The following is a 55,768-nucleotide window of genomic DNA, read 5'->3' on the forward strand; positions in this document are numbered from 1 at the left end:
TCGGCCTGATTGTGCCCATCGGGCATTGGATTGTTCGCGAAGCGGCGGTGTTGCTTGACGGCTGGCAAGCGCGCGGCTGGTCGTTGTCGCTGGCCATCAACTTGTCGGCACGTCAGCTGCGCGACGAACAATTGTTGCAGGTATTGCGCGACAGCATGGCGCAGTGCGCGGCGCCTGCCGAGTCGTTGGAATTGGAGGTAACCGAATCCATTCTGCTGGAAGATTCCGCGTTCGCTCGTCAGCGCCTGCAAGCCTTGCGCGATGCCGGCTTTCGCATTGCCCTGGACGACTTCGGCACCGGCTACTCGTCGCTGAGTTACCTGAAGGAACTGCCCCTGGACCGGGTGAAAATCGACCGCAGTTTTATCTCCGATCTCGAACAATCGCCGCGCGGGCGCGCGCTGTTGTCGTCAATCGCCGGGCTATGCCGCGCGCTGTCGCTGCAAACCACCGCCGAGGGCGTAGAAACCTCGGCGCAGCTGCAACTTGTGCAGGCCGAAGGTATCGACGAAGTGCAAGGTTATTACTACTACCCGCCGCTCAGCATCGAGGCCTTCAACCGTTTGCTGGAGACCTTGAATGGCGCCGACGCCACGCCCGGCAATGCCACTTAGCGCGCGCCAATCCCCGCGATAATCTGCGGCCACAACGCGCGCGGCAGGTCATGGGCCATGCCTTTTACCAACTGCAATTTCGCCCCACCAATCGCCCGCGCAATCGCCTTGCCGCCGGCCGGGCGCACCAGCTTGTCGGCCAGCCCGTGAATGACGACAGTCGGTGCCTTGATGCGTTGGCTGTAGCGGCGCAAATCACCGGTCGCCAGAATCGCGGCGAACTGCCGGGCGGTGGCTTTGAAGTCGGCGCCGCGGGCGATTTGCAGGCGGATCAGGGCATCGAGTTCGGCCTCCGGCATCGGGTGCGCGGCGCTGCCGATGGCCAGGAACAGCTCTTTTTGCCGCTGCACAATTTCATCGGCCGAGGCGCCTTTTTTCGGTGGTGAGATCAGTTTGCGGAACACGCCGAAGGCCGGCGGTGGCAGCAAGGGCTGGTTGGTGGACGAGAACAGAATGGTCAGCGCCCGCACGCGCTCAGGATAGGTCGCGGCAAACACCTGGGTGATCATGCCGCCCATGGACGCGCCGACCACATGGGCCGAAGAGATTTCCAAGTGGTCCATCAGTTGCGCGACATCGTCGGCCATGTTTTCCAGGGTGTACGGCGCCGGCGATTGCAGCCCGAGCTGGGCGCGGGCCAGCAGTTTCCACATCGGGGTGTTGAAGGGTTTGTTGATGCGGCCAGACAGGCCGGAGTCGCGATTGTCGAAGCGGATCACGCGAAAACCGCGCTCGACCAGCTGCTGACAGAAGCCATCCGGCCACAGCACCATCTGCGCGCCGAGCCCCATGATCAACAGCAGCGGCGGCGCGCTGCTATCGCCCCAATCTTCATAAACCAGATCGACTTCTTTGCAGTGGGCAGTTCCTGTGCGCATGGGGGTTCCTGGTAAGTGGTGGCGTTGGGCGGCAATGAAGCGCCCCGACTTTAACCCAGCGCAAGCAGGTGCTGTTGCAGGGTCAGTTCCAATTGCTGAATGCCGAGTTCAAGCGCGGTGACCTGCAACCTCAGCGCTTCCCTGTCGGCGCCCTGCCGGCAGGCTGCTTCGAGGTTTTCACACAGCGCCACCAACGCCTGGTCGTTGAGCAGGCGTGCGCCGCTTTTAATCTTGTGTGCCTGCCGGGCCAAGCCGCCGCGATCAGCGTCGGCATGCAGTTGCAGGAGCGTGGCAAGGTCATCGTGGTTGGCGCTGATGCTGCCCTGCAACAGTTCCCGGGTGATACCGAGGTCACCACCGGTTAGCGGCTCAAGGTCGCCCAGCGTGAAGGCCGCTGGCGGCGCATAGCCCTGCACGCGCTGCCTGAGCTGGTCGAGGCTGATGGGTTTGAACAGGCAGTCATCCATCCCGGCCAGCTTGCAGCGCTCGATTTCTTCACGTTGAGCATTGGCGGTAAAACCGAGGATGGTGCACGGCGCCTGGCCGCTGGCCTGTTCAGCGCTGCGGATGGCCCGCGCCAGTTCGAAGCCGTTCAGGGTGGGCATATTGATGTCGGTAATCACCAGATCGAAGTGGCCGGCCCGCCAGGCTTGCAAGGCCTGCGCGCCGTCGTGGGCAGCGTGGGTGTGGTGGCCGAGATAGTCCAGTTGCCGGGTGAGCAGTTGGCAGTTGGGCAGGTGGTCATCCACCACCAATACGGTCAGTGAGCGCAGCGTTTCTGCCGGTTCGCTGGCCGGCTCTGGAGAGGTTTCTATAGCCGGCAGACGTGGCAGCACGAGGTGGACGACGACCTGTGTGCCTTGGCCCAACTCGCTAGCCAGGGTGACGCTGCCCCCCATCATCGCCGCCAGGGTCCGGCAAATGCTCAGGCCCAGGCCGCTACCGCCACGGGCGCCCTGTTCGGCGCCGTGCACCTGGGTGAACGTGGCAAAGAGCTGCTGCTGCCCCGCTTCGCTAATGCCGATGCCGGTGTCCGAGACCTTGAGTTGCAGGTGCAGCACATCGGCTTCGGACGATTCGGCTGTCAGCTCCACGCGTACCTGCCGTGGTCGGTGAACTTGATGGCGTTGCTGATCAGGTTGCTCACAATCTGCTTGAAGCGCAGCGGGTCGATCAGCACGTCGGTATCCACGGCCGGCTGCACGTGCAGCTCCAGCGCGAGCTGTTTGTCCCGCGCCAGGCCGCTGAAGATGGCTACCACGGCGCTGGCCAACTGGCTGGGATTGGCGCGCTGCGCCTGCAAGGTAAAGCGCCCGGACTCGATCTTGGCGATATCCAGAATGTCGCCGAGCAGGGCCATCAGGGAATTGGCCGACTCGTACGCGATCTGGATCGGCTCGCACTCCCACACGCCGTTGTCGGCTTGGCGAAGGGCCAATTCGAGCATGCCGATGACCGCACTGATCGGCGTGCGAATTTCGTGGCTCATGGTGGCCAGAAACGTACTTTTGGCCAGGCTGGCCTGGTCGGCCTGCGCTTTGGCGAGGCGCAGGTCCGCCAGCAGTTGGTAGCGCTCGGTCACGTCTACCCAGCCGCCGATCATGCCGGCCACTGTGCCGGCACCATTGCGGTACGGCACCAGCAGGCGTAGGCCTCGATGGCGCGCTCGCCCACTTGAAAACGCAGGTCAGACACCAGCGTCTTCTCCTCGCGCACGGCGGCTTCGTAACGCTGCTGGTAAAGCGCTGCATCCGCCGGGGAAAGCCAGGTGAGTTCGGTAATGCGTTTGCCCAACAGGTGTTCGCGGGACGTTTCCAGGGCCTCGCACAAACTGCGGTTGGCGCCGAGCAAACGGCCCTCGCGGTCGCGCACATAAATCGGCTGCGGCATGCCGTCGAACAGCGTTTGCTGGAACAGCAACTGGTCTTTCAAGGCGCGCTCGGCGGCTTTGCGTTTGGCCACTTCCTGGCGCAACCGCCAGTTCCAACCGAGGATCAACAACAGCGCCAGCACACCCAGCACCAACAGCCGGTAGTTGTGCACGCCGCTTTGCTGCCACAGGCTGTCGGCGGTAGCGGCGCATACGACTGGCGCCGTTACGCTCAGCGCCAGCAGGACTGCCAGGGCCTTAGAGATAGTCGCCATTGCGCTGGGCAAAGCCGATCAGGTCGACCAACGAGTGGGCCTTGAGCTTGAGCAACAGGCGGGCTTTGTAGGTGCTGACGGTTTTATTGCTGATCAGCATCTGCTCGCCAATCTCCTTGTTGCTCAGGCCAGACGCCAGGTACTTGAGCACCACAATTTCGCGGTCGGATAACGACTGCAACATGACGGCGTCATCCAGCACGCCGTCGCTGCGGCGCACCGACAGCAGCGTGGTGTCGGGAAAATACTTGTTGCCGGAAAGCACCGCCTTGGCCGCCCCTACCAGCTCGCTGAGGTTATTGCTCTTGGCCACAAACGCCGAGGCACCGGCCAGCATGCAGCGGCTAGCGTAAATGGCCGGGTTCATGGAGCTGAGCACCAGAATTTTTGGCGGCGCGCTCAGGGCTTGCAGGCGGGGAATCAGCTCCAGGCCGTCGAGCCTGGGAATGTAGATATCCAGCACCACCAGGTTGGGCTGGGTGTCACGGGCCATGGCCAGCGCCTCGACGCCGTTGTCGGCCTCCCCCACCACTTCATAACCGGCACGCTCCAGCAACACGCGCGCGGCAAAGCGGATCATGGGGTGGTCGTCGACTATCAACACTCGGCTCATGGCGCTTCCCTGGCCGTATGGGACACGCCCAGAAGCATAGTTGGCTTCGCTGAAGCGTCAGAAATTTCCTACAACTAACGGGAAATTTTCTACAGGCCGCACCAACAGGAATTGCAACGCTGTCGCCATCAACTTCAAGCGATGGAGACAGCCATGAAAACGTCCTTTAAAAAATCCCCGCTGGCTGTGGCGATTGCCACGCTGTTTGCCGTGTTGGCGTGCGATTCGTCACGCGCCGCTGGGCTGCAGGTCGATAACAGCCATCAGAGTTCGTCGGGCAATACGTTCGACAGCGCCAGCGGTAGCGCGGTGCGCATTACCAACAGCGGTCAATTGCAGGCCGAGGACCTGATCATCAAGGCCTATGGCACCGGCTCGACCGACTATGGCGTTTTCATCGACAAGAACGGTCGGCTTATCGGTAGCAATCTGAACATCACCACCGCGGCCGCCTTCGGTGTGCGTATTGGCACTGGAGGCAGCGCGACACTGACCAACTCCAACATCAAGAACAGCATTCAGGTCGGTGACGTCGGCAGCACCCTCGATATTCGCGACAGCACGGTGTCCGGCGGTATTGTCGTCGTCTCACAAGGCAGCGCTGTTGTCGACAAGGTAACGGTGGAGGCAGGCAGCAATGGCGCAGGCTTTTCTGTAGCCAATGGCAGCCAGATCACAGCGAGCAACAGCACGGTCGGTGCCTACGGTACCAACTCCATCGGATTAGTGCCCAAGGCGCCACCAGTGGCGGCCTCAATAGCACCGTAAACGCCGACCACGTGGCCATCGAGGTCGACAGCCTCAATGACGGCGCGCGCTTCGGCAGCCACGGCGTGTACACCGCAGCGGCGGCGTGGTGCAACTCAGCAACAGCACGGTGGCCACCCGCAGCGCGAACACCAATGGCTTTACCGCCAGCGGCAATACGGCAGCTGCGACAACGCCATCGACCATCAGCGCCACCAACGTGAACATTGAAACCAGCGGTGCGGCGTCTAACGGCCTGGGCATCGACAGCGGCGCTCGCATCAACCTGACCAACAGCCAGGTAGTGGCTAAAGGCAGCGATGCCCATGCGCTATTGGCCAGCGGAAAATCCCTGACAGGCGTCAGCAGTTCCGCCCTCAATACGGTAACCCTGACCGACAGCGACGTGCAGGCCGATCAGGCCAGCGTGGTCCGCGCGGATGGCGCCAAGCTCGACCTGCGCGTAGACGGCAGCCACCTGCACAGCGCGACCGGCATGCTGCTGGAGGCGGATAACGGCAGTACCGTGACCCTGCGCAGCGAAGGCAACTCCGCGTTGGTCGGCGATATTCGTGCCGATGGCAGCAGCGTGGTGGACCTGCTGATGAGCAAAGGTGCGCTGACCGGCGCGGTCACCCACGGCGGCACGTTCGCCCTGAGCGATGGCGCGGCCTGGAACGTTACCGGTGACTCGGACGTAAAAGACCTGAACCTAGACGCCGGTGGCGTGCACTTCGTACCCGGCGCGGCTTTTAAAACCCTGACCATCAATGGCGACCTGAGCGGCAGCGGGCAGTTCTTTATGAACACCGACCTGGCCGCCAACGCCGGCGATCTGCTGCTGATCACCGGGCAAACCAGCGGCCAGCACGAGCTGGTTGTGGCCGACACCGGCCACGAGCCGGCGCCAGTGGCCAGCAACTCATGCTGGTGGACGCCGCGGGTGGCGCGGGCCAATTCAACCTGTATGGCGAGCACGTCGACGCCGGCGCCTTCCGTTACACCCTGGAGCAGCAAGGTGAGGATTGGTACTTGCGCAATACCGCGCAGGTACCCGCTGCTCCCGGTGGCAATCTGGCTAACCAACCAGAAAGCCTGAGCACGGGCGCCAATGCGGCAGTGGCCAACGTGGCCGCAACCGCCACCTTGTGGAGCGCGGAAATGAACGCGCTGAACAAACGCCTGGGCGAGCTGCGCATGGGTGACGACGAAGGCGGTCTGTGGGTACGCGGCATCAACAAACGCTACGAATTTGGCGAGCACTCAAGCCGCGCGTTCGACCAAGACGTATCGGGCATGGAAATCGGTGCCGACGGCGCTGTAGCCGTAAATGGCGGCAAGGTGTTTATCGGCGGCATGGTCGGCATGGCCCAGTCCGATAACGACTTCGGCGAAGGCGCCAGCGGCAAAACCGACAGCAAGCTGCTGGGCGCCTATGCCACCTTCCTGCACGACAGCGGCTGGTATGTCGATGGCGTAGTGAAATACAACCGCTTCGACAACGAGATCAAATCGACCAGCAACATGGGCCAGCAGGTGAAAAGCAACTACGACGCCGATGGAATCGGCGCGGACGTGGAAGTGGGCAAGCACATCAAGCTGCAGGACGGCTGGTTCGTTGAACCGCAGCTCGAAGTCACCGCCACCCCACCACCAGCGACGCCTACCAAGCCAGCAACGGCTTGCGGGTGAAACCCGGCGACGTCGACTCCCTGCAAAGCCGGGTAGGCACGCTGATGGGCCGCAACCTGAAGCTTTCGACGGCCAGGAAGTGCAGCCCTACGCCAAGATGTCGTACGTGACCGAACACGGCAATGACAGCGAAGTGAACGTCAACGGCCACCGGCTGGACAGCGCCATGCCCGGCAGCCGCACGGAAGTGGGCGGCGGCGTGGTGCTGCAGGTGAGCGCAAAGCAGAAGGTGTACCTGGATGTGGAACATGCCAACGGCGACGACTTTGAGGAGCCGTGGGCCGTCAATCTGGGCTACCGCTATCTCTGGTAGAAAAACACTGCCCGGCCCAGCGCCGGGCTTTTTTTGCCGGGGTTGGCGCAGGTTCTGCAAGCTGTTTGCGGCAAACGCCAAGGGCGCCGCCGCGCAAGACGCCGTCCAGCGTAATAGAGCAGCGCTACCCGGCTTAAACCGGTACAGTCGCGTCCTTTTTTGCCCCTCCCCCTGGATTCCAACCGTGATTTCTACCGCCAACATCACCATGCGATAAGCCATGGGTATGGGTGGGGGTCTATGAGTAGGAAACATGGGGGTTCCAGACACGTGAGTCCTCAGCAAAACACACTGATTGGTATCAAAATTGGTATCGGATTTGCGCTGTTTGAAACCCTGCCAGAGCTGTTCAAAGTGGCTCATTTTCGCTCCAACGCCGCTCGCCATTCTCCTCGTCAAAAAACGACCTCCGCCTGACCGCCAAAGCACCTTTCTAAGCTCGACTTGCAGTTTTCAGAATCACTGGAAACTGGAAATGCCAGACCAATCTGGCATCCCCATTCCGGGACATTCAAGTCGAGGGAATTGTCATGCTGAAAAACCTGATCGCCAAATTTGCCAAGAGCTTCCTTCAACCGGCTCCCCACCTCGGCTACCAAACCAGAATCTACCCAACGATGGGCGAAATGATCGTTGTGCATGACAGTCTGGATTTCGGTTCGCTCGCAACGGATGAGCAATTGAATCGAGCGGCGCAGTTTTGGGAGCGCGATGAGGAACTGAACTTTCCTCAAGCCCCAATGAGCTTTGTCACTCAAGGACTAGGGAATTGCTCCACGTTCGATGTCAACCCAGGCAGCGGCATTCCGATGATGTGCGGCACACTGGACGCGATGGGGAATCCCTTTGGGTGGAGCGACACGGATACAGGACTTACTCTCTAGATATGGCTGGTGTTTGCCCAGGCGGCTCCCGTCCCAGAGCAGATTGCAGCTCGGCCTGTGGAGCGGGCGCGGGTGGTCCAGAGCGTGCTTCCCAACTGCCGTGCGCGCAGACAACGTTGTATGCAGAACCCACCCTCCCCGACTCTTCCTTGCCCGACGCGGTCGGATTGGGAGGTGTGTGTCATACATAACGCAAATACGCCCAAGCTTACCGACTCAAGACTCGCAGCAAAAAAATTGCTCATATGATCGCCCCCTGCCGATTCGCTAGATTCCTTGCCTATGGCACAAGAATTTTTTGAATGGCCGGCGCAATGATTCTGACCAACTCCGCATGCTCCGCGGCCACCAAGATGGGCACGCCAACCACGCGCCGGCCTACGACCATACCAATCAGCAGATAGGACGCCAGCCCAACCCGCAGCCCCGCATCAGGCCCCAGCCGTTCGCTGGCGGCGGTCAGCAATCGGGATTGGATAAAGCCGCGCAATTGATCACGGGCATGGTCATTGACGAACGCGCCCATCAGCGTGGCCATCAAGGGTGTGGACTCTTCAGCAAGCCCTTCCCACGCGGTTAGAAAAGCGCGAACGACGCGCTCGCCCAGATCCTCATCCGGCCCTTCGTACAGCGTGTCGAACCGCGCCAATGTCGACGCCGGAATTTCCATCACGGCGGCAAACAGCTCGTCCTTCGAACGGAAAAATTGCATCACCTGAGCCACATCGACCCCGGCATCCGCAGCGACCAGGCGGATGGTCGTGCGCGCGTAACCGTCACTGGAAAAGCGCACACGCGCGGCGTCCAGCACGGCTTGGCGCGTGCTGCTAGTGCCAGGTCGGCGACCGCGACGGGCCGGATAAGGGGTGTCTTTTTCCATGGATACGCTCTGATTTTTGCGTAATCCTGACATATATCAACACGTGTTGATTAATTTATTTGGCGGTCGTACCTTAGGCGCATCGGTCTCGCAACCAACAACAAAAAGGAGTCAACATGACTGACTGCCCAAAGATGTTCGTGCCGTCTCACCCGCTACCGCCTGCTCGTACCGGTTTGCTCACCGCCTTTGAACCGGGCACCCGCACGCTGAAGGCCGGCTTCCAAATCGCGCCGCCCTTCCGCCCCATTCCCGTCGATATCGTGTTTGAAAAAGACGTGGCCGTGACCCTGCGTGACGGCACCACCATCTACACCGACATCTTCCGCCCCGCCGGCACCGAGCAGGTTCCGGTCATCGTTTGCTGGAGCCCCTATGGCAAAGGCCAAGGCACATCCGTCAGCGTGATGGGCGTGTTCGGTCTGGTTGGGCTGAGCAACTCGGTGGTCTCCGGCCTGGCTAAATTCGAAGCGCCGGACCCGGCCTACTGGTGCGCCCAGGGCTACGCCATCTGCAACCCCGACGTGCGTGGCGGCGTGGACTCCGAAGGCAACAGCGTGTTGTGGGACCGTCAGGAAGGCCAGGACTGCCACGACCTTATCGAGTGGCTGGCCGAACAGAGCTGGTGCACCGGCAAGGTCGGCATGAGCGGCACGTCGTACCTCGCGGTATCGCAGTGGTTTACTGCTGCTGAACAACCCAAGCACCTGGCCGCGATCAACCCGTGGGAAGGCGTGAGCGATGTGTACCGCGACCTGGTAATGCGCGGCGGCATGCCCGACCTGGCCTTTGGTGGCCTGCTGCAGAACGGCAGCTTTTTCGGCAAGAACCAGAAAGAAGACATCCTCTCTGAAGCCAAGGCTTACCCGCTTATCAACGAGCTGTGGGCGAACAAGATTCCGGACTTTGCTCGCATCACCGTGCCGGCGTTTGTGGTTGCCAGCTACTCCAACACCCTGCACACCGCCGGCACCTTCCGCGCCTGGCGCCGCCTGGCCTCGCAAGACAAATGGCTGCGTGTGCACAACAGCCAGGAGTGGCCGGACTACTACGACGAAGCAAACGTGGAAGACCTGCGCCGCTTCTTCGACCGCTACCTGAAAGACATCGACAACGGCTGGGAAACCACCCCGCGTGTGCGTTACGCCATCCACGATTTCCAGGGCGGCGACCAGACCAACGTGCCCGCCGAGTCGTTCCCGCCGAAGGAAGCCGTGTCGACCAAGCTCTACCTCGACGGCGCCACGCGCGCCCTCAGCCCCAACGCACCGGCCAATGAAGTACCAGCCACTTATGACGTTGGCGCGAGCCCCGAGGTGGTGTCCTTTATCACCCGTTTCGACAAAGAAACCGTGGTGGTGGGCTATCCCAAAGCGCGCCTGTTTGTCGAAGCACGCGGTAGCGATGACATGGACCTGTTCGTGCTGATCCAGAAGCTGGATAAATTCGGCAGCCCGCTGCAGCAGTTCACCTCGCCGAACCAGAACGCGCGCATCCACGACCTCACCGACCACGGCGCTACCGTGCTGCGTTACAAGGGTTCGGATGGCCGCTTGCGCGTATCGACGCGTCACCTCGATGAAGCGTTGTCGACCGACGACGTACCCGCCCACACCTTCGACCGCATCGAGAAATTGTCCGAAGGCGAAGTGGTGGCCATCGAAATCGATTTGCTGCCGCTGGGTTGGGCCTTCCATCCGGGTGAGCAGCTGCGCTTTATCATCAGCTCGCGCAACCTCTCGGGCACGATCATGCCCGGCATTCCTGAATACGTCGGCGCCAATAGCGGCCAACACGTGATTCATACCGGCGGGCAGTACGCCTCCTATCTGCAACTTCCGATTATGGCGAACTGACCCATGAGCCACTCTCCTGCTCCCGCTTTGGGCCCGATTCTGACCGGCGTATTCGCTGGCCCTATCGCGGGCTTGAAATACCAAACCCCGACGTTGTCGGGCCTCACCAACGAAAAAGGTGAGTTCCAATACCGCGCCGATGAAGCCATCTCGTTTATGGTCGGTGGCATCGTGCTCGGCGCCCACGGGGCGCAACCACGCTTGAACCTGGCGCACCTGGCCAACCGCGTAGACGGCAAACTCGACAAGCTACTCGACCCATCGGTCACCAACCTGGCGCGCTTTGTTCATACCCTGGACCAGGACGGCAACATCGAGGCAGGCATCACCATCGCCCCGATCGTGCATGAACTGATCGGCGCCACACCGATCAACTTCACCCCGCAAGCGATGGCCATGGGGCATGGTGCGGTGGGCTTTGCCGACGACCCGACCGTGCTGGCGATTATCGACGTATTGAACGCCACGCCCGGCGTGTTCACGGCCAAAACGCCGCGCACTTTGTGCGATGGCGCTACCAGCCGTAACGAACTGCGCCGTAATATTCGCGGCATCATCAAAACCACCGATGTCCGCATTCCGTTGCGCGATGGCTCCTACGTGTGCGCCGACGTGTTCCGCCCTGACACGCCAGGGCCGCACCCGGTGGTGATGAGCAAGGGTTTCTACGGCAAAAGCTTCTATCACGACTGCATTGCCAACGACGCCGACGCCCTGCGCAAAGAGGCCATGGAAGACCGTTTCTTCTCCGGCAACCCGGACGGCGCCCAGTACGAAAACCACGAAACCGTGGACACCTCCGTCTGGGTACCCGAAGGCTATGTGTGCATTCGCGTCGACGCTCGCGGCGTATGCAACAGCCCAGGCCGACAAGCGCCGTTCAGCGTGCAGGAAGCCGAAGACTATTACGACGCCATCGAGTGGGCCGGCACCCAGTCCTGGTCCAACGGCAACGTCGGCTTGTGGGGCATGTCGTACCTGGCCATGGGTCAACACAGCGTGGCCAGCCTGCAACCGCCGCACCTCAAGGCCATGGTTGCCCAAGGCACCGACTCCGACATCTACAACGAAGCCCTGTACGGCGGCGGCATCTTCGGCGCCGGGTTCTGGAATTGGTGGTACAAAATCTGGTCGGGCAACAACCACTGCGGCGTACGCTCGGAAACCGACTGGATGGCCCGCGTGCTGGCGACACCATTCAACGACAGCACCGCCTATGGCCCGAACGGCAGTATCTTCATGATTCCCGACATGACCAAGGCAACCGCGCCGGTGTGGATCGTCGGCCCGCAAGTGGGCGCGATCATTCACCAGTTGGGCAGCACGGAAACCTACATTCGCTCCACCGCCTCGAAAGCGCGCAAATTCGATTTTGCCGATGCCTGGTTCCCCGACTCCTACAGCGAGAAGTCGATTACCGAGCACATGCGCTACTTCGACTACTGGCTCAAGGGCATCGACAACGGCGTGATGGACGACGCCCCGGTGCGCATTCAAGTGCGTACCGGCGATGGCGCGCATTTCGTGTTGCACGAGCAGGAATTCCCAGTGGCGCGCACCCAATACCGTCGCTGGTATCTGGATGCCCGTCCTTCGACCTGGCAGAAAGATGGTCGCCGGCCGAACGTGCTGCGCATCAGTGAAAGCGTGCCGACCGAGCAAGGCAGCGCCGAGTACGACGCCCACCTCGACCTGGGTACGCCAACCATCGCCCCAGGCGGCTCCAGCGATGGCACGCCGCGCTGGTCGACGGGCCTCTCGTTCGTCAGCGAGCCGGTGACCGAAGATATGGTGCTGGCCGGATATATGAAGGTCGGTCTGTGGGTGGCCTCGACCAGCGTGGACATGGATGTGTTTGTGTCGCTGCGTGTGCTGGACGAAAACGACAAGGAAATCCGCTACGAGTCCGTGGTACTCCCGGTAGACCCGGTGCACATCCACCCGATTGGCCACGGTTTGCTGAAAGTGTCGCGGCGCAAGCTCGATACCAACCGCAGCACCGAATACTGGCCGGTGCACACCCACCTGGAGCAGGACAGCGCGCCGCTGTCGAACGGTGAAATCGTGCCGGTGGAAATCGGTTTGAACCCAAGTACCGCGTTTATCCGCAAAGGGCATCGCTTGCTGGTAGATATTCAGCCGTATGCCCCGGCCGGGGTTCCCGTTCGCGCCTACGACAAGACCTACCACGAGGGTGCGGTGAACCGGGTTTATACCGGGCCGCAGTACCCGAGTTACGTGCAATTGCCGATCGTGCCGTAAGCAGTAGCGTTTTAAAAAGTGGAGGCCGAATCGAATGGCCTCACCCCTCTCCCACATGGTCTCGGAAAGTCCGGTGGGAGAGGCTTTTTCCTCAAGCCTTCAGATGTCCTCGCCCGCCCTGGGCAACCTATTCCTGCGATGACCACAATCGGCGCCAACCTGCGACGTCGACAGTGGCCACACCAAAAACAACAAAAAGGAGCCGTTCAATTGACCCAGCTTCGTCGTCTCGGCACTACCGACCTGCACATCGCCCCCCTTGTTCTCGGCGGCAACGTTTTCAGCTGGACCCTGGATAAACAGGCCAGCTTCGCGGTCCTCGACGCCTTCGCGGCAGCGGGTGGCACTCTTATCGATACAGCAGACGCCTATTCCGTTTGGGTTCCGGGCCACGTCGGTGGCGAATCGGAAAGCCTGATCGGCGAGTGGCTGAAAAAGTCCGGTAAGCGCAACACCATGCTCATCGCGACGAAGGTCGGCGAACTGCCCGGTGAAGGCGGCGAGAAGCTGGCACCGGCACGCATCGCCGCAGCCTGCGACGCGTCGCTCAAGCGCCTCGGCGTTGACCAGATCGATCTCTATTTCGCCCATCACGACGACGAAAACACGCCCCAGGAAGAAGTGCTTGCCGCATTTGCCAAGCTGGTCGAGGCCGGTAAGGTCCGCGCCCTCGGCGCGTCAAACTTCAGCGCGGCGCGACTCAAATCGGCCAACGAAATAGCGCTGGCCAATGGTCTACCTGAGTTTCAGGCGTTGCAGCCCGAGTACAACCTAGTCAGCCGTCACACGTTCGAGGGCGACTTGCAAAACTACTGCGTCGCGAAAACGATTGGCGCGGTTCCGTACTTCGGTCTCGCGGCCGGCTTTCTCACCGGCAAATACCGCAGCGCAGCCGACCTGGGCAAGAGCGTGCGAGGCCGGCGGATGGCGCCATTTCTCGAGGGCAAGGGCTTGGCCGTACTCGCCGCCATGGACGCCATCGCCGAAGACACGGGCGCGACCCTGGCGCAGATTGCGCTCGCCTGGCTCGCAGCGCAGCCGGGCATCACCGCGCCTATCGCCAGCGCCACCAGCCCTGCGCAGGTGGAGGAATTGGCAGGCTCCATGGCGTTTGCTTTGAGCGCCACTCAGCTTGATGCGTTAACCGTGGCAGGCGCGGGAGCGTCACTGTCTGTGATGTAAACCTGGTCGGTATTTCACCCTCATTTCCTGCCTGGACAGGAGGGTGAAACCGTTCGGTTATTTATCGGCCATCGCGCCTGCGCCATTTGGCAACAGCGTGCTCTGAATTCCCGGCGCAACCATTGCCACCAATGTATCCAGCTCCGCCGCCGCCAACACCGGCACGCCAATGATCGTGCGCCCGGTCACGATGCCGACCAACATGGATAACGCCAAGCCCGCCCGCAGCCGCGCATCCGGCCCCAGCGTTTCGCTGCCGCCAGTCGCCAACCGTGACTCGATGTAGTCACGCAAATACGTGCGCGCCGCCTCATTCACCATCGCATTTCTCAGCATCGCCATCAGCGGCTGCGATTCCTCTGGAGCGCCTTCCCACGCCTGCAGAAAAGTGCGCACCACGCGCTCACCCAGATGCTCGTCGGCGCCTTCAAATACCGAGCCCAGCTTCGTCAGTGCCGACTGCGGAATATCCATTACGGCCGCAAACAGCTCGTCTTTCGAGCGAAAAAACTGCATCACCATCGAGACATCGACACCGGCATCGGCGGCTACGCGGCGCATGGTGGTCGCGGCAAACCCATCGCTGGAAAAGCGCGCGCGAGCCGCGTCCAGCACGGTTTGCCGGCTGCTGCCCGAGCCGGATGGCCGCCCAGGTTTGCGGGGCTTGGGTGCTTTTTCGCCTGTCATCAGTCCTCCAATTGTTTGCCGTGTTTTGGCCTAAACGCAGATTATCCGAATTACTCAACACGTGTTGAGTTAATTATTCAGTCGTCCTACACTCGCCTCAACTTCACGTTCTGCACAACAACAAAAGAGGTTCTCGTCATGAGCGACACCCCGCAGGCAGTCCGCACCGGCCTATTCTCGGGGCCCATTTCCGGCCTCAAATACCAGACCCTACCCTCAGCGGCCTAACCGACAAAAACGGTGAATTCCACTACCGCGACGGCGAGCGCGTTGCCTTTCTGGTCGGCAACACCGCTATCGGTTCAGCGGTTGGTGCACCGCGCATCAACCTGGCCGAACTGGTCAGCCGGGTAGACGGCAATATCCATAAATTGCTCGATGCCGGGCTTACCAACATCGCCCGCTTCGTCTGCTCGCTGGACCGTGACGGCGACCTGAACGGTGGCATCGACATCGACCCAGCCGTGCACGCCATCCTCGGCAAACACCGCATCAACTTTCGCCACGACATTTCCTTTGCAGGCCTGGCCCTGAGCCCGGTGCAAGAGTTCGAACAAGACCCGCTGATCGCCGCCCTGCTCGCCGAGCTGTCGGCCGCTGGCGTGTTCACCGAACGCACCCCACGCCAGCTGTGCAAAGCCGCGACCGCACGTAATGAAGTACGCCGCCATATCCTCGGCATCCGCCGTTTTAAAGACGTAAAAATCCCACTGCAAAACGGCCTGTACGTGTACGCCGATGTGTTCCGCCCAGCCAAAGACGGGCAGTTCCCAGTGATCATGAACTGCGGGTCCCTATGGCCGCGCCTTCTACCACCACTCCATCGCCGACGACGCCGACTTCGACCCACGAGGACATGGAAGAAGGCTATTTCCACGGCAACGCTGACGGCCAGATTTTCGAAAACCACGAAACCGCCAACACCGTGGACTGGGTGCCGCATGACTAGTGCTGGTACGCGTCGACGGCCCCGGTTCAGGCAAAAACCCGGCACCTTGGCGCCCTTCGGCATCGAGACTGCCGAAGCCTTTCGCGATGCAATCGACTGGGCCGGCGTGCAGAGCTGGTGCAACGGCAACGTCGGGCTGTGGGCATGTCGTACTACGCGATGAGCCAACACGCGGCCGCCAGCCTGCAGCCCAAACACCTCAAAGCCATGATCGCCATCGGCACCGACGTCGATCTGTACGACGAGGTGGCCTACACGGGCGGCATTCTCAACGAAGAGTTCTTCACCCACTGGTACAAGGCTGGCGTACTGGCCGCCGTATGCGGCGAACCCAACGCCATCGACTTTATCGGTCTGCTCAAAGCAGCCACCTTCAGAGACTCCGACACCAGCATCGCCTTCGGTCCGCGCTCCACCATTCTGATGAGCCCGGACATGAGCAACGTGAAGTGCCGCTCTGGGCAGTGGCCTGCACCACCATATGGCGCACTTCCACCAATTGGGCAGCAGCGAGGCGTACCTCGCCACGCCACCTCTGCGAAGAAAATCGACTTCTGGGAAGACTGGTTCACCAAGCCCTACTCGCGCGCCGCCATCGCCGACCACCGCAAGTTCTTCGACCATTGGTTGAAAGGCATCGACAACGGCATCATGGACACCGCGCCGGTACGCTTGGAAATCCGCAGCGGCAATGGCGCTTCGTACCTTCAGAGGAAAACGAATGGCCGATCGCGCGTACCACCTACCCGCAATGGTTCTTCGACGCCACGCCCGCTGACTGGCCCGGCGACGCCTACCGCAAAGACTTTCTGCGCCTGTCGCAAACCCCGCCGACCGTCGCCGGTCAGGCCGAGTATTCGGCGGAAATTCCGCTGGAAATGCGTACCGGTATGCCGCCCTGCTTCCTGCCGGTAAAACCACCGGCCGTGCTGGAAATTGGAAGACCGGCATCGCGTTTATCAGCGAGCCAATGACCGAAGACATGGTGTTCGCCGGCTATGGCAAAGCCAAGCTGTGGGTGTCGTCGAGCAGCGACGATATGGACATCTTTCTGAGCCTGCGGGTGCTGGATGAAAACGGCCAGGAAATCGACTTCGCCGGCCCGACCACCATGGGCATGAACGTGCCCAACTACCCGCTTGCCAAAGGCTGGTTGAAGGTGTCGCACCGCACCATCGATACCGCGCGCTCCACCGCCTACACCGTCAAGCACACCCACCGCAAAGCCGACTACGCGCCGCTTGCAAATAACGAGGTCGTGCCGGTCGAGATCGAGATCATTCCGAACACCGCGCTGATCCGCAAAGGCTACCGCCTGCGCGTGGACATTCAGCCATTCGACGGCGTCGATCACGGCCCGCGCCACGGCTATGACGCCGCCTACCACGACGGCGCACGCAACACGATTTACACCGGGCCGGATCAGCCGGGCCTTATCCAGTTACCCATCGTTCCAGCCAAACACGCCTAACCCAAACAAGTACAAAAAAGGAGAACACCATGACCCTCGAAGAACTCGCCGCCCGCACCGAAATCCACGATGTGCTACTGCGCTACTGCCGTGGCCTGGACCGCATCGATATGTCCCTGGTGCGCGGCGCCTTCCACAAAGACGCCTATATCCACTTTCCTGAAAGCCTGCATGTCGGCGGCGCCGAAGGCTTCTTCCAGTTTCTGACCGATGAAATGCCACGCTTCAACCGCACCCAGCACTTCCTCGGCAACAGCCTGATCGAATTCGACGGCCCGGAAACTGCCTTTGTGGAAACCTACCTGCAAGCCGACCACGCGGCCTCCGACCGGCACCACTGGAAAGGCGAAACGGTGAAATTGTGGGCGCGTTATTTCGACCGATTTGAACAGCGCGATGGTGTGTGGCTGATTGCCGAACGGCGATTGATGGTCGACCTGATGTACCGCTACCCGAACAAGGAAAACTGGTTCGACGATCACTCTGATGCGTCAGGTAGCCCGCGTGATGGGACGGATCGCGTGCTGCGCAAAGTGGCGGGTTTTGCCGGGACACCGATTGGGCAGAAGTCGCTGAAAGACGCTTGATTTAGATAGGGCGTGTCGTGTGTAGACGTTCATCGCGCACGACACGCCAGAACAGATTCGTGACCCGATAAAAACATTCATTTTTTTGGCTGGTGGCTGGGGTTTATCACAGGCTGCAATCAGCCAAAAGCGGACCTTCGATCGTTATGTAGCTACAGTGCCAACAACAAGCCTAGTTCTGATTTCACTTTGCATCCTACCCATGCGACTAGCACGCTTGCGTGAGAGAAAACAGCGGGCGACCGGAGAAATGACTGTCTGCTGATAACGATTTTCACACTTTGAACCGCGCCACCATCCCATTAAGCCCCACCGCCAAGCGCGACAACTCCTGGCTGGCGGCTGCCGTCTGGTTCGCACCGGCCGAGGACTGCAGGGACAGGTCACGAATATTAGTCAGGTTGCGGTCTACCTCGCGCGCCACTTGCGCCTGCTCTTCCGAGGCGCTGGCGATCACCAGGTTACGCTCGTTGATGGCGGAGATTGCCACGGCGATTTCGTCCAGCGCCGTGCCGGCGGCACGGGCGACGTCCAGGGTGGTGCGGGCGCGTTCGGTGCTAGTTTGCATGGCGTGGACTGCGTGATCAGTGCCTTTCCGAATGCCACCCACCATGTGCTCAATTTCCTGGGTGGATTGCTGGGTGCGGTGCGCCAGCGCCCGTACCTCGTCTGCGACCACGGCAAAGCCGCGCCCGGCTTCACCGGCACGGGCCGCTTCGATGGCGGCGTTGAGGGCTAACAGGTTGGTCTGTTCGGCAATGGAGCGAATCACGTCGAGCACTTTGCTGATATCGCGCACCTGATTGGCCAATGCTTCTACCTGGTTTCCAGAAGTGGTGACGTCATCGGCCAGGTTGGAAATGGAGTTCACGGTTTGCAGCACTTGCTCGCGGCCCCGCTGGGTGGTGCGGTCGGTGTCGCGCGAGGCCTCGGAGGTAATAACGGCGTTGCGCGCCACCTCCTCCACCGCTGCTGTCATTTCGTTTACCGCGGTGGCGGCTTGTTCGATTTCGCCGTTTTGCTGGTGCAGGCCACGGGTGGAATCTTCGGTCACGGCAGTCAGTTCTTCAGAAGCGCTGGCCAGTTGGTTGGAGGAATCGGCAATGCCTTGAATGGTGCTGCGCAGGTTTTGCTGCATGGTTTTCAGAGCTTGCATCAGGCGGGCCGGTTCATCGGTGCCCTCTGTTTCGATCTGCTCGGTGAGGTCTCCGGAGGCCACCACTTGCGCCACGCCTACAGCGCGCAACAGCGGCCGCACAATGCTGCGGGTGAGCAGCATGGCCAGAATCACGGTAATGATCCCGGCCAGCACCATCACCACCACCATGCCCGCGATGGCATTAGCATAAACGTCGTCAGCCTGGAGGTTGGCGGCGTCGGCGCCCGTGGTGTTGATCGCGGTCATGGTGTCCAGTTCTTTGGCGACGGCTTCGGCCAGGGGCACCAGGGAACCGTTAGAAACTTCCATGGCCTCGTCAAATTTCTTCTGCCGGGCAAACTCGGCCAGCTTGCCCCGCTCCACCAGGTAGCTTTGCAACGCGCTGGAAAAGCGTTCATAGGCGGCGCGCTCCTCGGGGCCTGAAATCAATGCCTGAAAGTCTCGCTGATGGTCGGCCAAGTCGGTGATCAGTTTGTTGGAGCGGTCGGTGTTTTTCTGTTGATCTGCATCGCTGCGGTTAACCGCCAGGCGGAGGGTGACGGTGCGCAAGCGCAAGGTGTCTTGCGCCATCAAGTTCAAGGCGACAATGCTCGGCAGCCAGTTATCCGAAATTGCCTCGGTGTCAGCACGCAACTCAGCCATTTTCAGCAAGGCAAAGCCGCCCAGCAGAAACACCATGAGCGCCAGCAGACCAAAGCCCAAGCCTGAACGGGGTGCGATATTTAGTGTTCGTAACATAGCTACTGCCTTCTTGTTCGCAACGCAGGTGGACTCATGCCCGCATAGTAGTGAAGAGCCATTGGCAGGCACTTTCACGGGCAATGCTTAAGCAATACTTAAGATGATGGCAAAATGACTTCCACCCGCTCAGTCGCGCTTGCGCTGCTTGGCCACGTACATGGCTTTGTCCGCCTTATCCAGCAGTTGCTCGACGCTTGAGCCATCATCAGGAAAACGGCTGACCCCGACGCTCACACCCACGTGCAGAGAGTGGCCGTCAATGTCGAAGGGCTGCGAGATGGCCTGGGTGATTTTCTCGATCAGACGGCTGAGTTGTGCGCCGGACAGTTCGGCAACCAGCCCAATGAACTCATCGCCGCCCAGCCGAGCGAGCACGTCCGTGCGGCGAATGGTGCCCTGCAGCCGTTGCGCCACAGCGACCAGCAGTTTGTCGCCAACAATGTGGCCGTAGGTGTCATTCACCTGTTTGAAGCGATCCAGGTCCATAAACAGTAGGGTGAACGCTCGCTTGGCAGAGTAGGCGTCGACAATTTCCTGCTGCAGTAGATCGAGTAAAAGCGCCCGATTTGGCAGGTTGGTCAACCGGTCGTTAAAGGCCAAGCGCTGCATGTGCTCACGCTCGCCCCCGACACTGTCGTTGCTGTGCTGGATGGCGAGAAAATGCGTGATGGCGCCATCCCCGCACCGCAATGGCGAAATCACTTGCTGCACCGTGTACAGCTCACCGGCCTTGTTTCGCTCGACCAAAACGCCTTGCCAGGCCTTACCCGCGAGGATGGTTTGCCACATATGGCGGTAGAGCTGCGCGTTAGGTTGCCCCGAACCGAGCAGGCGCGGCGAATGGCCGATCAGTTCCTCCAGGCTGTAGCCACTTTGCCGGCTCATGGCCGGGTTCGCCCAGACAATCACCCCATTTCTGTCCGTGATCAGAACCGCATTACCCGCGCCCTCCAATGCGCGCACCAACAATTGTTCATGCTCGCTCATAGCGCTTCACCCCCCTGCGTCGTCAATGGCTACGACAGAGTTGAGTGGAAACCTTAAGCTAGTCTGAGGCTGCAGCGTGTCGTCCAGAACCGGGCCAGCAACCACCTTCAGAAACCCTTAAGGTTGCCCCCGACATACTGCGCCCGACGCCACGACAACCCCTGCCGTGGCGCCCAGAACGTCCCTTATGCCCCCTACTTCTGACAATCAACGTATAAAATTGAAGTCGACCAGCTGCGCATTGGCATGTACGTGACGGAGCTGGACCGCCCCTGGGGCCAAACCGCCTTTTTGTTTCAGGGGTTTCTGCTGCAAACCACCCACGAACTGCGCGCCGTGCAAGCGGCGTGCGATTACGTGTGGGTGGACGGGCAGCGCTCCCACAGCGCCGAGGAGTGGGTGTTTGCACAGGCGGTAGCGCCGCTATCTGTACACGCCAAATTCGCAAAGTGGATTTCTTTCAGGAACTGGCCACCGCACTTCCCGCCTGGAACGCCGCCCATGCCGAGTCACTGCGCATTCTTAATGCCGTGCATTTGGGGTTTGAGCTGGACATTGCAGCGGTCAAAGCCGTGGTTAAGGAATGCGTGGAGAGCATTTTGCGCAACCCGGCGGCGCTGCTGTGGTTGGCGCGCATCAAAAACAGCGACCTCTACACTGCCGAACACTCCCTGCGGGTAACCATCTTTGCTATCGCCCTGGGCCGCGAGCTGGGCATGTTGCCGGTGCAACTCGAAGAAATCGGCGTGTGCGGCATGCTTCACGATGTGGGCAAAATCAAAGTGCCTAGCGAAATTCTGAACAAACCCGGCGCCCTCACCCCCGACGAGCTGGTGATCATGCAGGCGCACGCCGACCACGGCCGTCGGTTACTGCTCAGCAACCAGCAGGTCACCCCGGCCACGGTAGACGTGGCGTATTCGCACCATGAACGGCTGGACGGCAACGGTTACCGCGCGGCCTGCAAGCCAGCCGCATTCCCTACAGCGCCAAGATTATTGCGGTGGTCGATGCCTATGACGCCATCAACAGCGACCGCATTTACAGCAAGGGCAAGTCCAGTCTGGAAGCGCTGCGCATTTTGTTCGAAGCGGCCGGCAGCCATTTTGACGAAGACATAGTCGGCACCTTCATTCGCCTGATTGGCATCTACCCGCCCGGTGAAATCGTCGAACTGAGCAGCGGTGAAGTCGGCATCATCATTGGCTGCCGCCCGACAACAAACTCAAACCGCGCCTGCTGGTGGTGCTGGGCGCTGACAAACAGCCGTGCCACGAGCGGGTAGTCGACCTGGCGCGCACGCTCCAAGACAGCGATGGCAGAGAACTGCGCGTGCGCGCGGTGGAATGCTCGGGCACCTACGGAATAGATATTGAAGCGTACCGGCGCAAAGGCTGATCATTCCCTGATCGCTTGGCCAACCGCCACAACGATAGTCCACCGAAAGGCGGCCACTGAACTACCCTCACAGCGAAGTCCCGGTTTTACTTGGATGGAGATGCCATGTTCACGGAGCTGCGCGGCAAACCTGCGGTGGTACTGATCGTTGATGACCAACCTTCCAACATAAAAATTCTTCGCGAAGCGGTACGCGATTTCGGCGAGGTGTTCTTTGCCACCAGCGGCAAGGCCGCGCTGGAACTCGCTCAACGCTGCTTGCCCGATGTGGTGCTGCTGGACATTGAAATGCAGGACATGGACGGCTATGAGGTGTGCGCCCAACTCAAAGCCGACCCAGCGCTGAAAAATGCCGCGGTGATTTTCGTCACCTCACACACTGAAGTGAATTCGAGTTGCAGGCCCTGGCCCACGGCGCCGTGGACTTTCTGCATAAACCCCTCAACGTGCCGGTGGCGCGCGCCCGCATTCATAGCCACGTGCAGTTGCACATTGAGACTAGAAAACTGTTGGAGGCCAGGCGCGACCTGGAAGACCTGCTCGACCACCTTCCGGCGTTTATCGCCTACTGGAACGACGAGCTTATTAATCTGTTCTGCAACGACCGCCAAGGCAGTTGGTTTGGGGTTCCTGCGCAGCAGATGGTAGGCGCGTCCATGGCCGCCGCCCTGGGTGAAACAAACGTGGCCGTTATAACCAACGACCTGGCGTCGTTGCGCGAAGGCACGCCGCTGAATTTTGAGATCGAGTTGTTAGCGCCCCGTGGCGAAATTCGCTACGCCCAGGTCACCTTGATTGCGCGGGGAAACAGCAGCGAGCGCCCGGATATCCTCATGCTGCTGACCGACGTCAGCGCGCGCAAACTGGCCGAGCACGCGAAACTTAATTTTCTGCATCGCCACGACGCCCTTACCCACCTTCCCAACCAACTGTATTTGCGCGAACACACCCAAAGCGTGATCGATGCCCATCAGGGCGAGACCCTGGTGGGCATGTTGGTGTTGGACATTGACCACTTCAAGATGATCAACGACACCCTCGGCCATGCCACCGGCGACCGCCTGCTGCAACTGATGGCCGCGCGGCTGAAGCAACTGTGCCGGGCCGGGGATACCCTGAGCCGGCCCGGCGGCGACGAGTTTGTCATTCTGGTGGCGCAGGCCACCCATTCGGCAGCGCTCAGCGCCTTTGCCGAGCGGGTACTGCATGCCATGAGCGAGCCCTTTTGGCTGGATAACCAGCGTCACGACCTGCATGTGAGCATTGGCATCAGCGTGTTCCCCCACGACAGCGCCGATATTCAGCTGCTGTTTCGCCATGCCGAAACCGCGATGTACCAAGCCAAACAGGAGGGGCGGCACCGCTGGCGGTTTTTCAGTATCGATACGGAAAATGACCTGCGCGCCCGCCACCAACTGGAGCGCCAATTGCGCGAGGCCATTCACGTTGAAACGTTTGAGGTGCACTACCAGGCCAAAGTGAACCGGTGCCTGAACCAGGTGGTGGGCGTGGAAGCTTGATTCGCTGGCCTAACCCTCACGGCGATCCGGTACCGCCTGCGCATTTTATTCCGCTGGCTGAAGAGACCGGGCTCATCCTGCCGGTCGGCCAGTTCGTGTTACAGCGCGCCTGCGAGGATGGCCGCAAATGGCAAGATCAAGGCCTGAACATGAGCGTGAGTGTGAACATCTCTTACGTGCAGTTTCGCGAAGCCGACTTCCTGCAAATGGTTACCGACGTATTGGCCAGCACCGGCCTGCACCATCATTTGCTGGAACTGGAGATTACCGAGGGGGTGCTGGTCACCGACTTCGGCCAAGCCCTCGATACGCTCACCCGCTTGCATCAACTGGGCGTGCGCATTGCCATCGATGATTTTGGGACAGGCTACTCCAACCTTGCCTACCTCAAGCGTTTCCCCATCAATGTGTTGAAGATCGACCAGAGCTTTGTGCGTGACATGCTTGAAGAGCGCACGGACCTGGCGATAGTCGAGGCCATTATTCATATTGCCCAAGCACTCGACTTGGAACTGGTGGCCGAAGGCGTGGAAACCGCAGAGCAGGCAGACCTGCTGGTGGCCAAAGGCTGCGCGGTGATTCAAGGCTATCTGTATAGCCGCCCGACAAACGCGGCGCAGATGACTGGCTTTCTAACGCAACAACACCCTTCTCAGCCGTGACACTCGCCGCTCAGGCCCCCACATGAATCCATGGATCGCGGTCACGTTTGCCGTTGGCGTCACCCTTAGCGCGGCAGCTGCCTGGAATACGCAACGCAGTAACGAGCGCCATACGCCGAAGGTGTTGGCCATCGAACTTCAGGAAACGGCCGAGGCTGTGGTGCGCCGCATGCAGCTCTACCAATTCGGCCTGCGCGGCTTGCGCGGGGCGATCCAGGCAGCGGATCAACAGCATTTCTCCTCTGCCGGTTTTCAGCGCTACAGCAGCACCCGCGACATTCCCCACGAATTTCCTGGCGCCCGCGGCTTTGGGTTTATCCGCCGTGTGCCCGAAGCCGAAGAAGCGGCCTTTGTGGCCGAGCAGCGCAGCAACGGCCAACCCGGGTTCAGCATCCACCAATTCGCGCCCCATGCGGGCGAGCGTTTTGTGGTGCAGTACATATCCCCGCTTGAGATTAACCAGTCCGGCATCGGGCTGGACATTGCCTCGGAACCCACCCGCAAAAAAGCCGCTGAGCAAGCGGTACGCAGCGGTGACGTGCAGTTAACCCCGCCCATCGTGTTTTTCAAAAGCGCCAGCGAGAGCGAGAAAGCATTTCTTATGCTGCTGCCTGTTTATCAGGACGCCGTCACCCCGGCCGACGCTGCCGTGCGCGACGCCACGGCCGTTGGCTGGAGTTACGCGCCGTTGCAGATTGACGAAGTGCTGCACAACCTCGGCGTTTACCACACGGGGCTGGGCCTGAAACTGTTCGACATCACTGACAGCCCAACACCAGACCCGTTTTACCTCAGCCAGTCAGTCGCCCCGGACCAACCGGTGGTGGCCAGCCAGAGCGTGGAGCGCGATGTCTTTGGCCGGCGCTGGCGTCTGGAAATGCAGGCTTACCCCGCGTTTATCGACACCCTGAACCAGACCTCGCCGCGCCAGGTGCTGCTGCTGGGCATACTAATCAGTGTGCTGGTGACCGCCTGCTGGTGATGCTGCGCAACATGCGCCAGCGGCAGATGGATATTTTTGCCGACCAGGCACGCCTGGCCGCCATCGTCGAAAGTTCCTCCGACGGCATCATCGGCAAAGACCTCAACGGCGTGGTGACCAGCTGGAATAAAGGCGCCGAAATGATCTTTGGCCACAGCGCCGAGCAGGCCGTGGGCCATCGCTTGGCCGAGCTGGTGGTGCCGCAGCAATTCCAAGCTCAGGAACAGGACATTCTGGCGCGAATCAATCGCGGCGAACGGGTGGCCCACTTCGAGACCCAACGGTTGCATCGCGACGGGCATCTGGTGGACGTATCCGTGGCGGTAGCGCCCATCCGGGACGCGACGGGTGTGATCATCGGCGCTTCGAAAACCGTGCGCGATATCACCGCGCAAAAAGCCACGGAAGCCTCCTTGCAAAGCCTTTACGCCGACCTCGAAAGGCAGGTGGCCGAACGCACCACTGAACTGCAACAAGCCAAGCTGCAGGCTGACTCGGCCAATGCCGCCAAGTCTTCTTTCCTGGCCAACATGAGCCATGAAATCCGCACGCCGTTAAACGCGGTGCTGGGTATGTTGCAGCTCCTTCTGCACACCACCCTTAACACCCGCCAGCTCGATTACGTGGACAAAGCCAAGTCCGCCGCCAGCTCGCTGTTGGGCTTGCTCAACGACATTCTCGACTTCTCCAAAATTGAAGCCGGAAAATTGCAGCTGGAAACCAACCGCTTTGAGCTGGAGCCCTTGATGCGCAACCTGGCGGTGGTGCTGTCGGGCAACCAGGGCGACAAAGAAGTGGAAGTGGTCTTTGACCTCTCCCCCACCCTGCCCAGTGTGCTGGTGGGCGACAGCCTGCGCCTGCAACAGATCCTGATAAACCTCGCCGGCAATGCCCTTAAATTCACCCACGAAGGCTATGTGATCGTCAGCATCACCTGCCTGGAACAACGCGACGCCAATGGGGTGCTGCGCATCGCGGTGACCGATACCGGTATCGGCATTACCCAGGAACAACGGGGGCATATTTTCTCCGGCTTTGCCCAGGCCGAAGCGTCCACCAGCCGCCGCTATGGGGGCAGTGGTCTGGGCTTGGTGATTTGTAAACGCTTGGTCGAGCTTATGGGCGGGCAGCTGGAGTTACTCAGTAATCCGGGCCAGGGCAGCCGGTTCTGGTTTGACCTGCCGTTTGGCATGGAACCGGGCAAAACCCTGGAGGCCGATTGCGAGACCACCGAGCACCACCTGCGCGTGCTGATTGCCGATGACAACCCGGTAGTGGCTGAGCTAATGCAGCACACCGTTGAAGCCCTTGGCTGGCAAGCCGATGTTGTCCACGACGGCCGTCAGGCGGTGGAGCGTGTGCGCGCCGTACAAGAAACGCACCCCTATGACGTGGTGCTGATGGACTGGCGAATGCCGGTCCTTGATGGCGTTAGCGCGGCGCAAATGATCCACGATGACAGCGAATCCAGGCACCAGCCCGTGGTGGTGATGATTTCTGCCTACGGCCGCGAGTTGCTGGCCCAGATGCAGCAGGTGGCCCACTCGCCCTTTATTGATTTTCTAACCAAACCGGTCACCCCGCAGCAGTTGGCGCACACCGTGAAACGGGCACTGGCTGGCGACGTCCCACTCGCCGCGAATGACGCGTCCCCACCGTCGTTGCATACCCGACTTAAGGGTCTTCGTCTGTTGGTGGTGGAAGACAACGCCCTTAATCGTCAGGTGGCCGCCGAGTTGCTGAGCAGCGAAGGCGCCGTGGTGCAACTGGCCAAGGATGGCCTGCAAGGCGTGACGATGGCGCTGGAAACGCTGCCACCTTTCGATGCCGTGATCATGGACATCCAAATGCCCGGCATCGACGGTTACGAAGCCACACGGCGTATTCGCGCCGAGCCGCACGGGGCGAATTTCCCCATTCTGGCCATGACCGCCAATGCCTCGGCGGCTGATCGGCAGCAATGCATAGCCGCGGGCATGAACGAGCATGTCGGCAAACCCATCGACATCCATCAGTTGGTCAACGCGATTTGCCGGTTGACCGGGCACAGCAACAGCGAGCTGACGCAAACGCCTCGCGCCACTGAGCAGCCGAGCGCAGCAATCATTGAAGAGGGCGCATCAATCCTTGGCCGCTTTGGCATGAATATCGAATTACTGCGGCGGCTATTGGTGGAATACCGCGAGGATGCCAGCGCACTGCTCGCCACCCTGCACCAGCATGTTCACACCCAAGACACGGCAGGCCAATGTGCGGTGCTGCATGCCCTCAAAGGCAGCTCGGGCAGCATGGGCGCCAAGGCGCTGTACCAGCTCGCTGGCGAACTGGAACTCAGCTCAAAACCCCAGCGGCACAAGGCATTATCAGTCCAGCCGTAGAGCACCAATTGGGGCAACTTCTGCAGCAATCGGTCGAGCAGCTACACACCTGGCTGGCCACCTGCACGGCTGACAACCACCGCGCGACAACGCCGCACACGCCGATGCCGGCAGACGTCTGGCAGGCTAAACGTAGCGCCCTCTTGGCGCTGCTGGACGCGGGCAATATGCGCGCGCTCGAGTTGGTCGACGAACTGGCCGCTGCGCAGCCACCGGAAGGTTTTGCCGAGGTGGTGGGTCAGGTGCACGCTTTGCAATTCAGTGCCGCAGCGCAGCGTTTGCGCGACACCCTTTGAACCCGTGTCACGCGCTACCTTCGTGATGCCGCGGAACCAGCAACGTCGCCAGTAAACCACCGTCAGGGTGATTCACCAGTTCAATGCCGCCGCCCAACCGCTTGGCGATGGTTTCAACAATGGGCAAGCCCAGACCGGCACCGGACGGGTTGTTGCAGCTGTAAAAACGTTCGAACGCGCGCCGGATTTTTTGCTTGTCTATGCCAGGGCCCTGATCGCGCACGCGAATGAGATAGCCGTTGCTAGTCTCGCTAAGTAGCACCACCACCTCGCCCGCAGCAGGGGAAAAGTTTGCCGCATTGGTGACCAGATTCTGCAGGGCAATGGCGATGGCCTCGGCGTCGCTATGGGTGTGGTAGTGCCCGGGGGCTACTTCTAACGACAATTCCAAGCCCTTGCCCAACAGCCAGGGCGTGAGTTCTGCAAGGGTTTGGCGCACCACGCTGTCGATCTCCACCGGTTGCCAGTTATGGCGGGCGGTTTCTGGCTCCAGCCTTGCCATAACGAGCAACTGATTGACCACCCGCGTCAAGCGATCCACTCCGCCGAGTAAAAACTGCATCGCAGCGTCACGCTGGCTGCTGTCAGTGGCCTCCAAAGCGTTCTGCACATGGATACGCAAAATCGCCAGCGGCGTGCGCATTTCATGGGCTGCGTCGCCAATGAAACGCCGCTCGCGCTGCATGGCATGTTCGATCTGCGACAACAGGCGGTTAATTGCCGCCTGCATGGTTTCCAGTTCTTTAGGCAGCGGCGTCAGCTGCAACGGTTCCAGATCGTCAGCATGCCGCCCCCGAATCACCCGTGCCATGTTCTGCAATGGTCGCAGCCCCCAAGCGACGGCCCACCAGATAAGCACCGAGAGCAGCGCCACACCTATCAGTTTGGGCACCAGCGTGTGGCGCACGATGCGGTTGACCAGGTCTTGGCGAACATCTTCATGCTCACCCACCCAAATAGTCATGCCCGTTTCTAAATCCGGGAGCACAAACCCGTGCCAACCCTGCCCGTTTATCACTATTTCGGAGAAGCCCGGAGTGACGGGCGCCGCTTCCATCGGTGGGGCGCTGGCCGACTTCACCAGGCTATGCCCTTGCAGGTCCCACACCTCAAACGCCATCTTGCCTTCGTAGGGGTGCCCCACTTGATGGGGCGTAGCCTCGGTTAGGGCGGCGTTGAATTCGATATAGAGTTGCTGCTTTTGCTCTTGCGGCAATTGCGTATGCACAATCCCCAGCAGCAGCCGAGCGCTCTGCGCCAGTTGGGCATCATAGATTTCGGCGATTTCATGGGAACTGTCGCGGTAGTTGTACAGGCTGATGGTTATCAGGCCGGCCACCAGCAAACTGAGCACCATCCACAGCATGCGGTTGCGCAGCGAATTCATTCCCCCTCCACCAAATAACCGATGCCGCGCACCGTACGGATCAGGCCGATAAACAGCTTTTTACGCAGGTGATGGATGTGCACTTCCAGCGTGTTGCTCTCCGCTTCTTCATCCCATCCATACAGCAGTTGCGTAAGGCGCTCGCGCGTAAATACCTTGCCCGGCTGGGAGAGCAGCTCATGCAGCAAGACGTACTCTTTTGGGGTTAAGGACACCACCGCGCCCGCGTAACGCACCTGCTGGCTGGAAGGGTTCAAGCTTACCCCGGCATGTTCCAACACCGTCTGCGCGCGCCCGGCACTGCGCCGCAGCAAGGCGCGCAGCCGGGCTTTGAGTTCGTTGAGGTCGAAGGGTTTTACTAAGTAGTCATCGGCGCCCGCGTCCAGGCCGGCGATTCTGTCTTCCGTGTCGTCCCGCGCAGTCAGAATAAGCACCGGCAGATTTGAGCCGCTGTTGCGCAGCTGCTGCAACACCTGAATGCCGCCGAGCCTGGGTAAGCCCAAGTCGAGCACCAGCAAATCAAAGGTTTCGCTGAGCAAAGCATGCAAGGCGCTGACGCCGTCCTGCAGCCAGTCCACCGTATAACCCTCGGCCTTCAAACCGGCGCGTACGCCCTCGCCGAGGGCGATGTCGTCTTCCACTAGCAGCAGTCGCATGCCGTTCCTTATTTGATGTCAGGGGCCATCAATTGAGCGTGTGCTCAACGTCGTTGAGTAAAACATTGATATCGCCGCGACGGCCTTCATCCGCCAACTCACGGCCGGGGCACGCCACTGCATGGTCAGCGACTCGCGCGATCACCTGCGCCACAGGGTGCTGCGCCCGCCCTGGCGGTCACACAAGGCCAGCAATTCGGGCATAAAGTGCTGTTCGTCGGCGTGGTGGATAGTGGCGAAACGATCCTGGTATTCCACTTGGCATCAATCATCGACGTTCTCTCCAGCGGTTAGGCAGTGGAGCCACTATCGAAGTCCAACCTTAATGAAATCTGAAGCGCGCTGAATTCCCTAACCTGAGATGCAAAAGTGTTTTACAGCCTCTGGACCGAAGGCGGACGAATACGAAGGACTGCTTTTGGCCGAAAGCAGAAGTCTACTACTCCCTGAACGCGAAGATCCATCGCTCTATCGATGACTAACCAGTCGCTGTAGCCCCTTACCAACAACTCAAAGCAGCCCCGCTTTCGCAAACGAAAAAGGCTCCCCCTTCCCCACCACAAAGTGATCAAGCACGGTGATCTCGATCAGCGCCAGTGCCTCCTGGATTCGCTTGGTCAACACGCGATCTGAGTGACTGGGCGTGGTAAATCCAGAAGGATGGTTATGCACCAGAATCACCGCCGTCGCGTTGCATGCCAGCGCCCGCTGCACGATAAGGCGCGGGAAAACGGAGGACTGATTGACGGTGCCGGTAAACAGCGTTTCAAACCCGATGATCTTGTTGGCAGAGTCCAGCAGCAAAATGCCGAACAATTCATTCGGCTGGCCAGCCAGCTTTAGCCGCAAGTAATCCGGCACCTGGCTCGGCTCGGTAATCCAGCCTTCGCGCTGGAACAGCTTGCTCTCCAGCAACTGCACCGCCTGGTTAATCAGCTGCTTCTCCTTTCCGGTAAGGGGCGTGGAGAAGGTGCTTTCTGCTGCGCCGTAAGACTGAGTCATGACGAATTCCTGACGAGACATAAAAGGGCTGCCCCGCTGACGTTGCTGCCTTAGAAGGCGGTTGCGTTGGTCTTCTGGCGGGATGACTTGCCGCTTCGCGATGTTCGTGGATTTCCTCGTGCTCTGCTTTACGAAAAACGTAGATTTTGGGTTGTCGGGCAGATTGAGATCGATGAATACGCAACAAAATGTTCCAAGTGCCAGGACCAATCGCTTGTCTCGATATTCTGGATCCAGAGTTTTGCCGGTTACCGCCGAGCCCCATCACCCGCCTGAAACGTACTGAGCAACTCAATATGCTCCTGAGTCACCTCCCGAACCGCCCGAATCGTCTCCACCATCAGCGCTGATGGCTTGGCGCCCGACGGCTGCACTAGCAGCAGTTCCAGCATCAACCCGGCCCCGGAAAACGGGCTGAGTTTAAAGTCCCGCTCCGCTGGGTCCGCGCGGAAGTCGTGAACGAACAGCAAGCCCGGAAGAATGGCCATCCATTCGCTCTGCCGAATCAGGTCGAGCGTGGCGAGCACCGCGTCGAGCTGGTACCGGGCCCCCGACGTCGGCGGTGCGTCCAGCTGCGTGCCGATCCACTGCGCGTGCTCGCGGCTATCGGGCATCAATAGTTTCAACCCGGCCAACTTATCCAGCTCGATGACCTCGCCGTGCTCGAACCCGCCGGCATGGGTAATGGACGACACCAGAAACGCTGGCGTGGCAGCAAACACGCTGGTGAGCAGGTCTGCCGGCGGCTGCGAAATGGACGGGATAATGGCGAAGTCGAGCTCATTGGCGCGGACCATATCGATGAGCATATTGCTCGGCGCATCGATCACGGCGATGGAGGCGTTGGGGTTCTGCTCCATCAGGCGCAGGTAGGCAGGCGCCAGTTGGTAGGTCGCCAAGGTCGGCGTGACGCCGAAGCGCACTTCGCCAGACAGCCCCGGCTCGAAGCTGTCCAGCGCCACCAGCGCCTTGGCGTTGGCCGCCAGCACCTGCACGCAATGCCGGTAGAACAAGGTGCCGGCCTCGGTGGGTTCTACGCCTTTCTGGCGGTCGAACAGCTGCACGCCGAGCATTTCTTCGATCTGTTTGACGTGCTGCGAGATGCCCGACTGCGTGGCGAATTCACGTGCCGCAGCGGCAGTGAACGAGCCCGTCTCATACACCGCCACGAACATTTGCATCTCCCGCAAACCGGGTAGGGAGTCACTCATGGCGTGTTCTCGGTGAAGGGGCAAGGCTCGTCGAGGCTGGACAGCGGCTCACCGTGGGCGATGCGGATCGGGATGGCGTTGATGTCTTCGGTGGCCTTGCGCAGGCACTGGATAAAGTTCTGCGCGACTTTGGACAACGGCTTGCGCGCGGGCTCTACCAGCAGCAGCTCGTCCCACAGAATCGGTTCGGCCAGCGCGTTCAGGGTGAAGCGGCGGCGGCGCAGGTCATCGGCAATAAAGAGCCCGGAAATAATCGCCGACCAGTGACTGGAGCGCACCAGGTCCATGGCGCCGAGCATCGACTCAAACCAGTGAGGCGCTGCACGATCTGCACCTTGTGGTCGATCAGGTATTGCTCCAGCAGCGGCCGGCGCCCCACCGGCAGCACCAGGTGCAGGTCTTTGATATCGCGCAGGCGAATCGGTTGGCAATGCGGCAGGCCCGAGTCCGGTGAGGTCACCAGAAAGGCCGGGGTACGGGTGAAGAGTGAAGTCCCCAGCCCGCTCGCGCCGCTGGCGTCGTAAGACATGCGCTGGGTGATGGCGAAATCCAGCATGCCGCGCCGCACGGCGGTGGCGATCACGCTGCCCGCGCCTTCGGTCAGGTGTACGGACACATTCGGGTAGGCGGCTTCGAACGCACGCAGTGCGCGGCTGAATACCGAGCGGGTCATGGTGGGAATCATGCCGATGCGCAGCGTGCCCTCGTCCGGCTCGGCGCGTGGACCCACGGCGTTGCAAGCGCTTTCGTGCAGGCGCAGCAGTTGCACGCACTGTTTGTAATAGGCGTGGCCGGCTGGGGTGGGAATGATCGAGCGGTCGCGGGCGAAAAGCCGCACGCCCAACTGGGTTTCCAACTGGCGCACGTGCGCAGACACGCCGGACTGCCCCAGCCCTTCGCGGCTGGCGGCGACAGTAAAGGAGCCTTCTTCATAGACGGCAACAAACATGCGGATGTGCATCAACTTCGGGAGCATCATGCGCTGGATCGTCTCTTATTATTTTTTGCTACATGGAGTGAGCGAACTGCAGAACATTCGTACTTTAGCCATAACGGGAATGGCTTGCCAGCCTTAATCCAGACGGGTTTCTTGGCTATTTTGCGTGGAGCGGGTCAGCAGGAAGTACAGCCAAAATGGCCAATTCTGAGGGGAATGAAGACGGGAGCCGCCCGAAGGCGGCAATTGCAGGGTAGTACGTAACGGGGAAAGCGCCTTAGCTGACTTTCATCATGCCGCCGTCGACGGCCAACAGTTGGCCAGTCATAAACTGCGCATCATCGCTGGTCAAAAACAGAATCGGCCCAACGATGTCCTGCGGAACGGCCATGCGTTTGAACGCTTGCCGGCTAACAATGCCATCGCGCACCGCCGCGGGTACGTGGCTGGTGCCGGGGGTATCGGTGAGTGCCGGCGCAACGGTGTTCACGGTAATGAAGTCGCTGCCCAGGTCGTTGGCCAGGCCACGGGTAAAACCGATGATGCCCATCTTGGTCGCCATGTAATGGCTGACGCCGACGGCGTTGGTGACAATCGAGGTCGATGAGATATTCACGATACGGCCCCACTGGTTGGCCCGCATCATCGGCACGAATACCTTGGCGCTTAAAAACATGCTGTCCAGGTTGATCGCGAACGTGCGTTTCCAGGTCGCGAAGTCCAGATCGTCGATGTGCACGTTGGGGTAGATGCCGGCGTTGTTGACCAGAATGTCGCAGCGGCCATAGGCGGTTTGCACGGCCTCCCCGGCCGCTTTCCAGTCGGCTTCCTGGCTGACATCACAGCGAACGGCAATCGCCTTGCCGCCAGCCTGTTCGACCAGCGCCACGGTTTCCGAGAGGTCGGCAATATCCAGCAAGGCCAGTGCCGCACCGCGCTGGGCCAGTTGCACGGCCAATTCCTGGCCAATGCCTTTGGCCGCCCCGGATACGACCGCCACTCGGTTTTTATGGGTAAGCACAGCGACCCCCTCTCGCGCACGGAGCGCTGCCGGGGCTACCGGCAGCGCAACGAATCACATCAGCCACCAAAACGCGGTTCAGGCAGACCTTTCACACCCAAACCTTGAATGGCGAACACGCTGCCACGCATCTGGTTGTCGCCGGGATAACGCGGCAACGGCGGGTGGCTCATGGAGGTCACGTACAGGATGTCCAGGTTCGGGCCGCCAAAGTTGACGCTGGTGACCTTTTTCACCGGCATCTCGATCACGCGGTCCAGGCTGCCGTCGGGCGCGTAACGCACCAACTTGCCGGAATACACGTGCGCGTTCCACAGGAAGCCTTCGGCATCGACGGTGGAGCCGTCGGTGGCGGTGGTCTCGGTGAAGCCGGCTTTGGTGAAGGTGCGGCGGTTGGCGATGGCGCCGGTGTCGAGGTTGTAGTCGTACTTCCAGATTTCACCGGAGAAGGTGTCGGAGAAGTAGAACGTCGAGCCGTCCGGGCTCCAGCACGGGCCGTTGGAAATCGCGAAGCCGGAGTCCAGGGTGTGCACCGACAGGTCGGTGTCGAGGCGGAACAGGTTGCCGTCGGCGAAACCCTCACGGGTGTCCATGCTGCCGACGATAAAACGTCCACGGGCGTCGACCTTGCCGTCGTTCAGTCGGTTGTGCGGGCGGTCTGCTTCAGGGTGGGCGATCAGTTCCACCGCGCCGGTATTGAAGTCGAGCAAATGGAAGCCCGAACCCAGCGCCACGACTGCTCCGCCGTCTTTACGCAGGGCCATGGAGCCGATGGTGTCGGGCATCTCCCAAGTACGTATTTCACGACCGTCGGCGGTGCAGCGATATACGCGACTGCCGACCACGTCGATCCAGTACAAGCGTTGCTCCTGGACGTCCCACAAAGGACCTTCGCCAATAACGGGCTTTACATCGACCAGAACATCGATCTGCATATGAACTCCGGGCTTCTATTTTTGTTGGAATGACGCGTGGCGAACCAGTCTTACGCGCGCGGCGGCTCGGCAATGGTGATGAACACGCCGAAGGGGTCTTTGAAGCTGAACCAGGTCATGTTCAGGTTGCCGCCAGGCTTGCGGATGATGATGTCTTTAGGCGGGCAAATCACTGCAACACCTGGGTACGCGGCGATCTTTTCGAAGGCTTCCTTGGCGTTCAACACCAGCATCGCCAAACGGCTGATACCCACCTGGTTCATGAATTCATACGGGCCGTCGCCGGTGATGGTGGCCGGTTTGGTGTATTCGATCAGGTTGATTTCGGTGGCGCTTTGCGCGTCTGCGCCGGAGGTCAGAATGTGGTGCGCGTAGATGCTGATTTCATCTTCGGCAAACCCCAGCAGCGGGCCGTCGGCTTCGTCGGTACGGGTGTTGAAGGTGGATTCAAAACCCAGCACGCCGCTGTAAAACTTCAGGGCCTCGTCAACGCTCGGTACGGTAATGCAAACATGCAGCAGTTTTTAACTAATGCGCTCATGGCGATAAGTCCTTAATTCCAGGCGTTGGTGAGGTTGTAACGAGTGGCCCACTGCACGTCGTAAACGTTGGTGCCCCAGGTCTTCTCTTTGTCATCGCCAGCCTCGTGCCGGGCAGGACTGTCCATCCAGGCATCGAACTTGGCTTTGTTTTCGAATTCGTAAATGGTCAGCCAGGTGGCACACGGCTGAGTCGTAGCACCGACGTGGTAAGACTCTTCGGCCAACTTGAACCGGGTGACTTTTTTAACGAAATCGCCTTTCAACAACATTGGCACATGAATATCGGCGTACCAGCTATCGAACTTCTGTTCTTCACCGGCTGGGCAGTTAATGCCGACCAGCCAAATAACGGTTTCATTGCTCATCGTTAACGCCTCGCAAATAAACTCCGGTCTTTCACTTAATAAAAAAACTGGAATTTTGGCAAAAAGAAACCCGAGACCACTTCCGTCGAACGTGCGGAAGTGGTCGCGTGATAACGAACTAATTACTTCTTCTTGAGCGCTTCGAAATAACGAATATTGCCTTGCTCACGATGGCTACGCAGCGTGTGGGTCGTCATCACCGGGTGCTGTTCGTAAGCCGGTTCCGGTACCAGCGGGTTGCCGGTCCAGGAAATCAGGCGGCACACGCGGCTGCTGATGCGCCAGCCTTTGTCAGTGCGCACCAGAATATCGTCGTACCAGCCACGGCCAACCCAGTCCGGGCCGCCTTCTGCCGAGTCACGCGAGAGCAGCCAATCGCCGTACGTCAGGGCGTACGCGGTGTCGCCGTCGATGTGCACACACGAACCCATCATGGTGTGCATGTGGTTGGTCAGGGTTTCGTGGAAGTCCTTGAAGGCGAACTTCAGCGCGCCAACCGATTTCCATACCGCGCCAGCCGGGCCGAAGTCGGCGTGGGCGTCCTCGGTGAACACGGCGTCCAGCAAGTCCCAGGCGTGGGCATCGAGTGCAACGCCGTAGAGATTGATGACTTCAATAATTTCGGATTTATCTTGTGTAACGCTCATTTCAAAACGCTCCGGTTTGCCAGAGTTGGAAAAGTCGCACGTATACGACCTTTATACACGTCACTGATTACTTAACGTACTCAATAACTTCCAGGATATTGTCGAAGGGGTCTTTGAAAGTCAGGATTTTGAATTTGCCGCCGGTAGGGGCAATTACTACCTGAGGTACGCACAGGAACTCGATGTCGCCGCGTGCTTTGAGTTTTTCGTAGATGGCATCGGTGTCATCTACGCCGAACGCCATACGGTTGATACCGGCGTGGTTCAGCGGTGCAGCTGGGGTTTTGCTGACAACGGTTTTCGGCTCAACGAATTCGATCAAGTCGATAACGGTGGCGTTTTCTTTTTCCTTGCCGACCAGGTGGTCTGCATGGATTTCAATGATCTGGCCAGGGAAACCAAGGATTTCGCCCGGTGCGCGTTCGCCACGCAGTTTGCCGATGGACTCCAGACCCAGCACATTGCAATAGAACTCAAGTGCTGCCTCGATATCGGCCACAGTGATACAGACGTGAAACAAACGGTTGATATAGCGATCCATGGTAGTGCCTCTATTTTTTGGGTGTGTATTAACCAGGTAACTAAACGCTGGTCTTCTTTCTAATTCCGCAAGGAACTATTCGTTTAACGTCCTGAAACTTGTTACATCGAATGCGAAGCGGCCGAGTCCGAACCTGTAATAGGCAGGTCACGACAAACATGGCAGGCAAACGTGTACTAACTGAGCATCACGACTTAGGGTTAATTGCTCTGCAACGGCATTTCTTTCACCAGCAGAAAAGCGACCATGGCCACCAGACTCGGTACCGCCAGGCACACCAGAATCACCGGCACCGTAACGCCTGCGGCCAACATGAACCCGGCAACCGCCGGCCCCACCACCGGGCCAATGCGGCCGATGGCGTAGATCACGCCCATGGCCGACGACCGAAAACTTTCCGGATAAAGCGAACTGACATACGGCAACAAAATGCAGTTGGCGCCCATGTTCGCGAACCCGGCAACAAACATGCAGAGCAACGCGCCGTACTGGTTATCCACGAAGCCGATCAGCGAGATCGACACAAACAGAAACGGCATATACGTGGCCAAGACTTTCTTGTAACCCACGCGCCCTGCCAGCCACCCCGCCAATGGCGTGGAAACAAAGTTGCTGCAGGTAAATACGAGAATGAAGCTGATGCCCGCTGTCAGCGAATAGCCGCGCTGGACCATCAGTTGTGCAATCCAGGTGCTCAGGGTGACGGCAATCAGAAAGATGCAGAACAACCCTATGCCCAAACACACCGTGTTTCGCGCATAGCCACCCTGGAACAGGCGCTTGAGCGGCACCTTGGCGGTCGGTGGTTCGTTCAGTGCGTAGTCATCGGTGGTGTTCGGGACGAACCGCGGGTCTACCTTTTTCAGGATGCTGCCGATGCGCTGCTGTTTGCCATTTTTCACCAACGTCGACATCGATTCGGGCAGGTACGCCAGCGCCACTGGAACCAGCAGCAAGAAGACCGAGGTGCTGAGCAAAATCTCGCGCCAGCCGACGCTGGCCAGAAAGATCATCGACAGCACCGCCGACAGGAGCACCCCAACCGAGATGCCGGTATAGGACACGCTCGACACCATCGCTTTCCACTTGCCCGGCGTGTATTCGAACACCAGCGCCACGGCAATCGGCACGATGCCCGCCAGGCCCAGGCCGGCGATAAACCGGTACACGGCGAAGTCGACCAGGCCCTGCGCCAAGCCACAGGCAGCGGTGAAAATCACAAACACCGTCATGCCGATCAACATCATGCGCTTGCGGCCGATGGCATCTGCCGCCACGCCGAAAATAACAGCGCCCACCACCGCCCCGACGTGCCCAACGCTGCCGAGAATGCCCGCCTCGGCCGGGCCGATTTTAAGGTCGGCCATGATGGACGGCAGCAAGGTGCCGAAGAGCGCGCTGTCGATGCCATCGAACACAATGGCCAGGAAGCAGATCAAGGCCACGCGCGCGCTGAAAGAATTGAACGTGCTGCCTTCAATGAGCTGGGTGACGTTGACTTGAGTCCGGCCGGCAATCGGCGCACTGGTTAAATCGGTCATGGCATGCATTTCCCATATTGTAATTTTTGTGTTTGCACGGGAGAGGTGGTCGCGGCCTCTGCTTCTGGCAGAGGGCTCGCTTGAACAAGAGCGTCGGCACGGGCGCCGGGTAACAGAAACCGGGCCAAGGCAGGAATCAGCACCAGCGCGCCGAGCATGTTCCACAGGAACATAAAGGCCAGCAGCAGGCCCATGTCAGCCTGGAACTTGATGCTGGAGAAATGCCAGGTGGCAACGGCCGCCGCCAGGGTTACGCCGGTCAGCAGCACCACACGCCCGGTGAACTGCAGCGCGGTGGCATAGGCCTCCTTCAGCGTGGCGCCGGCACGCATCCGCGCCAGGGTCACGCTCAATACATAAAGGGCGTAATCCACGCCGATACCCACGCCCAGCGCAATCACCGGCAAGGTCGCCACCTTTACACCCATGCCCAGGGCCACCATCAGTGCTTCAGCCAGCACCGAGGTGAGCATCAGCGGCAGCATGGCCACCAGCACTGCGCGCCAGGAACGGAAGGTGACAAAGCACAGCAACGCTACGGCTCCGTACACCAGGAACAGCATCTGGTACCAGGCCTTGTGCACCACGATATTGGTGGTGGCATCGATACCGGCCGAGCCGGCGGCCAGCAGAAAGGTGGCGTCTTTGTCGTTGTTCTTCTTGGCGAAGGCTTCGACCAGGTCGACTACCTGCTGCAAGGTTTCGGCGCGGTGGTCGCGCAGGTAGGCGTACACGGTCAGCAGGTTGCATTCTTCGTTGTACAGCTCACGTGGCGCACGGGCGGTGATGGTGTTGAGCATGCTCTGGTTGCTGAGCAGGTCGTACCACAGCGGGCTGCCTTCGTTCATGCCGACCATCAAGCGCCGTTGCAGGCGCGCAATCGATTGCGTGGACTCTACACCCGGCAGGTCCATCAGTTCCCACTCCAGCTGGTCGACGCGGCGCAGCACGTCGTACTGGCTGCAGCTGCCATCGCTGGTTTTAACCATGATGGCGAAGAGGTCGTTGCTGGCCCCGTAGTTGGTGGTCAGGTAGCCCACGTCGCGGTTGTAGCGCGAGTCTGCGCGCAGCTCCGGCGCGCCAGGGTCCAGGTCGCCGACCTTGAGCTGAGTGCCGACGGCCACGCCCACCACCGCCAACACCACAGCGGTGACGATGGCGGCTGTAGCACGGCGGCCTTCGGTAAAGCGCACCAGCCAGACGAAAAGCGCACTGCTCTCCCCGGCTGCCGTGGCGGCTTCGCTGCGCACGGCACGTTCGGCGGCGCTGCGGCTAACGCCCACGTAACTCAACAGCACGGGCAGCAGAATCAGGTTGGAAATTACCAGTACCAGCACACCCAGGCTGGCGGCGATGGCCAGCTCACGGATAACCGGAATATCGACCATCAGCAGCACGGCAAACCCGACGGCATCGGCCAGCAGCGCGGTAAGGCCGGCGAGAAACAGACGGCGGAAGGTGTAGCGAGCCGCCACGTATTTGTGGGTGCCACGGCCGATGTCTTGCAGGATGCCGTTCATTTTCTGCGCGCCATGGCTGATGCCGATGGCGAAGATGAGGAATGGCACCAACATGGAATACGGGTTCAGCGAATAGCCCAGCAGCGGCAGCAGGCCGAGTTGCCAGAGCACGCCGGTGACCGAGGTGATCACGACCAACGCGGTGCTGATCACGTCGCGGTTGTACAGAAACACCATGCCGGCGCAGATGGCCAGGGCGATAAAGAAGAAGCCGATCACTTCCTGCATGCCATCCATAAGGTCACCGGAAAGCTTGGCAAAGCCGGTGATATGAATGGCCACGTCGTCACTGCTGTACTTGGCGCGCAGTTGCTCCAACTGTTTGGACAGCGCGGCATAGTCCAGCGGCTTGCCGGAAGCATCGTGCTCCAGCAGCGGCACTTGCAGCACGGTGGAGCCGCTGTTGCCGGCCACCAGTTGGCCAATCTCACCGGAGCGCTGCACGTTCATGCGCAGCTCTTCGAGCTTGGCCGGCGAGCCGTCGTACTGATCAGGAATTACCTGTCCGCCGTCGAGCCCCTCCTCTGTCACTGCCGTCCAGCGCACGTTTGGCGTCCACAACGACTTCATGAAGGCGCGGTCTACGCCGGGCAGCATGAACACCGCATCGTTGATCTGGCGAAGGGTGTCGATATAGCCCGCTTCGTAGATGTTGCCTTTGCGCGCTTCCACCGCGATGCGAATCGAGTTACCCAGACCGGTGAGTTCTTTCTTGTTGTCCAGGTAATTGGTGATGTATGGGTGATTGGTGGGAATGGTCTTTTCGAAGCTGGCATTGAGCTGCAGGTTCAACGCGCTAAAGCCAAGCAAGGCCGTGACCAGTACGCACAGCAGCAGCACCAGAATGCGATGGTTGAATACCGCGCGTTCCAGGCGGTTGCCCGAGCGCGGATCAAAATCTTCGAGCTGGCAGGCTGCGTTCGAGGTGGGTGTCACTTTAGTCATGGCATTGAACTCGTTGTATGGCGCGTCACGTGGTCGTGGAAATAAGCGTGGTTAACCAACCCGGGCGACTCCGCCCAGGCTGGTGGCCACCAGGCCGCCGTCTGCGGCTTCGGCCAGCGAGGTCAGCGGATCGCGCCGCGCCAGCGGCTGCTCGGCAAAGGTGACGCCAGCGTCGCGGCTGGCGAGCAAGCGCCCGCCCTGGGCCAGCAGCATCACCCGGCCATCGCGTGCTTCAACGCTGGAAAGAATGGTCAGCGGCGCCGCCAACTCGATAGCGCTCACCTCGGTGCTACCGGCATCAATCCGGCAGGCAGCGCCGAGCAATCCGGCGCAAACGAAACTGCCGTTGCGCAGGGCGGTGGCGGTAAACAAGGTGCGCTCGGACGGCGCGGTCAGGGCTTCAAAGTTGGCGCCGTCGTCGCTGCTGCGCATCAACACGCCCTGTTCGCCGGCGATAACCCAGGTTTGGTCATGCTGGGCCACGGCGTACAGGTGCATGCGCATGGGGTTGGCCAGGCGATCGCGGCACGGGGTCCAGGTTTTGCCGCCGTCAGTGGTCACGGCAGCCAGGCCAAATGCGCCTACCACCATGCCGTGCGAAGCGTCGGCAAAGGAAATTGAGAGAAACGGTTTGTCTGCACCGTCGTCTACCAGGCGCTCGGCGTCCTGGATATGGCGGTCACGGTCGGGGTCACTGGCAGGCAGCGCCTGCGCAGCAGTCAGGGTGGCCTGAGCGAGCGCCACACCATCGGTTTGTTTGGTCCAGCTTTCGCCGCCATCAGTGGTGTGCAGTACCACGCCACTGTGGCCGGCGATCCAGCCCTGATGAGCATCAACGAAGCTTGCCGCAGTCAGCGTAACGCTGACCGGCACACGGGCCTGACGCCACTGGCGGCCGCCGTCATCAGACAGCACCACCAGACCGCGCTCGCCCATCGCCACCAGCCGCTCCCCGGCCAAAACCACTCGTGTCAGCACAGCGTGTGCTGCACGAGGGGTCATGGTGGCTGGCTGCTGCAACGGCCCGCTCAGTGCTGCCGTGGCGGCTGCTACCGCGGCGGATGCCAGCGTGGGTGCCAACAATGCTTGCACTCCCACGCCAACGCCCAACAACAGCAGTGCACGGCGTGAACGGTCGAAGCCTTCGTTTTTATTGTTATTCATACTGCCCATCTCATCAGGGTTTGGTGGTCTAGCCGATTACCGTGTTAACGGATGCCCTCACCAGAAAGCGACTCAGGTGTGAAGATCCGGTCCGGCAGTGTGGCTTTGAGATCCACTTGACGATCACGTGGGAAGTACGCGGAAGCGAAGTAGCCGCCACCGATCAGGTCGTACGACATATAGCCAGCAACGATGGTGCCTGGGCCTGCCGGGAATACGGTTGGCAGGTTGTACGTCACCTTCCACAGTTGCCCCTGGGCATCCCAACGCTCGCCTGCCACAGCGATCCAGGTGTCTTCATCCAAGTACACCCGCAGACGTGGAATCACGTGACGCTGGCCAGCCTTGAGGGTGGCTTCGACGACCCACACGCGGTGCTGCTCAAAGCGCATGAAGTCCGGGTTCACGTTCTGAGCAGTCATCAGCTGGTCGAGCGAAGTCGCCTGGTGGTAGCTGTTGCTGTTGTACGGCACGTACATCTCTTTCTTGCCGATCAACTTCCAGTCGTAACGACCGATGGACGAGGAATACACCTCGGTTTCGTCGAAGTTGAGAATACCGCCGGCTACCGGGCTCGGCACGTCGCAGCAGGTCAGCGGCAGACGACGCACACGGCGCTGGCCAGTCAGGTACACCCAGGTTTTAGATTCGATGTCATCAATGTTGTTGCGCTGCAGCAGGATCTCGCCGGCGCGGATGGGTGGGCCCGAGGTATCCACACGACGAATCACGATGTTGGAGCCGTCGGCCTTCCATTTCTCCAGGTTGCTGTTCTGGTCGTAATACGGGAACGCGCTCTTGGCCACGTTCTGCGACACCGGAATCACTTTGCCTTCCGGGGTTACCCGCGCCAGGCTCGGTTGGGTCTGGTAGCTGGGGGTGGTCCAGCGCAGCAGGTGGTTCCAGATGGCCTCTTCGCCCGTTTTTGGAATCGGGAACGGGATACCGCCATAGGCGCCCTGCGGGAACGGACCGAGCTTGCCGCTTGGGTCCATGGTGGCGCGGGTGGCGTTGGCAAAGGTGTTGTCATACACCCACTGCGGCGCTGCGGCGGTACGGCGGGTCGGGAATACCTGAACGTTGAAGCTCGGGAATTTCTTCAGCAGACCCAGCGTGCCTTCAGTCAGTTTGTCTTGTACTGATCGGCGTTGGCCGCTGTGATGGTGACCAGCGCTTTGTCTTTGGCGAACAGGTCCGGGATAGCTGGCGAGGTGGCCGAGGCGTCATACGGATAGCCGCCATCCCAGGCTGGAATGGAACCGTCTTTGTTGCCAGCACGCTCTGCGCCAAACGGCGTCAGGGTGGTTTTCAGTTTGGCCGCTTCTTCAGCCGATACGGCAGCGTGCACGGTCGGTGCAGCCAGTGCGGCGCACGCGATGGCCAGCACGGTCATGCGAGTGAAAATAGTCATGTCATTTCCCTTAGAAAGTACGACGCAGCGACATGGAGACGAAGTCCCGATCTTTCAAAGACTGCTGGAAGGTGTAGGTACCATCGATCGAAGGATCGGTGGACTGGTACACGGCAGTGTTTTCAGCGCCGTAATAGTGGGTATAGGCCAACGAGAAGTCCCACACGGTCAGGTAGTTGGCACCGAGGGTGAAGGTCATGTCACCGCCGTTGTCCGGCCCCAACACTGTTACCGGCGACTTGCCATGGTTGTAGCCGATGGTGAACGCAGGAGTAAGGTCCAGGCCGTCCATCACGTTACGCTGCGGTATCGCATACAAAGCACGCACCGCGGCGGCGCGACGGTCCACACCCGGGTCCAGCGAGTTGCAGTTCTGGGTGCAGCTGGTCAACTGGTTGTACGCCACTTCCATGGACAGACTTGGTTCGTCCGACATGAAGTTACGCGGCATGGTCCAGATCATGGACAAGTTGGCGTGGGCGGTATTACCAATGGCGTAGTACGCGTGGTTGTTGTTATCCGCATTCGGATCGGTGACCACGGTCGGCAGGTTGGTCAGCGGGGTATCACGGCGTACCGAGAATTCGCCGGCGATGTTGACCGAGTTGATTGTGGTGGTGGCGCTCACGCCGTAGGTTTTGATGTCTTCCGGGTAGACCCAGTCGTAGACGCCGACGTTGCGACCAAACGCAAAGTTAGCCCCTGGGTGGGAGTAAAGCACCGGGGTCTTGGCGTGGTAACGGATGGCATAAACGCCGAACTCCCACTCACCCAGTTGCGAACGCAGACCGAGGCCGTACTGGCCGTCATCGCTGGCTTTCATATCCGCGCCGCGCTGTACGCCGATGCCTGGCTGACCCGGGGTAACGCGAATACGCTCACCACCGTCACTGAGGAAGTCGTTCACCGAGAAGTAGCTACCGGAGGCTGGCAGGCGCGTGGCCTCCCACTCGTACTGGTAGTAAGCCATGATGGTCAGCTGCGGCGAGAACTGGATCTGACCGGAGAACTGGCCGACCGGCATGATGATTTCTTTGGTGGTCGAACCCGGTACCGACGAAGCCTTCACCGCATCCACAGGGGACTGCGTGCCGGCAATGGCGTTGGCGCCGTAGAACAGGCTCTCGCCCCACAGAACCGAGTGACGACCCAGGCGACCGCTCACACGGGCCGAACCCACGTCAGCACCGCCGAACAGGAAGGCGTCCAGCAACTCGGCCTTTTTGCCGTGCAGCTCAGCCGTGTCATCGGTGAATTCGTTGTGGTCGACCGACAGGGCGTTCGCCGTGTTGGGCGAGTCGTTGTCGTTCTTGTGGTTGTAGACGTCGTCGTACCAGGCCGCCGCACTGACGCGCGCGCCGAAGTCATCTTTGTAGACGATGTCCATTTCGGAGAGCAGATCGAGACGGTTGGAGATCAGGCGGCCGGCCTTGAAGTTACGGTCGCCGTCGTCGCCGTTCAGCGTCGAGGAGTTCTCACCGCCTTGCTTGGGGGCGTACTCGGTGAGCTTGTCATCGGGGTTTTCACCCGCATGGCAGCCGAGTATTTGACCGTGTTGTCCCAGCGCAGCCGGATGTCGGAATCGCCCACGTCGATTGGCGCGGCGAGTGTGTAGCCAGCAGCCAGAATGCTCGTGGCTACAACCACGGAGCGAAGGCTGTGGCGGTATAAATCGTCCTGCGGCACTGCAAATTTTATTTTTATTATTTGCATCATCGTCACCTAGAGAGATTGTTTGACGCATGAACTCCCGTTGCTGATCTGCCCTGGCCATAAACATAGCCGGTCACAGCGACCTACAAGAATTACCTCCCAAGATTGTGTGGATACCCGACGTTTATTCAGGACGCGAGCGGATCGGAGTTCAGGCAACACAGAGCTGGTTTGTAAGATTTCGTCCTCGCTTTGCGAAGGCTATTTCTGTGTTGGCCGGAGTATATGCAGCCACTTTTCGGCTCGGATAATGATTAATCCCGCTGCACCGCAGTCGGTTTTTGATGGGGGCGCCAAGGCTCTGGCTGGCGGGGTTGCGGGGGGAAATACGGTGGCCTTGACGGCAAAAATGAGGGTTGGCCAGCACTGTGTAGGCCATGAAATTCTGGATTCCTGCCTACGCAGGAATGACGGAGATCTGTTCAATTTCACCGTCATTCCCGCGAAGGCGGGAATCCAGAATCGCGCGTGTGTCGAGGTCGCCGCGAAACACTCAATAGCAAGGGGCCTTAGCGCGCCTTAATCGCCGTCCGCAGCCAAATGCATCGCCATTCTGTCAAACAGCAACTTCACCCGCGTCAGCTCCAACCGCGCCGCCGGCACCATGATTTTTACCCAGCGTTCCACCAGGGAAAACTGCTCCAGCACCGGCACCAACCCCCCGGCAGCCAACGCATCGGCCACCACCGGCAGCGCCAGTTGCACAATGCCGTGGCCATCGCGGGCAGCGGCGCACAAGTAGCCTTCGTCATTGGTTCTGAGCACCGGACGCACATCCACCTCCACCCTGCCCTCTGGCGAGTTGAAACCCCAGATGGAACCGGCGATGGAGAACGTCAGACACGGGTGATGAATCAGGTCGCGCGGGTGCACCGGCGCATCACAACGGGCCAGGTAAGACGGTGCGGCGCAGAGCAGGCGCGGAAACGGTCGAATGACTTGCTCCACCACATCTGAGTAGGCCATCTGGTCCATGCCCACCGAAATATCAAAGCCCTCCTCCGCCGGGTTGCCGCCACGGTCGGACGCGATGATTTCCAGCTGAACCAACGGGTTCTCGGCACGGTAGGTGGTGAACAATTCGCCCAGGCCCTGGCGGATCAGCACAGCGGGCGCCTTGACCCGAATCGGCCCTTCGATACTGCCGGGGCTGAGGATGGCGCCGCTGGCCATGTCGTTGTACGAGCGCAGCAATTGCCGCGCATGGGTCAGGTAGCTTTGCCCGGTATCGGTGAGAGTCAGGCGGCGGGTTGAGCGGTCAAAGAAGGTGGTTTTGAAATCCCACTCCAGCTCGTCAACCCGCTTCATGATCACCGAGGGCGAGGTGTACAACGTGCGCGCGGCCGCTGAGAAGTTGCCGGTATCGGCGGTTACCACAAAAGCCTTCAACTTCAACAGCATGTCCATGGTGCAGCGCTCAACTTCAAATCTGGAGTTCAGACTCGACCGCGCGACGGATCTTTTCATTGGCCCACAGACGGTCGTGGTGCGCCTGGCAATCCGGCCCCAACGTGCCAATGCCGTTGAGCACCGACCAGTGCTCGAGATAGAACAAGGCGAAATCCGCGATGCTCAGGTTCTCGAAGAGCCAGTCTTTGCCATTGATCTGTCGTTCCGCCCGGTCGAGTCCGGCCTGGAATATTTTCAAACCCTGGGCTTTCACCGCCGCGTGGTCTGCTTCGCTCGGCGCAAATTTCTCCGGCCGGCGAGCGCGAGTGTAGCCTTGCATGTGCACGGTAGATACCAGGTGCTCGGTCATTTCCAACACGCGAATCTCGCCTTCGATATCCGCCGGGATCAAACCCAGCTCGGGATTGGCGCGCGCCAGATACAGGGCAATGATCGGAAATTCGGTGAGCAACGAGCCGTCATCACGAATCAGCGCCGGCACTTTGCCCTTGGGGTTGATTTGGGTGTAACCCTCGAATTCCGGGGTGTTGGCCCGTGCGGCCTTTTCGATGGTAAACGGCTTGCCGATCAACGCGAGCAAGGCATGGATGCCGATCTGGCAGGCACCCGGAAGGAAGAAGAGCTTCATAAAGGACTCCGGTCAAAAGAGGAGAAAATGATTAAACGATGAAGGTTTCCAGCACGCCGATACCGTCCACGCCGGCTTCCACATGGTCGCCCGGCTTGAGGTACCACTCGCGCGGATCGGGCTTGTGGTGCAGCGCCACACCGCTAGGCGTACCGGTACTGATCACATCGCCCGGCACCAGGCCGAAACGCGACCAGAACGCCACGAGCTCCGGGAAACCGAAGATCAGATCGCGGCAATCGGAGTGCTGGCGCAACTCGCCATTCACCTTTAGCCACAACACCAGCGCGGTGGGGTCTGGCACTTCATCGGCGGTGAGGATGTACGGGCCGATGGGGCCGAAGTCGGGGAAATTCTTGCCCAGCATGATCATGCCGTTCTGCATTTCCCGCAGTTGCCATTCCCGCGCCGACAGGTCATTGAAAATCGTGTAGCCGAAGATGGCGCTGGCCGGGTCGATATCACTGTGCGCATCGATGGCTTTGCCCAGCACCAGGGCGATCTCGACTTCGTAATCGAAGTCGAGCACATCAGCCGGGCGCTTCACGTGGTGCTTGTTCGGCACGAGGGTGCGGCCAAGTTTGATAAAGCCGGTGGGGAACTCGCTGTGCAGTTTGCTGGCGGTATTGGCCTGCGTGGATTCGAGCATATGCCGACCAAAGTTACGCCCGGCGCAGAACACCGACTTCTCCGGCACCGGGGTCAACCAGTTTACGGTGGCCGGATCATCCAGCCAGAGTGGGTCCTGGCGTGGCGTAGCCCAGGTCAGCAACTCCTGGGTGGCGTCCATCGCCTGGGCACCGCCCTCGATAAGCCCCATCACGGTCGTTGGCGCGCGGCGGCCACCGCGGGCAGCGGCGGCCTTGTCCACGTCCACCAGCAGTTCGCGGCCCGAAACTGCCGTCACTACACCGAGTCGCTCCGAGCCAGCAGCGGATTGATAACGGGCGATTTTCATGGTTCGAGCCGAGCCAGCAGGTGCTTGAGCAGTTGCACTTCACTGGGGTCCAGTTTGCCCTGCACATCGGCTTCGCTCGATTTGCGAATGGCGATCAGCTCCAGCACCGCCAGGCGGCCGGCGCCGGTCAACTTGACGTCCACTTGCCCATCGCTGGCTTCAACTTCGTGCAGCAGGCCGCGCTCGATCAGCTTCTGCACAATGGCTGCCGAAATACCCTGGCCGCGCACCTTCTCGCTGCGCGCCACGATCTCCGGTACGCACAAGCCGTCTTCACGGCCAATGATGCTCAGCACCGCATATTCCTCGGCCGTCCAGTTATTCGATTCGAGTTTCTCGATCACTGCCTGACGGGTCTGGAAGTACGCGTTGGAAACCTGGTAAAGCAAATCATCGGAAGACAGGTTGCTGAACTCATCCGCCGACTCGGCCGACGCCGCCGGTTGCTTGGGCAATAGCAAGCCATAACGGCCACCGTGGAACACCAGCGGCTTTTGCGCGGAATGGCTGAAGTCGACAATCTCGCCGACGAAGATCACGTGATCACCGCCCTCGTATTGATACGCCAGCTTGCAGGTAAAACGCGCCATGCAGTCTTGCAGCATCGGAATGCTGTCCGGCCCGCGGTCCAGGGCCAGGCCGGCAAAGCGGTCGACGCCCTTGCTGGCGAAACGGCCGGACAGCGCCTCTTGATCGGCCGACAAAATATGCACGGCGAAATGCCCGCTGTTGCGGAACGCATCCATGTTCAGCGAGGTGCGCGCCAGGCTCCAGAGCACCATGGGCGGGTCCAGCGACACTGAGGAAAAACTGTTGGCGGTGAGGCCAATATCCACGCCGCCCGGGCCGTGGGTGGTCACGATGGTCACGCCGGTGGCGAACGAGCCGAACGCATCGCGCAGCGCGCGGCCTTCGAAGATCGGCGCGGCTTTGCCAGGTTCTGGTTGAGTTGCTGTTTGTGTGGTCACGGTGGGTGCCTCCAATCTTCTTGTTATCGATGCAGCCGGTTGATCACACCTGTGCTTTCAAGGCCCGCACGCGCGCCTTTTCTGCCAGGTAGGTTTCAAGTGTCTGCAGCGGGCCGCGCTCATGGTCCAGCGGCTTGGTCGCAATGCCACCAAACGGGGTGGTTTCGTTGAACCAGGCTTCCTGCGGCGGCAGGCCCCAGCGCAGCGACAGACCCGGTTTGCGCACATCCCAGGCCACCGGCTCTACCTCGATATCGATCAACAGGTAGTGATCACAGAACAACTCCACGCGATGGCCATCCGGGTCGCGCAGGTACACAAACATCACGCCGGCCGGGCCATGGCGGCCTGGACCACGCTCAACGATGTCGCCCATGCCCAGGTTACCGGCGATATCGCAGGCGCGAATGATGCTGTCGGTGCCGGAAACGGTGTACGCAAAGTGGTGCAGACGCGGGCCCGGGTTTTCCAGAAACACGATGTCCTGGGTGCCGGGTTTGCGGAACATAAAGGTCGCGATCAGCTTCTCGTCCAACGCCATGTATTCCGAAATACGGAAACCCATCTCGGCGTAGAAGTCGGTTTGCTCCTGCACGTTTGGCGCCTGGATCTGGTAGTGGTCAAAGCGCATGGCCGCACCACCCTTGAAGTCCTGGAACTGGGTGTACAGACGCGGGGTGGTCGGCATGGTGGCGCACAGTTGCACCGGGGTGCCGGCCGGGTCGTTGACCAGCAGCGTGCGGCCTTGATGTGCCACGTCGATAAAACGCGCGGGCAAGCCTTTGGACTTGTAGAAGTGCTCGGCTTTGTCCAGCTCTTCTTCGGTGTACACGCGCATGCCGATGGCCTCGGCTTCGGGCGTGCCGTCGTGACGCTTGATCACCAGGCTGTGGTGGCACACCTCTTCCAGACCACGGAAATACAGGGTGTCGTTGTCGCGTTCGGTCAGTACCAGGCCCACGACTTGCTCGTAGAAATCGCGGCTGGCTTCCAGATCGCGCGAGGTGATGACCGCATGGCTAGCGCGGGTGATATTGAACGGTGGGTAATAGACCGGTGTTGGCAATGGCATGGTAAGTCTCCTGGTGTCTTTCTCAGAGCCGGGTGAAATCGGCTTCGTTGCTCAACTCAAGGGGACCGGTCAATCGACCGGTCATGTTGTACCAACCAATATTGAAAAGAAGCGCCAGGCTCTGCTTGGGGCCGAGCTCGTGGTAAACCGCTTCCCACACTTCGGTGCTGACCTGCGCCGGCGCCCGAGTGGCATCGCGGGACAAGCGCAGCACGGCTTTTTCCAGCGGGGAAAACAGCGTGCTTTTTTCAAAATCCCAGAGCACGAGCATTTGCTCTTTGGAGACGCCTTCCTTGATGGCCCGATTCCAATGCGGGTCGTGTTCGTAGCTGGTGCCCATGGTCTGGCACGCCATCACGATGGCCATTTCGCGCAATTTGGGATCGATGCCATAGCCTTTGCGCACGACATCTGCCATGGGGATAAACACGTCGAGGATTTCCGGGCAGATGGCCAGGGTCCGAAAGATTTGCGCGTTAGCGTGACCGCGTTTGGCCTGAAGCAAGGCAAAGGCTTCTGGCTCTTCATCGGGGGTTGGGAGGTGGATACGAGGCATTTTCGAACTCCGCACGTTATTGTTTTTTTGAATTCCGCCGGTTTCTGCGGCAGGCCAAACGAGTACCTGGATAGCCGAAATTCTGGGTCCCAGCCTTCGCTGGGACGACGGAGATTTTGCTAAATCCCCCGTCATTCCGGCGCAGGCCGGAATCCAGAATCGCGAGGCTGTCGGTTACTTGCCGTTAATCCGCTGATCCCACTCGCCATTGCGATCCAGGAACTTCCACACTTTGTCCTGCGCTTCGCGGGCGCCGGGATAACGCTCGCCACGCATTTGCGCGTTGCGCCATGGATCACCGGAGAAGAACTTCTCGTACAGGTTCTGGCGGCCGGCAAACGAGGAGCACGAGGCGTCCCAAGCCAGACGCAGCAACTGCATTTTGCGTTCGGCAGGAATGTCTGCACCGGCGCAGTACCGCTCAATGGCCGGACCGTTTTCGCTGCGCAGGTCTTCGACCGTCGGCGCCACGACCACGTTGCCGGCGCCGAGCAGCTGGAGAATTTCCAGCGCGCGGGCATGCATTGCCGGGTACTGGGCGCGGATGACGTTAAGCGGCTGCTCGTACGGCACCACAGTGTCGCCTGGGCCTTTGATGCAATCGATTTCCGCCACGCGAATCAGCGCGCGCAGAGTTTCGACATAAGCCACCAGCTCGGAGAGCTGCACCATCACATTGGGGAACCGGCTGTGGTTCACCTCGGTGAGGTTGTAGGCAATGCCCAGGAAGAACTCCATCTTGGCCAGCGAACGGGTCGCCGACTGGTGCGAGCCATGGGGGCCGGACGGCGACTTCATCGCCGATTCCACCGCCTTGATGCTGCGGTACATAAACACGCGTTCCCACGGAATAAACGCTTCGTCGAACCACAGCACGGCATCCATCTCGTCCATGCGCGCGGTCAGCGGGTCGTTGGCAAACGCGCCATTGGTTGGGAAGCCAGGACGGCAGATCATCTTCATCCCAGGGGTGTCGATGGCGCAGGCAAAGCCCACGGCATAGGCCTCGGCATCAGCTACCAGCGGGAATTTCGCAGCCGCCGGCATGATCAACACTTCGTTGGCCAGCGGGCCGAGGGTGGCCACCGAGCGGGCACCGGACACATAGATACCGGCGTCGGACTCACGCACTACGCGCATCACCATGTCGCCGGGCTGTTCGAACATCTGCAGGCGTTTGTCGATATCCGGCGACACCAGGGAGTGGGTCAGCGCCAGGTCGTTTTCGCGGATAAATTCGTGGTAGTTGAGGATGTTCTTGCCGAACTGCTCGCCGCCAACGGAGAACAACTCGTGGGCCGAGGCGTGGGCGCTGACCATCACGTTGAGGAAGTCCGGGGTGCGGCCCATCATGCCGCCCACTGCGTCCATCCAGGTCTTCATCATTTCACGGCGCAGGCGCAGATCGTCAGCGGAGCGCGGCAGCATGAAGGAGCGGCCCACACGCAGGCCTGAGGACGGCGACTCGAAGGTCATTTTTTCTTGCTGCGCCGGGTCGGACTGGATGTCGTACAGGTCGGCGATGGACTGGATCGCGCCACGGAAGCGGTGGTCGGCGGTCACATCCTTGATGCGCTCGCCGTCAATCCACACAGAGCGGCCGTCTCGCAGCGATTCGATGTACTCGGCACCGGTACGGATGCCTTTTCGGGTTCCACTCATGGTTATCGAATTTTTGTTGGTGTTGTCCATGGGTACTGCTCCTGCAGCTGGTATTGCAAGCCTCGATGGTATTGATCTGGGTCATGTTTAAGAATTTGTGATTTGGGCTAGGAGCTGTTCCAAAAAGAAAAGGCGGTCTAATCCGCCCAGCCGGCCGAGGGCTTTTGGTCCGCTTTTGATCTGCTTCTGATCTTGATCTGCCTGCCCCTTGAGCGCAGGCCGAGCGGAGTCGTCGTGGAAGGGGTTGAGCGGCCGGGAGCCGCGAAAGGCGTGAGGGCCATGGATGGCCCTACTCGCCGGCCCCTGAACGACGACGTAGCGAGGGGAGTTTTCACGCAGTGAAACCCAATGTGAGGGCTAGACCTTTGCTTACTTTTGGGTGGTCCGGCAATCCGGCAATGCTAAAAGTAAGTCGCGCGTAGGCGCGAAATAAAAAAGCTCAGCACACGCGGTAAAGAAGACCACCATAAGCCCAAGCCAACACAGCGCTTTCGCCTTTGAAGTTTTGGTTTTCTACGTTACCGCGTGCGCTGAACGTTTTGTTTCGCGCCTTACGCGCGAGTTTCTTTTTCCAGTCGCCGAAAAAGAAACCAAAAGGCTTGCCGGTACGACTCACCCACATAGGTAACAAATCAGTTCAACCACATGGGTAACAGTTTTAACCTAGTGGGTCTCCTCAGGAGGGTGCCCCATGCCGTGGCGAGAACTGAAACCTATGGACGAGAAAGTGTTGTTTATTGCTGACTACCTCAGGCAGGTCAGCAGCTTCACTGCGTTGTGCGAGCACTTCGGCATCAGTCGAAAGACCGGCTACAAGTGGGTGGAACGCTACAACCTAGCCGGTATGGAGGGGTTGGCTGAGCAAAGTCGCCGCCGCCGCGAACAGGTGTGCACCCCCTTTGTTATTCGTGAATACATCCTCGATCTGAGGCGCCGATCTGCCGTTGAGCTGGGACCGAAGAAGATCCAGGCACTGGTGGAGCAGCGATACCCTGGGCAGAGTCCTTCCCGGACCACGATCTACACCATCCTTAAGCAGGCGGGTTGGTCACGCCCCGCCGGCTTCGTAAGCGGGTGCCCAGCTATCCAAAGCCGCTTAAATCCACCAACGAACCTAATGAACTCTGGAGCGCCGACTACAAAGGCAATTCCTGACTCAGGACGGGAAGTGGTGTTATCCGTTGACGGTGATGGATCACGCCAGCCGCTTTCTGCTGGCTTGCGAAGGCATGTCTGGCACGCGATTGAAGGAAACCCAGTCGCTTTTGAACACCTGTTTCGCTGCTACGGATTACCTTCGCGCCTGAGAACAGACAACGGAACCCCTTTCGCCAGCGCTGGCAAAACCGGCCTAAGCCAATTGTCCATTTGGTGGTTACGGCTGGGCATCATTCCTGAGCGAATAGCACCTGGTCGCCCCGAACAGCGGCAAGCTCTTGCAGATATCCATCAGCTTGCGCGCCGGTACGGTGATTTCGCCGGATTCGGCCGGCTCTTCCAACGTCACACGACCGACCAGCTCGACCTCAAGGTCGGTACCGGTCAGCGACAACTGCTGGCCATCGACCACCAGCAGCACGTTAGACAGCACCGGCAGCGTCTGCCGGCGTTCAACCACGCCAGCGACCAGTTGCAACGGTTTCAACAGGGCTTCGCGTTGAATAGTGAAATGCATGGTCTAGTCCCTTGCCTCGTGGGCTGCGTAATGGGTCAGGTGGTCAGCGTGCGCAGCAGGTTCTTGTAATCCTCGCGGATATCCGCGTCGGCTTCCCTAAGTTCAGCAATCTTACGGCAAGCGTGCAACACCGTGGTGTGATCACGACCGCCGAACGCATCGCCAATTTCCGGCAGGCTATGGTTGGTCAATTCTTTGGATAACGCCATAGCGACCTGCCGTGGCCGAGCAACCGAACGAGAGCGGCGCTTGGACAGCAGGTCGGAAATCTTGATCTTGTAGTACTCGGCTACGGTGCGCTGAATGTTGTCGACGCTCACCAGTTTGTCCTGGAGTGCCAACAGGTCTTTCAGCGATTCGCGAATCAGCTCGATGGTGATGTCGCGGCCCATAAAGTGAGCGTGGGCGATGACGCGTTTCAACGCGCCTTCCAGCTCACGCACGTTGGAACGAATACGTTGTGCAATAAAGAAGGCGGCGTCGTGGGGCAGGTCGACTTTGGCCTGGTCGGCCTTCTTCATCAGAATCGCCACACGGGTTTCGAGCTCAGGCGGCTCAACAGCCACCGTAAGACCCCAGCCAAAGCGCGACTTCAGACGCTCTTCCAGCCCTTCGATTTCTTTGGGATAACGGTCGCTGGTAAGAATCACCTGCTGACCGCCCTCAAGCAAAGCGTTGAAGGTGTGGAAGAACTCTTCTTGCGAGCGCTCTTTCTTGGCAAAGAACTGAATGTCATCGATCAACAGCGCATCCACCGACCGGTAAAAGCGCTTGAAATCGTTGATGGCATTCAGTTGCAGCGCCTTGACCATGTCGGCCACGAAACGCTCGGAATGCAGGTACACGACCTTGGCATTCGGGTTCTTCTTTAATAGATGGTTACCCACCGCGTGCATCAAGTGGGTTTTACCCAAACCTACGCCGCCATACAAAAACAACGGGTTGTAGCCATGCTTAGGGTTATCCGCCACCTGCCAGGCTGCTGCGCGCGCGAGCTGGTTGGATTTACCTTCGACGAAATTCTCGAAGGTAAAAGTGCGGTTCAGGTAACTAGTGTGCTTGAGTGCGCCTTCGATTTGCACCGTGCGCTCGGTACGCACGGGTGCCGTTTGCGAACTGGCTCCGGCCATAGGGTCGAAGCTAGCGCGTGATGGCTCGCTGTTAACCGACATCACTATGGGTTCTTCGCGTACCTGCGGACTGACGGGGGCAGCAACCGGCTGCTGAGGGGCCGGCATCGGCGAACGGGCAACGGCGGCGCGTTTGCTTCCTATCAATAGGGAGATCGCTGGAGCCATGCCTTCGCTGCGTTCGTTCAGCAGCTCAAGCAGACGGCCCATGTACTTTTCGTTGACCCAATCGAGCACAAAGCGATTTGGCGCGAACACACGCAGTTCATCGCTGGAGGCTTCAACCTG

General features: G+C 60.1%; 55 protein-coding genes and 8 pseudogenes (1 of these 63 cut by a window edge). 23 read left to right on the forward strand and 40 right to left on the reverse strand.

Annotated features, from left to right (window positions below; all coding sequences use genetic code 11):
* Positions 1–614: EAL domain-containing protein (locus AC0V2S_RS13180; RefSeq protein ID WP_475510142.1), on the forward strand; the 614-nt coding region annotated here is incomplete at its 5' end.
* Here AC0V2S_RS13180 and AC0V2S_RS13185 read toward each other — a convergent pair.
* From AC0V2S_RS13185 to AC0V2S_RS13205, 5 genes are read right to left on the reverse strand one after another with little or no spacing between them, the layout of a single operon-like run.
* Positions 611–1,492, reverse strand: coding sequence for an alpha/beta fold hydrolase (locus tag AC0V2S_RS13185; RefSeq protein ID WP_475510143.1), 882 nt, complete (start codon positions 1,490–1,492; stop codon positions 611–613). The two genes, AC0V2S_RS13180 and AC0V2S_RS13185, sit on opposite strands and share 4 nt — an antisense overlap.
* Before the next feature lie 50 nt (positions 1,493–1,542).
* On the reverse strand, positions 1,543–2,586 hold the full coding sequence (locus AC0V2S_RS13190) for a response regulator (protein ID WP_475510144.1): 1,044 nt from the start codon (positions 2,584–2,586) through the stop codon (positions 1,543–1,545).
* A complete protein-coding gene (locus tag AC0V2S_RS13195; RefSeq protein WP_475510145.1) occupies positions 2,577–3,131 on the reverse strand; it encodes a sensor histidine kinase in 555 nt (184 codons plus the stop codon). Before AC0V2S_RS13195 ends, AC0V2S_RS13190 begins: the two co-directional genes overlap by 10 nt.
* Positions 3,092–3,637, reverse strand: coding sequence for a PAS domain-containing protein (locus tag AC0V2S_RS13200; protein ID WP_475510146.1), 546 nt, complete (start codon positions 3,635–3,637; stop codon positions 3,092–3,094). Before AC0V2S_RS13200 ends, AC0V2S_RS13195 begins: the two co-directional genes overlap by 40 nt.
* Positions 3,621–4,250 carry a response regulator gene (locus AC0V2S_RS13205; RefSeq protein WP_475510147.1) on the reverse strand — a complete coding sequence of 210 codons (630 nt, stop codon included), beginning with the start codon at positions 4,248–4,250 and terminating at the stop codon, positions 3,621–3,623. Before AC0V2S_RS13205 ends, AC0V2S_RS13200 begins: the two co-directional genes overlap by 17 nt.
* Before the next feature lie 153 nt (positions 4,251–4,403).
* Here AC0V2S_RS13205 and AC0V2S_RS13210 point away from each other — a divergent pair, with 153 nt between their 5' ends.
* The 5 genes and pseudogenes from AC0V2S_RS13210 to AC0V2S_RS13230 all read left to right on the forward strand — a co-directional run bounded on the left by AC0V2S_RS13210 (position 4,404) and on the right by AC0V2S_RS13230 (position 7,886).
* The gene (locus AC0V2S_RS13210) at positions 4,404–5,018 is read left to right on the forward strand and encodes a hypothetical protein (RefSeq protein ID WP_475510148.1); all 615 of its coding nucleotides are present in this window, start codon (positions 4,404–4,406) and stop codon (positions 5,016–5,018) included.
* A 583-nt stretch (positions 5,019–5,601) separates the two neighbouring features.
* Positions 5,602–5,889 (forward strand): annotated as a pseudogene (locus AC0V2S_RS13215) (pertactin-like passenger domain-containing protein); the annotation flags it as partial.
* 32 nt (positions 5,890–5,921) lie between these two features.
* Complete coding sequence (locus AC0V2S_RS13220) at positions 5,922–6,689, forward strand: autotransporter outer membrane beta-barrel domain-containing protein (RefSeq protein WP_475510149.1); 768 nt, start codon at positions 5,922–5,924, stop codon at positions 6,687–6,689.
* Positions 6,616–7,002 carry an autotransporter outer membrane beta-barrel domain-containing protein gene (locus AC0V2S_RS13225; RefSeq protein ID WP_475510150.1) on the forward strand — a complete coding sequence of 129 codons (387 nt, stop codon included), beginning with the start codon at positions 6,616–6,618 and terminating at the stop codon, positions 7,000–7,002. The genes AC0V2S_RS13220 and AC0V2S_RS13225 overlap by 74 nt, the downstream gene beginning before the upstream one ends.
* 530 nt (positions 7,003–7,532) lie before the next feature.
* On the forward strand, positions 7,533–7,886 hold the full coding sequence (locus AC0V2S_RS13230) for a hypothetical protein (RefSeq protein WP_475510151.1): 354 nt from the start codon (positions 7,533–7,535) through the stop codon (positions 7,884–7,886).
* A 280-nt stretch (positions 7,887–8,166) separates the two neighbouring features.
* Here AC0V2S_RS13230 and AC0V2S_RS13235 read toward each other — a convergent pair whose 3' ends face one another.
* Positions 8,167–8,766: a TetR/AcrR family transcriptional regulator gene (locus tag AC0V2S_RS13235; RefSeq protein WP_475510152.1), complete on the reverse strand. Its 600-nt coding sequence runs from the start codon at positions 8,764–8,766 to the stop codon at positions 8,167–8,169.
* A 116-nt stretch (positions 8,767–8,882) separates the two neighbouring features.
* Between AC0V2S_RS13235 and AC0V2S_RS13240 the strand changes: the two genes are divergently transcribed.
* From AC0V2S_RS13240 to AC0V2S_RS13250, 3 genes are all read left to right on the forward strand, one after another.
* Positions 8,883–10,622, forward strand: coding sequence for a CocE/NonD family hydrolase (locus tag AC0V2S_RS13240; RefSeq protein ID WP_475510153.1), 1,740 nt, complete (start codon positions 8,883–8,885; stop codon positions 10,620–10,622).
* Positions 10,623–10,625: 3 nt separating this feature from the next.
* Entirely contained in the window at positions 10,626–12,884 is a 2,259-nt protein-coding gene (locus tag AC0V2S_RS13245) for a CocE/NonD family hydrolase (RefSeq protein WP_475510154.1), read from the forward strand.
* A 210-nt stretch (positions 12,885–13,094) separates the two neighbouring features.
* Positions 13,095–14,066: an aldo/keto reductase gene (locus tag AC0V2S_RS13250; RefSeq protein ID WP_475510155.1), complete on the forward strand. Its 972-nt coding sequence runs from the start codon at positions 13,095–13,097 to the stop codon at positions 14,064–14,066.
* A 57-nt stretch (positions 14,067–14,123) separates the two neighbouring features.
* Here the strand turns inward: AC0V2S_RS13250 and AC0V2S_RS13255 are convergent, their stop codons facing one another.
* The gene (locus AC0V2S_RS13255) at positions 14,124–14,753 is read right to left on the reverse strand and encodes a TetR/AcrR family transcriptional regulator (RefSeq protein ID WP_475510156.1); all 630 of its coding nucleotides are present in this window, start codon (positions 14,751–14,753) and stop codon (positions 14,124–14,126) included.
* Positions 14,754–15,055: 302 nt separating this feature from the next.
* Positions 15,056–15,469 (reverse strand): hypothetical protein, encoded by a 414-nt coding sequence (locus tag AC0V2S_RS13260; protein ID WP_475510157.1) that lies wholly within the window; start codon positions 15,467–15,469, stop codon positions 15,056–15,058.
* A gap of 80 nt (positions 15,470–15,549) precedes the next feature.
* On the opposite strand from AC0V2S_RS13260, the gene AC0V2S_RS13265 reads away from it, so the two are divergent.
* From AC0V2S_RS13265 to AC0V2S_RS13280, 4 genes are all read left to right on the forward strand, one after another.
* Positions 15,550–15,702 carry a hypothetical protein gene (locus tag AC0V2S_RS13265; protein WP_475510158.1) on the forward strand — a complete coding sequence of 51 codons (153 nt, stop codon included), beginning with the start codon at positions 15,550–15,552 and terminating at the stop codon, positions 15,700–15,702.
* A 144-nt stretch (positions 15,703–15,846) separates the two neighbouring features.
* A complete protein-coding gene (locus AC0V2S_RS13270) occupies positions 15,847–16,617 on the forward strand; it encodes a CocE/NonD family hydrolase (RefSeq protein ID WP_475510159.1) in 771 nt (256 codons plus the stop codon).
* A gap of 55 nt (positions 16,618–16,672) precedes the next feature.
* The gene (locus tag AC0V2S_RS13275; protein ID WP_475510160.1) at positions 16,673–17,173 is read left to right on the forward strand and encodes a CocE/NonD family hydrolase C-terminal non-catalytic domain-containing protein; all 501 of its coding nucleotides are present in this window, start codon (positions 16,673–16,675) and stop codon (positions 17,171–17,173) included.
* Positions 17,174–17,202: 29 nt separating this feature from the next.
* Positions 17,203–17,760 carry a nuclear transport factor 2 family protein gene (locus tag AC0V2S_RS13280; RefSeq protein WP_475510161.1) on the forward strand — a complete coding sequence of 186 codons (558 nt, stop codon included), beginning with the start codon at positions 17,203–17,205 and terminating at the stop codon, positions 17,758–17,760.
* A gap of 274 nt (positions 17,761–18,034) precedes the next feature.
* Here AC0V2S_RS13280 and AC0V2S_RS13285 read toward each other — a convergent pair whose 3' ends face one another.
* The 3 genes and pseudogenes from AC0V2S_RS13285 to AC0V2S_RS13295 form a co-directional block, all read right to left on the reverse strand.
* Positions 18,035–19,087 (reverse strand): methyl-accepting chemotaxis protein, encoded by a 1,053-nt coding sequence (locus tag AC0V2S_RS13285; protein ID WP_475510193.1) that lies wholly within the window; start codon positions 19,085–19,087, stop codon positions 18,035–18,037.
* A gap of 78 nt (positions 19,088–19,165) precedes the next feature.
* Positions 19,166–19,657, reverse strand: a pseudogene (locus tag AC0V2S_RS13290) (MCP four helix bundle domain-containing protein); the annotation flags it as partial.
* 129 nt (positions 19,658–19,786) lie between these two features.
* Positions 19,787–20,647, reverse strand: coding sequence for a diguanylate cyclase domain-containing protein (locus tag AC0V2S_RS13295; RefSeq protein WP_475510162.1), 861 nt, complete (start codon positions 20,645–20,647; stop codon positions 19,787–19,789).
* Between the two features lie 219 nt (positions 20,648–20,866).
* Between AC0V2S_RS13295 and AC0V2S_RS13300 the strand changes: the two genes are divergently transcribed.
* The 9 genes and pseudogenes from AC0V2S_RS13300 to AC0V2S_RS13340 all read left to right on the forward strand — a co-directional run bounded on the left by AC0V2S_RS13300 (position 20,867) and on the right by AC0V2S_RS13340 (position 27,883).
* Positions 20,867–21,328 carry a DUF3391 domain-containing protein gene (locus tag AC0V2S_RS13300; protein WP_475510194.1) on the forward strand — a complete coding sequence of 154 codons (462 nt, stop codon included), beginning with the start codon at positions 20,867–20,869 and terminating at the stop codon, positions 21,326–21,328.
* Positions 21,329–21,363: 35 nt separating this feature from the next.
* Positions 21,364–21,932, forward strand: a pseudogene (locus tag AC0V2S_RS13305) (HD-GYP domain-containing protein).
* Complete coding sequence (locus AC0V2S_RS13310) at positions 21,890–22,045, forward strand: hypothetical protein (RefSeq protein ID WP_475510198.1); 156 nt, start codon at positions 21,890–21,892, stop codon at positions 22,043–22,045. The pseudogene AC0V2S_RS13305 and the gene AC0V2S_RS13310 overlap by 43 nt, the downstream one beginning before the upstream one ends.
* 105 nt (positions 22,046–22,150) lie before the next feature.
* A pseudogene (locus AC0V2S_RS13315) lies at positions 22,151–22,375 on the forward strand (response regulator); the annotation flags it as partial.
* A gap of 65 nt (positions 22,376–22,440) precedes the next feature.
* Complete coding sequence (locus AC0V2S_RS13320) at positions 22,441–23,565, forward strand: diguanylate cyclase domain-containing protein (RefSeq protein WP_475510163.1); 1,125 nt, start codon at positions 22,441–22,443, stop codon at positions 23,563–23,565.
* Positions 23,562–24,227, forward strand: coding sequence for a putative bifunctional diguanylate cyclase/phosphodiesterase (locus AC0V2S_RS13325; RefSeq protein WP_475510164.1), 666 nt, complete (start codon positions 23,562–23,564; stop codon positions 24,225–24,227). Before AC0V2S_RS13320 ends, AC0V2S_RS13325 begins: the two co-directional genes overlap by 4 nt.
* 22 nt (positions 24,228–24,249) lie before the next feature.
* Entirely contained in the window at positions 24,250–25,209 is a 960-nt protein-coding gene (locus AC0V2S_RS13330; protein ID WP_475510165.1) for a CHASE domain-containing protein, read from the forward strand.
* A 14-nt stretch (positions 25,210–25,223) separates the two neighbouring features.
* Positions 25,224–27,545, forward strand: a pseudogene (locus tag AC0V2S_RS13335) (PAS domain-containing hybrid sensor histidine kinase/response regulator); the annotation flags it as partial.
* Between the two features lie 50 nt (positions 27,546–27,595).
* Positions 27,596–27,883 (forward strand): hypothetical protein, encoded by a 288-nt coding sequence (locus AC0V2S_RS13340; RefSeq protein ID WP_475510166.1) that lies wholly within the window; start codon positions 27,596–27,598, stop codon positions 27,881–27,883.
* A gap of 7 nt (positions 27,884–27,890) precedes the next feature.
* Here AC0V2S_RS13340 and AC0V2S_RS13345 read toward each other — a convergent pair whose 3' ends face one another.
* From AC0V2S_RS13345 to AC0V2S_RS13475, 27 genes are all read right to left on the reverse strand, one after another.
* Positions 27,891–29,270, reverse strand: coding sequence for an ATP-binding protein (locus AC0V2S_RS13345; RefSeq protein ID WP_475510167.1), 1,380 nt, complete (start codon positions 29,268–29,270; stop codon positions 27,891–27,893).
* Positions 29,267–29,926, reverse strand: coding sequence for a response regulator (locus tag AC0V2S_RS13350; RefSeq protein WP_475510168.1), 660 nt, complete (start codon positions 29,924–29,926; stop codon positions 29,267–29,269). Before AC0V2S_RS13350 ends, AC0V2S_RS13345 begins: the two co-directional genes overlap by 4 nt.
* A 28-nt stretch (positions 29,927–29,954) precedes the next feature.
* On the reverse strand, positions 29,955–30,080 hold the full coding sequence (locus tag AC0V2S_RS13355; protein WP_475510169.1) for a hypothetical protein: 126 nt from the start codon (positions 30,078–30,080) through the stop codon (positions 29,955–29,957).
* 356 nt (positions 30,081–30,436) lie between these two features.
* Positions 30,437–30,928, reverse strand: a complete 492-nt coding sequence (radC, locus tag AC0V2S_RS13360; protein ID WP_475510170.1) for a RadC family protein — start codon at positions 30,926–30,928, stop codon at positions 30,437–30,439.
* A 248-nt stretch (positions 30,929–31,176) separates the two neighbouring features.
* Entirely contained in the window at positions 31,177–32,139 is a 963-nt protein-coding gene (locus AC0V2S_RS13365) for a LysR family transcriptional regulator (RefSeq protein WP_475510171.1), read from the reverse strand.
* Positions 32,136–32,426: a hypothetical protein gene (locus AC0V2S_RS13370; RefSeq protein ID WP_475510172.1), complete on the reverse strand. Its 291-nt coding sequence runs from the start codon at positions 32,424–32,426 to the stop codon at positions 32,136–32,138. Before AC0V2S_RS13370 ends, AC0V2S_RS13365 begins: the two co-directional genes overlap by 4 nt.
* Positions 32,339–33,118, reverse strand: coding sequence for a LysR family transcriptional regulator (locus AC0V2S_RS13375; RefSeq protein WP_475510173.1), 780 nt, complete (start codon positions 33,116–33,118; stop codon positions 32,339–32,341). The genes AC0V2S_RS13370 and AC0V2S_RS13375 overlap by 88 nt, the downstream gene beginning before the upstream one ends.
* A 235-nt stretch (positions 33,119–33,353) precedes the next feature.
* Positions 33,354–34,097, reverse strand: coding sequence for an SDR family NAD(P)-dependent oxidoreductase (locus AC0V2S_RS13380; RefSeq protein ID WP_475510174.1), 744 nt, complete (start codon positions 34,095–34,097; stop codon positions 33,354–33,356).
* A 59-nt stretch (positions 34,098–34,156) separates the two neighbouring features.
* Positions 34,157–35,032 (reverse strand): SMP-30/gluconolactonase/LRE family protein, encoded by an 876-nt coding sequence (locus AC0V2S_RS13385; protein ID WP_475510175.1) that lies wholly within the window; start codon positions 35,030–35,032, stop codon positions 34,157–34,159.
* A gap of 50 nt (positions 35,033–35,082) precedes the next feature.
* On the reverse strand, positions 35,083–35,553 hold the full coding sequence (locus AC0V2S_RS13390; RefSeq protein WP_475510195.1) for a VOC family protein: 471 nt from the start codon (positions 35,551–35,553) through the stop codon (positions 35,083–35,085).
* Positions 35,554–35,585: 32 nt separating this feature from the next.
* Positions 35,586–35,939, reverse strand: coding sequence for a DUF4286 family protein (locus AC0V2S_RS13395; protein ID WP_475510176.1), 354 nt, complete (start codon positions 35,937–35,939; stop codon positions 35,586–35,588).
* 122 nt (positions 35,940–36,061) lie between these two features.
* Complete coding sequence (locus AC0V2S_RS13400) at positions 36,062–36,586, reverse strand: nuclear transport factor 2 family protein (RefSeq protein WP_475510177.1); 525 nt, start codon at positions 36,584–36,586, stop codon at positions 36,062–36,064.
* A 67-nt stretch (positions 36,587–36,653) separates the two neighbouring features.
* Positions 36,654–37,127 carry a VOC family protein gene (locus tag AC0V2S_RS13405; protein ID WP_475510178.1) on the reverse strand — a complete coding sequence of 158 codons (474 nt, stop codon included), beginning with the start codon at positions 37,125–37,127 and terminating at the stop codon, positions 36,654–36,656.
* 200 nt (positions 37,128–37,327) lie between these two features.
* Positions 37,328–38,668 carry an MFS transporter gene (locus AC0V2S_RS13410; RefSeq protein WP_475510179.1) on the reverse strand — a complete coding sequence of 447 codons (1,341 nt, stop codon included), beginning with the start codon at positions 38,666–38,668 and terminating at the stop codon, positions 37,328–37,330.
* Positions 38,665–41,133 (reverse strand): efflux RND transporter permease subunit, encoded by a 2,469-nt coding sequence (locus AC0V2S_RS13415; RefSeq protein ID WP_475510180.1) that lies wholly within the window; start codon positions 41,131–41,133, stop codon positions 38,665–38,667. Before AC0V2S_RS13415 ends, AC0V2S_RS13410 begins: the two co-directional genes overlap by 4 nt.
* A 51-nt stretch (positions 41,134–41,184) precedes the next feature.
* Positions 41,185–42,297 (reverse strand): WD40/YVTN/BNR-like repeat-containing protein, encoded by a 1,113-nt coding sequence (locus AC0V2S_RS13420; RefSeq protein ID WP_475510181.1) that lies wholly within the window; start codon positions 42,295–42,297, stop codon positions 41,185–41,187.
* Between the two features lie 44 nt (positions 42,298–42,341).
* The gene (locus AC0V2S_RS13425) at positions 42,342–43,424 is read right to left on the reverse strand and encodes a DUF1329 domain-containing protein (RefSeq protein WP_475510196.1); all 1,083 of its coding nucleotides are present in this window, start codon (positions 43,422–43,424) and stop codon (positions 42,342–42,344) included.
* On the reverse strand, positions 43,421–43,708 hold the full coding sequence (locus tag AC0V2S_RS13430; RefSeq protein WP_475510182.1) for a hypothetical protein: 288 nt from the start codon (positions 43,706–43,708) through the stop codon (positions 43,421–43,423). Before AC0V2S_RS13430 ends, AC0V2S_RS13425 begins: the two co-directional genes overlap by 4 nt.
* Before the next feature lie 10 nt (positions 43,709–43,718).
* The gene (locus AC0V2S_RS13435) at positions 43,719–45,488 is read right to left on the reverse strand and encodes a DUF1302 domain-containing protein (protein WP_475510183.1); all 1,770 of its coding nucleotides are present in this window, start codon (positions 45,486–45,488) and stop codon (positions 43,719–43,721) included.
* A 452-nt stretch (positions 45,489–45,940) separates the two neighbouring features.
* The gene (locus AC0V2S_RS13440; RefSeq protein WP_475510184.1) at positions 45,941–46,828 is read right to left on the reverse strand and encodes a LysR family transcriptional regulator; all 888 of its coding nucleotides are present in this window, start codon (positions 46,826–46,828) and stop codon (positions 45,941–45,943) included.
* A 16-nt stretch (positions 46,829–46,844) separates the two neighbouring features.
* Positions 46,845–47,459, reverse strand: a complete 615-nt coding sequence (locus AC0V2S_RS13445; RefSeq protein ID WP_475510185.1) for a glutathione S-transferase family protein — start codon at positions 47,457–47,459, stop codon at positions 46,845–46,847.
* Positions 47,460–47,490: 31 nt separating this feature from the next.
* Positions 47,491–48,417, reverse strand: a complete 927-nt coding sequence (locus tag AC0V2S_RS13450; RefSeq protein ID WP_475510186.1) for a fumarylacetoacetate hydrolase family protein — start codon at positions 48,415–48,417, stop codon at positions 47,491–47,493.
* Entirely contained in the window at positions 48,414–49,385 is a 972-nt protein-coding gene (locus AC0V2S_RS13455; RefSeq protein WP_475510187.1) for a flavin reductase, read from the reverse strand. Before AC0V2S_RS13455 ends, AC0V2S_RS13450 begins: the two co-directional genes overlap by 4 nt.
* Positions 49,386–49,428: 43 nt before the next feature.
* On the reverse strand, positions 49,429–50,457 hold the full coding sequence (locus tag AC0V2S_RS13460; protein ID WP_475510188.1) for a VOC family protein: 1,029 nt from the start codon (positions 50,455–50,457) through the stop codon (positions 49,429–49,431).
* Positions 50,458–50,479: 22 nt separating this feature from the next.
* Complete coding sequence (locus AC0V2S_RS13465) at positions 50,480–51,013, reverse strand: carboxymuconolactone decarboxylase family protein (RefSeq protein WP_475510189.1); 534 nt, start codon at positions 51,011–51,013, stop codon at positions 50,480–50,482.
* 174 nt (positions 51,014–51,187) lie between these two features.
* Positions 51,188–52,705, reverse strand: a complete 1,518-nt coding sequence (locus AC0V2S_RS13470; protein WP_475510190.1) for a 4-hydroxyphenylacetate 3-hydroxylase family protein — start codon at positions 52,703–52,705, stop codon at positions 51,188–51,190.
* Between the two features lie 409 nt (positions 52,706–53,114).
* On the reverse strand, positions 53,115–53,297 hold the full coding sequence (locus AC0V2S_RS13475; RefSeq protein WP_475510191.1) for a hypothetical protein: 183 nt from the start codon (positions 53,295–53,297) through the stop codon (positions 53,115–53,117).
* Positions 53,298–53,366: 69 nt separating this feature from the next.
* Here AC0V2S_RS13475 and AC0V2S_RS13480 point away from each other — a divergent pair.
* Positions 53,367–54,128, forward strand: a pseudogene (locus tag AC0V2S_RS13480) (helix-turn-helix domain-containing protein); the annotation flags it as partial.
* Here AC0V2S_RS13480 and AC0V2S_RS13485 read toward each other — a convergent pair.
* Positions 54,102–54,350: pseudogene (locus AC0V2S_RS13485) on the reverse strand (DNA polymerase III subunit beta); the annotation flags it as partial. The pseudogenes AC0V2S_RS13480 and AC0V2S_RS13485 sit on opposite strands and share 27 nt — an antisense overlap.
* Positions 54,351–54,385: 35 nt before the next feature.
* Positions 54,386–55,768, reverse strand: a pseudogene (gene dnaA, locus AC0V2S_RS13490) (chromosomal replication initiator protein DnaA) (it continues 88 nt past the right edge of the window).

This window comes from Pseudomonas sp. CC11G (assembly GCF_056174845.1).

Bases quoted from the DNA above. Each gene is read 5' to 3' on its own strand.
- AC0V2S_RS13345 (WP_475510167.1), bottom strand. From the start codon at position 29,270: ATGAATTCGCTGCGCAACCGCATGCTGTGGATGGTGCTCAGTTTGCTG.
- AC0V2S_RS13240 (WP_475510153.1), top strand. From the start codon at position 8,883: ATGACTGACTGCCCAAAGATGTTCGTGCCGTCTCACCCGCTACCGCCT.
- AC0V2S_RS13205 (WP_475510147.1), bottom strand. From the start codon at position 4,250: ATGAGCCGAGTGTTGATAGTCGACGACCACCCCATGATCCGCTTTGCC.
- AC0V2S_RS13420 (WP_475510181.1), bottom strand. From the start codon at position 42,297: ATGAATAACAATAAAAACGAAGGCTTCGACCGTTCACGCCGTGCACTG.
- AC0V2S_RS13435 (WP_475510183.1), bottom strand. From the start codon at position 45,488: ATGTTTATGGCCAGGGCAGATCAGCAACGGGAGTTCATGCGTCAAACA.
- AC0V2S_RS13255 (WP_475510156.1), bottom strand. From the start codon at position 14,753: ATGACAGGCGAAAAAGCACCCAAGCCCCGCAAACCTGGGCGGCCATCC.
- AC0V2S_RS13210 (WP_475510148.1), top strand. From the start codon at position 4,404: ATGAAAACGTCCTTTAAAAAATCCCCGCTGGCTGTGGCGATTGCCACG.
- AC0V2S_RS13200 (WP_475510146.1), bottom strand. From the start codon at position 3,637: ATGGCGACTATCTCTAAGGCCCTGGCAGTCCTGCTGGCGCTGAGCGTA.
- AC0V2S_RS13220 (WP_475510149.1), top strand. From the start codon at position 5,922: ATGCTGGTGGACGCCGCGGGTGGCGCGGGCCAATTCAACCTGTATGGC.
- AC0V2S_RS13330 (WP_475510165.1), top strand. From the start codon at position 24,250: ATGAATCCATGGATCGCGGTCACGTTTGCCGTTGGCGTCACCCTTAGC.
- radC (WP_475510170.1), bottom strand. From the start codon at position 30,928: ATGACTCAGTCTTACGGCGCAGCAGAAAGCACCTTCTCCACGCCCCTT.
- AC0V2S_RS13245 (WP_475510154.1), top strand. From the start codon at position 10,626: ATGAGCCACTCTCCTGCTCCCGCTTTGGGCCCGATTCTGACCGGCGTA.
- AC0V2S_RS13350 (WP_475510168.1), bottom strand. From the start codon at position 29,926: ATGCGACTGCTGCTAGTGGAAGACGACATCGCCCTCGGCGAGGGCGTA.
- AC0V2S_RS13275 (WP_475510160.1), top strand. From the start codon at position 16,673: ATGACCGAAGACATGGTGTTCGCCGGCTATGGCAAAGCCAAGCTGTGG.
- AC0V2S_RS13285 (WP_475510193.1), bottom strand. From the start codon at position 19,087: ATGGTGGTGGTGATGGTGCTGGCCGGGATCATTACCGTGATTCTGGCC.
- AC0V2S_RS13365 (WP_475510171.1), bottom strand. From the start codon at position 32,139: ATGAGTGACTCCCTACCCGGTTTGCGGGAGATGCAAATGTTCGTGGCG.
- AC0V2S_RS13450 (WP_475510186.1), bottom strand. From the start codon at position 48,417: ATGAAAATCGCCCGTTATCAATCCGCTGCTGGCTCGGAGCGACTCGGT.
- AC0V2S_RS13235 (WP_475510152.1), bottom strand. From the start codon at position 8,766: ATGGAAAAAGACACCCCTTATCCGGCCCGTCGCGGTCGCCGACCTGGC.
- AC0V2S_RS13400 (WP_475510177.1), bottom strand. From the start codon at position 36,586: ATGAGCGTTACACAAGATAAATCCGAAATTATTGAAGTCATCAATCTC.
- AC0V2S_RS13280 (WP_475510161.1), top strand. From the start codon at position 17,203: ATGACCCTCGAAGAACTCGCCGCCCGCACCGAAATCCACGATGTGCTA.
- AC0V2S_RS13230 (WP_475510151.1), top strand. From the start codon at position 7,533: ATGCTGAAAAACCTGATCGCCAAATTTGCCAAGAGCTTCCTTCAACCG.
- AC0V2S_RS13185 (WP_475510143.1), bottom strand. From the start codon at position 1,492: ATGCGCACAGGAACTGCCCACTGCAAAGAAGTCGATCTGGTTTATGAA.
- AC0V2S_RS13405 (WP_475510178.1), bottom strand. From the start codon at position 37,127: ATGGATCGCTATATCAACCGTTTGTTTCACGTCTGTATCACTGTGGCC.
- AC0V2S_RS13430 (WP_475510182.1), bottom strand. From the start codon at position 43,708: ATGACTATTTTCACTCGCATGACCGTGCTGGCCATCGCGTGCGCCGCA.
- AC0V2S_RS13270 (WP_475510159.1), top strand. From the start codon at position 15,847: ATGTCGTACTACGCGATGAGCCAACACGCGGCCGCCAGCCTGCAGCCC.
- AC0V2S_RS13470 (WP_475510190.1), bottom strand. From the start codon at position 52,705: ATGGACAACACCAACAAAAATTCGATAACCATGAGTGGAACCCGAAAA.
- AC0V2S_RS13415 (WP_475510180.1), bottom strand. From the start codon at position 41,133: ATGACTAAAGTGACACCCACCTCGAACGCAGCCTGCCAGCTCGAAGAT.
- AC0V2S_RS13375 (WP_475510173.1), bottom strand. From the start codon at position 33,118: ATGATGCTCCCGAAGTTGATGCACATCCGCATGTTTGTTGCCGTCTAT.
- AC0V2S_RS13395 (WP_475510176.1), bottom strand. From the start codon at position 35,939: ATGAGCAATGAAACCGTTATTTGGCTGGTCGGCATTAACTGCCCAGCC.
- AC0V2S_RS13460 (WP_475510188.1), bottom strand. From the start codon at position 50,457: ATGCCATTGCCAACACCGGTCTATTACCCACCGTTCAATATCACCCGC.
- AC0V2S_RS13295 (WP_475510162.1), bottom strand. From the start codon at position 20,647: ATGAGCGAGCATGAACAATTGTTGGTGCGCGCATTGGAGGGCGCGGGT.
- AC0V2S_RS13265 (WP_475510158.1), top strand. From the start codon at position 15,550: ATGGCCGCGCCTTCTACCACCACTCCATCGCCGACGACGCCGACTTCG.
- AC0V2S_RS13410 (WP_475510179.1), bottom strand. From the start codon at position 38,668: ATGACCGATTTAACCAGTGCGCCGATTGCCGGCCGGACTCAAGTCAAC.
- AC0V2S_RS13475 (WP_475510191.1), bottom strand. From the start codon at position 53,297: ATGTGGGTGAGTCGTACCGGCAAGCCTTTTGGTTTCTTTTTCGGCGAC.
- AC0V2S_RS13465 (WP_475510189.1), bottom strand. From the start codon at position 51,013: ATGCCTCGTATCCACCTCCCAACCCCCGATGAAGAGCCAGAAGCCTTT.
- AC0V2S_RS13445 (WP_475510185.1), bottom strand. From the start codon at position 47,459: ATGAAGCTCTTCTTCCTTCCGGGTGCCTGCCAGATCGGCATCCATGCC.
- AC0V2S_RS13385 (WP_475510175.1), bottom strand. From the start codon at position 35,032: ATGCAGATCGATGTTCTGGTCGATGTAAAGCCCGTTATTGGCGAAGGT.
- AC0V2S_RS13440 (WP_475510184.1), bottom strand. From the start codon at position 46,828: ATGGACATGCTGTTGAAGTTGAAGGCTTTTGTGGTAACCGCCGATACC.
- AC0V2S_RS13370 (WP_475510172.1), bottom strand. From the start codon at position 32,426: ATGGACCTGGTGCGCTCCAGTCACTGGTCGGCGATTATTTCCGGGCTC.